This is a genomic window from Mucilaginibacter sp. UR6-11, assembly GCF_020880695.1.
Taxonomy (GTDB): Bacteria; Bacteroidota; Bacteroidia; order Sphingobacteriales; family Sphingobacteriaceae; genus Mucilaginibacter.
On record NZ_JAJIWO010000002.1, the window covers coordinates 607445 to 665115 of the forward strand.

A 57671-nucleotide genomic window follows, 5' to 3' on the forward strand; every position below is an offset into this window, starting at 1 on the left:
TCATTTATTAAGCTTCGTACAGTTTCATTAGGTTATGATCTGACAGAGAAAATGAAAAAGAAATTTTCTACTATTCACAAATTCTATATTTATGGAAGTGTAAATAATGTTTTCACGTTGACTAAATATACAGGACAAGACCCGGAACTGGCTGATTACACTGGTTACGATACCGGGTACGGAATGCAAATTCCACGTACTTATATATTAGGAGTTAAGCTTGATTTTTAAAGTCGTAGACAAAATATTTAATACCGTTTAAAATAGAGATGAAATGAAAAAAATAATTTTGCTGAGTCTTATCTTTTTTACCCTTATTGCTGATAGTTGTAAGAAGACACTTGATGTAACATCAACACGTGTTGTAAATGAGACGAACTATTGGAATACATTAGAAGATGCCCGGGCTGCCATCATGGGTGTGTATGGGTTAACAAGAGCAGCACTCGCCGATAATAATGGGCATTGGATTTATGGTGATGTCCGTATGGGTAATTTTGCCAGCCCAATCCGCCAGGATTTGAAAGCTGTAATAGCTAATAATCTTAACGCATCATACCCGGTAATTAATCAGTTGTCTAACTGGAGAAGGTTTTACGCGATTGTTAACGCGGCTAATATCTTTTTAGAGCGTATTGGTGAGATAAAGGCAAAAGATGCCAGGTATACTGCCAACAACATGACTGTTGATAAAGCACAAGTTAAATTTTTACGTGCTTTTGCATACTTTTATATGGTCAGGATATGGGGTGATGTTCCTTTGATTCTATCTTCACGTGATGGAACTTTTGAAAACCAACCAAGGACAAATCAAAACGCTGTTTTAGGGTTTGTTCAATCTGAAATGGAAGCCGCTGCAAATGATCTGCCTTACTCTTATAGTAATAATGATTTGCAACAGCCTGGTTTGTATTATAACCAACCTCGTTCAAGATGGAGTGGCGCTTTAGCTACTAAACTCAGTGCCTATGCATTATTAGCTCACGTTGCTGCCTGGCAAGGCAAATATGTTGATGTAATAAGATATACAAATTTTGTATTGACAAATTACAGTACTAAAGGTTTCCTTAGTTATACAAGTACAGCTAATTTAACCTCCCGGACTGGTTTATTCTATACCAATATTAACGGTAATAATGATAACCAACTCTTGGCCTTTGGGTTTATTTGGGATAATCAGGACGCTTCATTTACAGGTAACATTGAGTCATTAGCGTTAGCTGCACCGGTTGTCAACAAAAATACGCCTGATATCTATGTCCCTAAGGATTCTATTTTATCAATATTTTCGGATCCAAATGATGCCAGGTTTAATATTGATACCACGGGTACTACCCACTCAGATGCACAAACCGGCAACGGCTACTTTACCAACTACCTTGGTAAATTCCCAATCTTTGCTAAAATCAAATGTATTATGGGCGGTGACAACGATAAGACGTTCAGGTTATTCTCCAGCGCAATCCTGTTAACACGCCTTGAGGATGTTACGTTATTGCGTGCAGAAGCTTACGCTGTTTTAGGTGAGAGTACACTTGCTATTAATGATTTAAATACCATCAGACAATTAAGATATAATGTGGATCAGGTGGGATTAATAAACAACAGCGCTACAGATTATCTTGCATACAGCCCTGCCAGAAACGGAAGCCCTATAGAAGCAATATTTAAAGAGCGCCAGAAAGAATTTATGGGTGAAGGACAGCACTGGTATGACAGAGTGAGATATGAGAAAATTAAACAAAGCAATCCCCAGTTTTTGCAACTAATTAATAGCGGAGGTATATACTGGCCTATATCGCGCGACTTATTGGCGCAGAATCCTTTGTTAACACAGAATGCATATTGGAAGTAATAAAGAAAGAGAATAGAGACATGAAAAGATCAATTTTATTCGGAAAATATTTAGTAGCAATGGTTATTGCTACCTTAATATTGCAAACGGGATGTAAGAGGGAGTTGGGCGATCATAACGCCACCCCGACTCCTAATACTACTAACCTAACTACTTATGATTACCTGAAAAGTAAACCCGGGGTTTATGATTCATTGCTATTGCTTGTTGACAAGATGGGCATAAAGCAGACGTTGACAGACAGTACCGTAACGTTATTTGCACCATCAAATTCAAGTTTTCAAATAGCTATTAAAAACTTGAATGATATACGCAAATCTATTGGTCAGGGACCGATTTATCTGAGCCAGCTTGCGGCAGGTGGTGTCGGCCTTCCTACAGGTAAAATTAGATCTAAGGCTAAACGCGACAGTGCCCAGTTGGATACTATGGTATCCCGTTATATCATCAGAAAAAAATTCGTAGCTAATGATTTTGCTATTGGTGATGGACAGGTTATTTATAGTGTTCGGGGTGGATATCCAATGCATGGTCAGCGCATCTTTGCTGATGCAGAGGGCTACCAGGGTGGAGGATCAGAGGTTATTGAATTTGCCAATACCAAAAGAAGTCTTTTTGTTGCTAAATGGTCAACAACTACAACGTCATCTGTAGATATTCAAACCAAAAACGGCATTGTACATTTATTAAAACCGGATCATGTGTTTGGATTTGATGAGTTTGTATCCAGAATTAATTTGGTGCCACCTCCGCCGGTTGTTTTTGATTTAAAAAATGATAAGTTATATCCATCATGGCCGCCCGCTTCAGGTTATACTGACGGACAGGTATCCGCAGGTGAGATATTTATCAGATGCCTGGATGGTAGTGTGCTTACCAAATTTATCACCTACTGGGCTACACAATATCCTACAACTATGTATTGGTTGCCAAAAGTGCCGAAAGTGTCTAACTGCTATACCATGACTTCAGCTAATGACTCTAAAAGCTACAGAGAGCGTGACCCCCGGGCATTTAGATTAGAGGCTACTCTGGATCCAAATCCGGCCAGTTCAACAGCCGTATGGACCTTGTTAGATGTTCGCCAGGATCAGGATTGGACTACAAATTATCAGCAAAAGATATTTGATTTCAAAAATACCGTGGCATACACAGGTTACAGGTTGACTATAGTTCAGATAGGTACCGGTAGTACAAATGGAAACTTATTTCAGATTTCTGAATGGACTATGAACTATAGAGACCCAAATAACTAAGAAGTAATGTTTAATAAAGTAAACAAAGTTATGCAAAACACCATAAAATATAGAACTTTTGTATTGTTAACAGCGGTAGTTGCTTTTTCGGGATGCAGGAAAATATTTAACCTGCCCGATGAAAAAAGTTATCTAAGTACACAGGCCGATTATACTACAAAATCCTTTTCGCCCATAATGGGCAGAACTACGCTTTATAACAACATATTTAGCTCTGTTGGATCTACCTTCCCGATGACCTTTGAAATTAAAAACCCAAGGTTTGGTGATGGAAGAGATGCAAGTGATATGTTAGCTGTAAAACCAACTTTAGTTTGGACACAAGAGTATACAGGTAAAGAAACCAGTTTAGCTCAAATTGAGGCCAAAAGACATCTGGAAAATCACCCAATACTGGAGGTAAGAGGTTCGGGCGATCTTATTTGGTGGTATACAGGAACAAAAGATATTATCAGACCTGCCGACTCGGTAATATACCCTCAAAATACAAGGTATATTGATATTAAAATTACCAATAGCGGCGGTACCAGGACAATAAAGAACTTAACACTTACTCCTACTATTGACCGACCTTATTATCCTACTGATGATTATAATATAATAACCGGTCAGCCAAATACAACTACGCCAGGCGGAAAAGTATTGGTTCATATTTACCCTACCTCATTAAATGGTATTGTTGGTGCTACAACTAACCAGCCGATGAATGATCCGCAAAACGCCAATACGGGGCTGGTATATGTTTATATCAGAAAATTCAGTAATGACCCTAACGGACACAGGCTTAGGATTAAAGTATTGGGTAAAGATTCCTTAGCTATAGATCCTGCAAAATTTAATGCTACAAAATGGTTAGATCAAATTCACGGATTTAAAGCAGATGGTACGCCTGGTCCCGATTTAACACATGAGTATGCTGAATATAATGTTGCTTACCCTATTCCTCTTGCCAAAATACCAACAAAATACACAGTTAATGGTGTCGGTAACACAACCGGTGGTGACATAGCTCAAATTAACCTGCTGTATACACGGGTAAGTTTTGGTAACGTGATAACGACAGCAAGGATTACACAGAATTTCGCAATTTATGAAAAGGGTGATTGGGAAATCGTGATCCACTTTAAAACTGTCAACCCTAAGTTTGATAACGATTAGAAACCCTAATGACTAAAAACTAATATACAATGAGAAAACAAATTATTTGGCCGTCAATTTTTTTCTGTTGCTTCTTTCTTTGCCAGAATTTGATAGCACAAGTTAAAAAGGTAACCGTAAAAGGTATCATTTTAGATGGAGTAACAAAAGAGCCATTGACGGGAACCACAATTGGTACACCGGGTAAGGGTTTAACACAAGCGGATGCGAATGGTAACTACAGCGTAGTTGTTGATGATGGGTCAACACTGGTATTTACTATAGTGGGTTATGCAACGCAATCCATAAAGTTAAGACCTGGTCAGGTTACATTAAATGTAAATATGGCATCAGATACAAAGCTGATCAACGAAACAGTAATTCGGGGTTACGTTAAACGTAGCCGTGAGCAAACTACTGGTGCTTCGTATATCATTACTGGTAAAGAAGTTCAAGATAACCCGGTGGGTAACGTTGAACAATTATTACAGGGTAAAGTTGCAGGTTTGAACATCCAGAATAATACTGGTGCGCCGGGTATGCGCGGATCAGTTAACATTCGTGGTTTATCAACTATAGCCGTGACCGGTAGTGGCGACAACGCATTTTTACAACCAACTTCACCGTTGTATATTATTGACGGTATCCCGTTGACTGCAGATCAAGCTTCACAATATGGCTTTGATCAACAAGGGTCGGGTGTGAGTCCGTTGTCTTTGATCCCTCAGGAAGATATCGCAAGCATGGAGATCCTGAAAGATGCAACTGCAACTGCGTTGTATGGTTCAAGGGGTGCTTATGGTGTGATTTTGATAACAACAGTAAGAGGTAAATCAAAAATACCACGCGTTGTTTACACCTCGAATTATTTTGTGTCTAAGGTTCCAAAGTTACGTTCAACTTTAGGGGGTAATGCAGAACGGGCTTTCAAAATAGCTCAGATCAATAGTTACGCTCAAAATAATGATAAATATTTACTTACCTATACACCGTTTCTTTCAGATAGTTTGAATGCTTATTATAACAATTCAACAAACTGGCAGGGTATATATTACTCAGACAAATTCAATACTACACAGAACGTAGAATTAGATGGTGGTGATGACAAGTTTAACTACAAAACAAACTTAAAATACTTTTCCCAAAGTGGTTTGGTGGCGAATACAGGTTTCCAGAGCTATAGCGTGGATATGAACATGCAGTTCAGGCCATCTAAGAAATTAAGTTTCTTTGGCGCTGTAAGGTCTTCGTTAGGTAAGGTTCAATCTGGTAGCGGTACCGGCGTGTTACAGACTATTGTAAATAATAGCGGTAACAGATCTACTTTATTGCCGGGTCCGTCATTCCTTTTGGCTACAAGTGATGTATTACAAACACTTGATATTAGAAAAAGTGCAGGCCCTAAAGAAGTTAGCGTAAATATGAGTGCTAACTACGAATTATTACCAGGCTTAAACTTAGCAACATCCGGAAACTACGATTACACTATTGACAACACAGATTCATTTTTACCAGCTGCGGCCAACGGCCAGTATGCACAAATAGATAACAACTATCAATATACTTCTACTTTATATAACAGGAATAATATTTCCTACACAAAGTCTCTTGGACAACATAACTTATTCTTGAACTTATTCAATGAGATTTACGTTACCAATTTTCAGGCAAACTATACCAGAATTTTCGGTAGCCCTAATGATCAATACGAAGGGCCGACCGGTTATGACGGAAGATTAACTACAGGCGGTGGTGTATTAAACACTTTCACTAATCTAAGAACCGCTGCGTTTGCCGCCGCGTTTACTTATGATTATAAAAAGAAATACATCGTCGACTTAACTTATCGTATAGATGGTTCATCAGCCAACGGTCAGAAAGATCCATATACTAAAAACCCTTCTATTGGTTTTAAATGGAATCTTACCAAAGAAGACTGGATAGCTAATTCTACTTCTAAATGGCTGGATTTTGCAGATATCCGGTTAACCGCTGGTCAAAACATATACCCGGTAGGAACTTTGCAGGATATTTACGGTAAATATAATCCTAATGGTTTTTATAACAACCAGCCACGTGTAGGTATCGATTTGGATGAAATACCAAATCCATATTTGAAATCAAAAAATGTAATTCAATATAACGTTGGTTTTGATGCAGCATTCTTTAATGGTAAATTGGATGTAACCTTTGATACTTACTATAAAGGCGTAACTAATGAGTTATTTAAAAACCAATTAGATAATACGCTTGCTTTCTCAAATTATCAAAGTAATGACGCTGCGCTTTCTGATTATGGTTATGAGTTGTCATTAACTATCCGTCCATTACGTAAAACAAGTAAATTTATCTGGACAGTTAACGTTAACGGTGCTTTGAACTATGACGTATTGACCAAATTACCTGCTCAGTACAATGGACAGTATATTAAGATCAACGATCCGACTGCGCTTGATATAACAGGTCAGTATATAGCTAACAGAGTGGGAAGAAACTCTTTATCTAACTACCTGTTTATTAACAATGGTGTTTACGCTACAACTGCTGATGTGCCGGTTGACCCCGTTACAGGCTTGAGACTTAGAAACTTGTTTACTAACCAGGGCCCTCTATACTCTTACCAGGGTGGTGATGCCAAATTGCAGGATTTTAATGGCGATTATGTGATTGATGCAAGAGACAGACAGGTAAGTGGTAATAGCCAGCCTCTAATCACTGGTGGTTTAAGCAATACATTAACCTACGGTAATGTTTCTTTGAACGTTTACGCTTCTTACACCGCGATACGTTCAATCATTAATGCTTCACTGGCTCAAAGGTTGTTACAACTTAGTGATCCGTTTGGTAATAATACTACAGATGGTCCCAGGTCAGTGCCTACATCAAGTGATCTTAATATCTGGCGTGGTACAGGAGATGCAAGTGCGACATACGCAAACGTATACAACTATGCTCATGAGAGATATGTGAGCAATTTCAGAGCTGAGCAAACATTATTTCAGGAAAATGGTAGTTACTTTAAGATCAACCAAATCACTTTGTCTTACGTATTACCTAAGACGTTCGTTAAACGTATAGGTCTTAATTCAATAAGACCGTATTTTTCAGCGAGTAACGTGGCAATATTTACACCTTACTCAGGTCCGAATGTTGAAAACGTAAATGCTTTAGGTAAGGATGTTAACGGAGCTTATCCAAATCCACGTACTTATACTTTAGGACTTACTGTTCAATTTTAATCAATATAAAATAAGACATGAAAAAGATTATTATTTGCTTATTATTAGTGGCGATTGCGTCACAATATAGCTGTAAGAAATTCCTCGACATCACTCCTATTGATAAGCTTACGGGTAACAATTATTATCAATCGGCGTCGGATGTTGAAACTAACATTACAGACATGTACGGTCAATTGTTTGATAAGTATGTGCAAACCAACACCGCCGGAGCTACCGGAGAGTTTCGTTCTGGTGAGGTTGTCCCAACAAGTAACCAAAGTGGTGACAGAAAACTGAGATACGATGTGGCGCTACTTGGCGGTCATACCAGGCACGTTGATTTTTCCGGTACAACAACTGGTTTTCAAACCATAGCAACTACGGCTGTTAATGACCGTTTGTTGCTTAATGCGCTGTTACCTAACTATAACGGCATTCCAAATACGTATAACTTTGTAAACCTAACACGTTGGAATGAGTATTACCGTGTGATTCAGTCTGCAAATATCCTGGTTAGTAAGCTTACTGACGGAATTCCGTCATTATCTGCGGATCAGACTAAGAGATATTTGGAAGAAGCTAAGTTTATACGTTGCTTTTGCTATTTCTTTATGGTTAGACTATATGGAGACGTTGTTTATTACACTACAGCCTATCAAAAAGATCCACTACCAAGAACAAACATGGTTTCGGTAGTTAACCAATGTATTGCTGATCTTTTACCAGGTAAAGAAGATCTTCCACCTTCAATAACCGATCCTTCTTTAAGGGGTGTCAGAGCTTCAAAAGGCGCTGTAATTGGGTTGTTGATGAACATGAACATGTGGAATGCAGGCTTTGATCCGGCTAAGAAAGCTAGCTATTACCAGTCAACAATAGATCTTGGCGAGGAGCTCAAGGCGAGCAATGCTTTCCGTTTGCTTCCATTAAGTGAATGGAATACAGTAACTAAAGGTCGTTCAGAAGAAAGCTTATTTGAGTTATTTACAACAGTAAACTACGGTAGCCAAATATTTAGTCTGGCACAGTTTGGTGAATCATTTATTCACTTCCCTTACAGGCTTCCTGAATATAACAATCGTACCAGTCCGTGTGTATTCACAGCAGATTACATGAAGAAACTCTTTCCTGATCCACAAGACGGCAGGCTAAGTACCTGGTTTGATGATGCATTTAATCAAAATGCTGAAACTTTTCAATGTAAAAAATTTGCCGGCAATACGTATATTGATGCAAGTCAACCGCTTAATAATGCTATTCCGGATGCAACCTTCCTGATCATGCGATATGCTGATGCTATTTTATTACGTGCTGAAGCTTATGCTCAATTAGGTAAGGATACCGAAGCAGCAGCAGCTTTGAATGAGGTACGAAACTTTCGTGGTGCCTCGCCTTATCCCAGCTCATTTGATACCAATAGCTTAAAGGATGTTATTTTTTATGAGCGTGCAAAAGAACTGATAGGTGAAGGAAGCCATTATTTTGATTTGGTACGTACAAAAAGGATCCTGAGTAAACAGTATACAGATAACCCTCTAACATCAGATAAATTCGGAAGAGGTGGCTGGACATGGCCAATTGATCAATCTGCTTTAACTAATAATCCGTATATGACATTAAATGCATATTGGAGAGGAACTGGCATTGAATAATATAATTAAGCACATGAAAAATACTATCAAAAAATACATTGCACCTGTAATTTGCTCAGTTATACTAGCTATAACGGTGTCATCTTGTTCAAAGGATAATTATTATAAGGACGGAGGGGTTGTTGATCCGAAGTTCAACGGCACTATTCTTCAGTATCTTCAGTCCCATTCCAAATTTGATACTATCGCGCGGATAGTCAAAATAGCAGGCATGGAGGATATTTTTTCTAAAGAAAATATCACCTTTTTTGCACCGACAGATGAGGTGGTGAGAAGAACTATTGGTATCGTTAACGGCAATATCCCATTGTTACAGGGCGGATTAAATCAGACATTGTTTGACTTAAAGAAAGATACAATAAAAAAACTAGAAGATATTTCGCCAGCAATCTGGAGGAAATACCTGATGAGATATGTGTTTAAAGGCAAGTTCTTGTTAAAAGATTATCCTCAACTTGATTTTAGTTTGAGGCCTTTATATCCCGGTGGTTATTATTATGGGTATAATGGTGATTTAGCTAACATAGGCGTTGTATTTAACACGGTAAATACGGTTAAATATGCGGGTTACCGCCAGTTGACCATCCAGATTGTGGTTGACCCGTCTAACCCGAGCAACTATTATTTTGGCGCTGCGCCAGTTGCATCGTCTGATATCCAGCCGACAAATGGGGTAATTCATGTACTGGCAGAATGGGTTCCGGGAACCACTGATTTGGGGGATATTCGGTTAAACCCCACCACTATGAATGTTTTCGGTATGTACTATGATTTTGGTACGGATGTTATTTTAAGTAAATAAATTCTACCTAAAAAGAGATTTAGATATTTAGATAATGAATAAGAATTTTGAAATTTAAATAAACGTTATGAAACTTAAATATACTGGTTTATTAATTGTATTGGCGGGATTGCTGGTAGGTGGTTGTAAGAAGAACAAGCAAGTCTTCCCTGATCCATACTCAGGCGCGAGGTCGCCGTTGGGTATCGTTACCAATCCCCAACAAATTCCCGTGCCAGCATCGGGTACCGCGGGTACTATCGTAAGTATTTCTGCGACAGGCTTATTGCCCTACAAAGATCAATTGACGTTTTTATTCAACGGCCAGCCGGCAAAGATCACTGAGATTACCGCAACAGGCATAAAAGTTGAAGTGCCTTCAAAGGCCAGTTCGGGTGTTACAGCGTTTGTAGTAAACGGGCAATTGGTATTTGGGCCATTATTTACCGTTGTTGGTAAAGTAAATTTGGATCCGACCTATGTGAACGTTGCGGGTACAGACGGACCTGTTTTAAAGGCTTTCCCGATACCTTTAACCACACAACTGATGATAATGGGTAATTTTACCAATTATAACAACCAGGGTCGTGTTGTACATATCAATAGGCTTACAAGGGCATTTGCTGACGGATCATGGGACCGTTCTTTCACTCCGGGCGCCGGTGCAAACGCAACTGTTTATGATATGGCGCAGGTAGGGCCTTATTACTATATCGTTGGCGATTTTTCTGCATATGCTCAGCAAAGTGGCAATGTAAGCCGGATCGCGAAAATTAATACGAATGGCTTAATTGATACGGTAGCGGTAACTACATATCTTAAAAAAATTAAATTTGTTCCGACCTTTAACGGGGGCTTAACAGGTACTGTGCGCAGTATTTATCCGGTGGGTACCTCAAAAATGATTGTTACGGGTGATTTTAATTTTTACACATCACGTCGTTATGATCAAAACACTTACGATGCAAAAGACAGTACCATTATAGATAGTGTTGACGTTCGTCAGTTAGTGAAATTAAATGACGATGGCAGCATTGACCCGAGCTGGAGATTTGATCCAAACGCTCCGGGTTACAGAGGTCGCCCTGGTAAGAGTTTACCTGGTGCCAATGGTCCTATCCGTACGTTAATGCAATCTGATGGGAAGATATTGGTTTATGGCCAGTTTACTACATTTGATAATGCTCCGGCAAACAACATCCTTAGATTAAATGCGGATGGCTCGATCGATCCGACATTTAACGTTGGCTCCGGGGTCGACTTTGGTATCAACTTCGCATGTTATAACGCCGCTCTTAATAAATACATTCTTGTAGGTCCGTTTAGTAAATATAACGGAAAGGCCAGTCAATATATGGTTCAAATAAACGCGGCGGATGGTTCAATAGATCCAACCTTTACAGCTAAAGTATTTGATGGTGGCATACCAACTTTTGCTAAGTTATTAAATGACGGCATTGCAGTAATTAACGGCGGATTTAAATCTTATGATGGTGTTATCAGAAATGGATTTGCGGTTCTGGATGCAACCGGCGCGTTAAAAGACGGCTATAACACGATAGGTAATGTGAGTGGAAATATTTACGATATTTATGAGACAACCTCGGCGGATAACAAACGTGCGTTGTTGATTATGGGGTCGTTTTATTCTTTTGATAACCAGGTTAAAAATAATATTGTTAGGGTAACATTTGAATAATATAGTTTATTAACAATAATAATAATTATACATTTGCGTTAACAAAAAACCATTATAACTTGTTGTGCACTAGTGCATAAGCTAAATAAACCGAACGAACTTAAATTAAACATATAATATGAAAAATTTTAAAGCCAAATTATTTGGTGTATCGCTTTTTGTATTGACTTTGGCTGCATCCTGCAACCACGATTTCAATAAAGTTGTACCGACTTCCCCTCCTAATACAGGAGCTGTGTATAAGACACCAAAAGTACTTTATATCATTGCAGATGGCGCAAGGGGAGTTTCAGTAAGAGATGCGGATATTCCTACTCTTAAATCACTTATACCAAATGCTATCTATACCTGGAATTCATTATCAGATGCAACTGTTAATACGGATGCAACTAACTGGGCTGATATGATTACTGGAGTTAAGAAGGAAAAGCATAACGTTTTAACTGAGGATTTTGCCGGTAATAGCCTGGCTACTTACCCTGCGATATTTCAAAGGATTAAATCTATCAGGCCGACCATGCGTATCGCTTCTTTTTCTGCTTCAAGTGCATTCAAAGCTAATTTAACAGGTGGTACTGATGTTTCAGAAACTTTTACAAGTGATGATGCAGTTAAAACCAGAATGGTTGATTTCTTAAAAGCTGACACTGCTTCTTTAGTAGTTGGTGAATTTGCCGGCATTGAAGCCGCTGGAAAAGCTTCAGGATTTGACAATTCATTTCCTGCTTATAAAGCTGCAATTAATACCTTTGACACGCAGTTAGGCGCTATACTTGCATCGATAAAATCAAGGGCCAATTATGCCAATGAAAACTGGATGATTATAGTAAGTTCTAACAAAGGCGGTCCTGCCACATTGCTTCCTAGTCAGGATGACAAGACAGTATTCAGCAATACAAGCGCTAACACGTTTACTATTATTTATAACTCCGGTTTTAATCCGACTTTTATCGGCAAGCCGTTTGTAGGTAATTCCTATACAGGAAATTCAGTGAGATTCCTGGGATATCCTGAACGTGGTGTCGGGCAAGTTAGTAAACAGTTGTCTCCTGCTTTTAATTTTGGAGATACTTCTGGTTTCACGATTTCTGTTAAAGTTAAGAAGCATAAAAACCCTGTTACTACTTCAAGAGGTGATTATTATTACAATTGGCCCGGGTTTATGGGTAAGCGTGGTGCTGATGCTCAAAATACACCAACCACAGGTTGGGGTAATGATGGGGCGTCTGGTCCTGGATGGGATTTCTGTTTAATCCAAAATACTTGGAGGTTCTTCCTTGCCGGTAAAAATGGTTATAAAGGTGGTTCAGAAATTCTTGGTCTTAATTTTAGCGGGGATACATGGCATGATTTAACAGCAGTTATCGAGAGAAAACCTGACGGACATAAATATGTAAGAGTATATACAGACGGCGTAATGGGTATTACCAGCAGAGGCGGCGGCTCATTAGCAAACCCTTTGACAACGGCTTATGATTTAGCGGGGGATGGTGCCGCTAATGGAACCGATGTTAATCTTGATAATAATTCTGTATTACGTGTGGGATATACCCCAGGCGAAATGGATGGCGGTACCGGCGGAGCCACGTTTGGTAAAATAGACGTTGAACTTAAAGAATTAAAAATCTTTAAAATAGCTATCCCTGATGCTGCTGTTAAGCAATATGCTTGCGATCAAACCATAGACAGAAGCCATCCATATTATCCTTATTTGATTGGCTATTGGCCGATGGACGAGGGTACTGGTACTGTATTAAATGATAAAGGCCCTGTTGCAGCTAACATGACGCTTAGCCAAAGTTCTGCAAATGGTTACTCATGGCAGTCATTTCAGGATTTAATTTGTTCGCCGGCAGCTACTAATCTGGCTTTATTGGTGCCTAAAAATGCTGACATACCTACGCAGATATTGAGCTGGTTTAACATTGCACGCCAGGCTGCCTGGAACTTAGACGGCAAAGTTTGGGTTGCAAACTAACAAAATGATTTTACAGGTCAGAGGCTGTTTACAGCTTCTGACTTATTAACATAATATTAAATTTCAAAAGAAATGAAAAAAATATTTACCCATTTGCAATTAGGCCTTATAGGGTTAGTTGCGATTTTAGCCTCATCATGCCAGCATGAGAAGCTTAGCGAAGTGATTGTTCCACAATCGTTTACACCAGTTAGTGCTTCGCTGGTTACAAAAACCGAAGTTGGCGCGGGAAGCAACTTTACGCTTACCGGGGCTGATTTAACTGTGCCTGCTACTATCAATTTTTCAGGACCGACAAGCAGCGCATTTACAATCAACTTATCTACTAATATAGATACAGTTGCCAGTTTGATAACAGCTGGTACATTACCTGCCGGAACAGTAGCATTTTCATCTGGTTCTGCAGCTGTACTTCCACAGATAAATGTACCTGCAGGTGTTACATCTGTTAGCTTTAACATTGTCGTTAGCCGCTCAAGCATGGAACTTGCTTATGGTAAAAATTTGGCCGCTGCAATTAAAATTTCTGCCCCTACAAAAGGCAATACAATTGCATCCGGAAAATCAGCTATGATTTTTGTTGTTAAAACTACTGACGTATTAACTGCAGCTTCTATCCATGAAATTTCATTTGGTTCGGCAACTAAGGTTTATGATGTTTCTGCAAACCCTTCAAGCTATGTTACAGGCTCACTAAGTCTTACCGTTAGTATCCCTGTTGTTTTGCAAGGCGATCCGGGAGCAGAATTTACTGTGGATGTGGTTTCATCACCAGACAGTGTTACTAAATACATTAACGCAGGAACGTTACCTAATGCGGCACTTTATCCGGATGCTAATTTTTCTATAGGCACCCCTACGGTTAAAATATTGGCAGGTACCAATAGCGCGTTAGTAACATTTACAACAAAAATTGCTACATTATTAGCATTACAGCCTTCACCGGGGGCGCCAACTGTAAATTTACCAACGATTGCGCTTACGCTTAAAAATCCTAGCAAATATCAAATTTCCAAGACTAAAGTTACTACCCTGTTCGTGACTTTGAATCCTAACACATTTAGACCTTATTACGGTACGCCATTTTTAGTTAAAGGAGATATAGGTGCTGTTTCTGATCCAATTTACGGCGCTTATTATGATTTTGGTGGCGAAGGTATTGCTTATCATGACGACAATAACAAAGATGGTGACGGAAGCTGGAGAGCTCCTGATTATGTTGACACAAATCCGGATTATACACCGAGATCTGTTATAGGCTGGACCTCAAATAACGAATGGTTAACTTATAGCATATTCGTTCAACAAGCAGGCACCTACCAAATGAATACAATGTTAGGTTCGCCTGGAGATGGCAATACATATTCTGTTTATATTGATAACGTTCTTATTAATTCTAAACTACCTGTAAAAAATACAACTGATTACAGAAATCAGCAACCAAATTATTCAACTATAAACTTGCCAGCCGGATACCATATTCTGAAATTGTTTTGGAATCAGGCTCAATATGACTTTAGAAGCGTGACTTTTACCAGAACAAACTAAAAATACCTAGTGCCCTAATACCCAATACCCTAATTACCCTAATTAAAGATTTAAACTAAGTAGTGTTATGAAAAGATTAGTAAAACCACTCGGGTTATTACTTTGCCTTGCGGCTGTAATGTCCTGTTCAAAAAAGGTTGACTCGGTAGTAAGCGACCCGAAAATAATAAACCCGATATCAGATTTTACAATTACCCCCGATCCTACCGACGGATTTACATTTAAGTATAATAACTTATCAAAGAATTATACAAAATTGGAGTGGAGGTTTGGAGACGATACATTGAATACTGACGCGAATCCTACCCATACGTTTTTGGCTACAGGAAAATACACAACAGATTTAAAAACATTCTCTTCAACAGGGAATGTTTCACATAAATATGTTGACCTTTTTCTTGCACCGGATAGTATAATGACGGTAAATGCTGCTAAAACAGGCAATCCTTATGAGATTAAATTTGGTGTATCCATTAAAGCCAAAATTAAATCTATATTATGGACTATTAACGATGTTGACGCAGCAACTTCAGTAGTAACAACTACTAAAGATACATCAAGGACGCCGATTCATAAATTTGGGATAGGCAGCTTTAATAATTTTACGGTAACGGTTACTACCGATAAAGGTTCAGTTGTATCTATTAGTAGATCTGTTACTACAGAGGGTATTGCTACAGACATCACTCAGTCGCGTATAGCTTATAAGACAAATTTGGATAATAATACAAATAATGTTAATGAGAATTATACCAAATTGGTTGACGGTAATCCAAAAACTAAATTTGGTTATTATGCTGCTTTTCCTTTTCCACTTATCTATACACTTCAGTTTCCGGCTCCTGTAACCGTGAAATTATATGCAATAGAGAATGGTAATGACTCAGAAAGCACACGTGATCCAAAAGAATGGTATATCGAAGGATCTAACGATGGCAATAACTGGACGCAGTTAGACTACAGATTTCAATCCGTAGGTTTTGCTGACCAATTGAGGGCCCTGGGGCAGACTTCTACAAGATACTATCGGTTCTTTTATTACACCATAGCTACGCCTGGTGCATATAGTTATTACAGATGGAGAGTTACGCAAACATTTGGTGCATTCCAGATAGAAGAGTTCCAGTTGTTTAAGTAATTGACATTTATTTCGTTAAACATAGAAACCCGACTGCTTTGGCAGTCGGGTTTCTATGTTTAATAAGGTTTCATTATTCCTAAATCGTTATAATATTATTTTATTACCTGCCTTGCGAATGTTTAATTCGACTTAATTCTAAAGAATTAGCGGGAGATCATAAGTTTTAATGCCCGGGATTTAGACAAATTTGTTACAGTAATTTTATTGTGAAAAGATACTCCAATGTAGTTGGTCTAGTTAGCCGTGGGATTTAATAGATAATTATATTAACGGTTTATAAGATGTTAACCTTTACAGCGGAAAACATTGTTAATTTTACAGCGCTAATTTCCCTTGATAATAATCTAATATTTTAGTTCGTACCAGATAATCATAGCGGGCGTTGATAAGATTTGTTTTGGCTTTATCTAAATTGCCTTTAACGATGATAAAATCAACAGAAGTTAATGCCCCGGCGTTAAAGCGTATTTCTGCAATTCTAAAAGATTCTGTATAAGCCTCCACTTGATTATTCAATAATTGGTAACGTTCATACGCCGAGGTCATGTTAACATAAGCCTGATCTACATTTACTTTTAACTGTACCTGGTTGGCCTGTTCATTATATCTTTGTGTTTGCAGATTTAGTTTGGCAAGGGTTATTTTATTTCTGTTTTGAAAGTAGTTAAGGATAGGGATATTTAATCCCAAACTAACCGTAGTGCCATAGTTGTTCCGAAACTGGTCGCCATAACTGATGTTCTGGCTGGCGTAATTTTGCTGCATAGTATAAACAGTTTGTCTGCCTGATGAAGTCTGAATAAACTGGCTGGTAGGCACTACCGTTGAGTCCACAAAAATAGACCGTTGTGCAGCGCTGGAGTAATTGGTACTTAGCCCGCCTGATAGCGACAATGTCGGTAATAAATAGCCTTTGGCTACCTGCAGATTTTTTTCGGCACTTTGGCGGCGTAACGTCCCGGCCTTTATTAAAGCAAAGTTTGCCAGTGAACTCTCGTACACCTGATCGGCGGTTTGATTATAAGTCGCAGTTCTGCTATCAATTGCCTGGCGTTGAAATTTGATATTTTTGCGGTAGTTAACGTTCATCAACTGCAGCAAATTAAGCTTCGCAATCTCTAGTGAATTTTGTGCGTTAATCGCACCTATTTGATCAGTAGCTAATTGCCCTTTCAGATCATATAGTTGCGATGGCGGTACTGCGCCGTCTTTATTCAGCACTTCTGTCCGTTCCTCCTGCTTTTGCGATACCAGCGCCTGGGTGGCAGCCTGCGTAAGCTGATCTTCACTGCTCAAAACCTGCAAATAAGCTATAATTAAATTAAGCGTAAGGTCATTTTTAGCTTGTTCAAAATCCATCTGTCCGGCCTGGTAAGCCAGGGCTGTTTGCCGTATGCTGTTATGAAGCGTTAAGCCGCTCGATAAAATTATACTTCCGGCTAAATTGTAATTAGCTGATGTTATAGGCTGGTTTAGATAACCGTTAGTAAATGGGTTAAGGCTTCGGCCCTCACTTATACTATGGTTAATGGTGCCATTTATAGAAGGTAATAGGTTTTCGCGCGCCTGTTGCCAGTAAACGCGGCTGGCCTCCATTTGGGCTTCGGTTTGTTTAACCAGTAGGTTGTTTTTTACGCCGATATCAAGGCATTGCTGCAAAGTCAGTACGCTATCGGTTACCAGTTGTTGCGCGTACAAAGCAGTATTGCCCAGCAATATTACAACGACTATTAAAAACCGTTTTAACATTTTATACATCTTAGATATTTTTTGATGATTCTATGGTTCCGTCAAGCAAATTAATAATGCGCGAACCGTAAGCTGCATTTTTTTCGGAGTGAGTTACCTGTATAATAGTCATGCCTTCCTTATTCAGCTTGCTAAACAGCTCCATTATCTCGTCGCCCTGTTTAGAGTTTAGGTTACCTGTAGGCTCGTCGGCCAATAATAATTTGGGTGTAACAATAAGCGCACGTGCAATACCAACCAATTGTTGTTGGCCGCCCGAAAGCTGAGATGGGAAAAGATCTTTTTTGCCGACAATCTGGAAACGGTCAAGCATGTCGGCTACCAATGCTTTACGCTCGGCAGCTTTAACGTCCTGGTAAAGCAATGGCGTTTCAATGTTTTCATAAACATTAAGCTCATCTATTAAATGATAAGCCTGAAACACAAAACCAATATTTTTTTTATAAAGTGCCGAGCGCTGTTTTTCTTTCAGCTGATGCACCGGCTCATTCAAAAAATATTGATAGCCTTCGGATGGTTCGTCAAGCATACCTATTATATTCAACAACGATGATTTGCCCGAACCCGATGGTCCCATGATCGATACAAACTCGCCGGCATCAACGTCCAGGTTGATATTGTTTAAGATGGTAGTTTTTAAACTCCCTGCTTTATGGTATTTAGAGATGTTTTTTAGTGATAACATGTTATAGCTATATTAATTAATGTACCAAACGGTTAACTATTTGATTGTTAGATAAATGTATTGTAAATTTTGTAGGTGGCTTGTTCGCTATTGCACGGCAGGTGTACGGTTTTGATACACATCTATTCACTCCGCAAACTTTTAACAGGGTTAGCCAGCGCGGCTTTGACCGATTGAAAGCTAACGGTGAATAAAGTGATTAAAATAGCGGCTGCGCCTGATAGAATGAATACGAACGGAGTGATGGTTACACGGTACTCGTACTTTAACAACCAATTGTATATAAAATAATAAGCTATTGGTGATGCTATCAGGCAGCTGATAAATACCAACACAATAAAATCCGTAGACAGTAATAGCCATACCTGCCCTATTGAGGCACCAAGAACCTTACGTATGCCGATCTCTTTGGTCCGTTGTTCTGCAACATAGGCCACCAAACCAAACAAACCCAGGCATGATATCAATATAGCTAAGGCAGCAAATACACCTGCTAATTTGCCTACCAATACCTCAAGGTTAAATTTTTGATTGTAAGCGTCGTCCGCGAAGTGATAAGTGAAAGGGTAAGCAGGATTATATTTATCAAATATCTTTTCAATTTTTTCTATTGCTGTATGGGTATCAGCATTTGCTGTAAGGCGGTAAAGGGTTTGATTGCCGCGCCTGCCATGACTGAAAATTGCGGGTTCAACCGGTGTAAACGGGGAGACCATTAAAGCGTTTTGTACAACTCCAATTATCTTAACCTTATCTGCCCCACCATTCCAGCCTATTTCCTGGTTAATCGGATTTTTTAAACCCATCCTGGCAACGGCGGCTTCGTTTACTAAAACACTGCCGGTATCCCGCTGCCACGATGTCGAAAAATCATGACCCTGTAAGATCTTCATGCCTACAGTTTTAAAATAGTTATCAGACACCCGGACCGTTCCGATATTGATAGTTTCGTCTGTCGCGCTTTTTTGCGGCCAGTTTAAAACGGTAGTGTGGCTATAAATATCAGTAACGGGGCTGGATGCCCTGGCTACATCTTCTATTAATCCGGTTTGCATTAATTCGTTTTTCAACGCATCATAGTTACCGTTAAGATCATCGCTCATATCGCTCATCACCAATCGGTTTGTATCATAACCAGACGGACGATCCTTAGCATGTTGTATCTGTTGATAGATAATTACGGTACTAATTATTAAAGTTACTGAGCAGCTAAACTGTACCACAACCAGTATTTTGCGCGGAAGTGTAGCTGCTTTGCCGGCTTGTATTGCACCCTTTAAAACCTTTATAGTATTAAATGACGACAAATAGAAGGCGGGCCTGCTGCCTGCTAATAAGCCGGTTAATATTATGTAGCCGAACATAGCCAGCCAAAATGCAGGAATATTATAAGGAACAGTAATGCTTTCGCCGGTGAGCTCATTAAATGCAGGTAAAGCCAATTGTATTAAAACTATGGCCAGCACAAAAGATATGAAGGTTATTAAAACAGATTCGGTTAGGAACTGAAGGATCAGATCACTTCTTTTGGAGCCCATGGCTTTACGTACCCCAACTTCGCGCGCGCGTTTCTCTGATCGAGCGGTTGATAGATTCATAAAGTTAATACAGGCTATTAATAGCACTAAAACACCTATAATGCTAAACAGGCGCACATAATCAATAAAACCACCTACGGGTACGCCATTTTTATAATCAGAATATAAATGCCAGTCTTTTATCGGTTGCATGATTACCTCGGGCTTAAGAGGGCTCATCATAGGCGCCTTATCCCGTATAATCCATTTTATTTTAGGTGCAATTTTTTCATAACGGACACCGGGCTGTAACATTGCATATAGTTGGAATGAATTTTTACCCCAGTCGGTGCTGGTATTACCCCAGCCCTCCTGTGTTTCTGTAAAACTAAACGGAAAAAGATAGCTGAACCTGAAAGAGGAGTGGGCGGGGAGATCTTTGATAACACCGGTGACTTTCATGTTGGTTTGGTTATCTATCTTTACCAATTGCCCAATAGGCTCCTTATTCCCAAATAATGCTTTGGCTGTTGATTGTGTTAAAACAATGGAGTAAGTATCTTTTAAAACCGTATTTGCGTTACCTTTAATCAGCGGGAATTGAAACATCTTTAAAAAGTCTGACCCAACAGCCGAACCATCTAAGTAAAGTTTTTTAGTACCTACCATTAGTCCATGCGTTCCGTTCCAATCAGATTGAGCAACATATTTAATTTCAGGATATTCTTTTTTTAATACTTCTGCTAACGGTAGGGCCAGAGCGTTTTGGGTGTGCTTGCCATCATGCTGGCTGGTAAAGTTTACTTTTACCTGGTATAGTTGGTCGGCATCAGGTAAAAACCTATCATATGAGTATTCATTAAATACCCATAAGCCTATTAGCAATGCCACAGCCATCCCTACCGATAAGCCAACGATATTAAGTGCGCTGTAAGCCCTGTTTTTTAACAGATTGCGCCATGCTATTTTAAAGTAATTCCTTATCATAATGTTATCAGTTAAATATTTCCTAAACTGTTTACTATTTCTATTCGCTGCGTAAGCTTTTGACCGGGTTAGCGATTGCTGCTTTAACCGACTGAAAACTAATAGTAAGAAGAGCGATGAATAACGACAGCACGGCTGTAAAAACAAATACGCTTAACTTAATATCTATACGATAAGCGAAGCTTTGCAACCATTTGTGCATTGCGTACCACGCTAAAGGCCATGCGAGGAGGTTAGCCATCAAAACCAGTTTTACAAATTGACCCGATAGCAGCAATACAATACTTTGTACCGATGCGCCAAGTACTTTACGCACGCCAATTTCTTTTACTCTTTTTTCGGCGGCGTACGATGCCAGGCCAAACAAGCCAAGGCATGAAATAATGATAGCTAAGCCGGCCAGTATGCTCACAATTTTACTTATCTGGGCATCAGCTTTATAAACATCATTAAAGTGATCATCTAAAAATTGATATTCAAACGGCCGGTCCGGGAAGTTTTTTGTCCAGACTGATTTGATAAAAGCTAACGCCTCATTGGTCTTTCCGCCATTTATTTTTACCGATAACTGACTATAACCCCAGTTTCTCTGATTGAACATAAACATAGTTTCAACTTTATAATGCAACGAGTTAAAATTGAAATTTTTAGAGATGCCCGTAATGACACCCAACGAATCATTCCCGAATGATTGCCCTATAAGTGACGCTATCGGCGTGTTTTTAGGCTGATCTTTTAATAATTCATGGGCTAATTCTTCATTGATAATATATTCGCGACCACTGGCAGATTTTGCCGGCGAAAAATTTTTGCCGGCTATTAATTTTATGCCAAACAAGTTGAGGTAATTATTATCAACCACTAACTGTGTTAGTGCCAGTTGTTTTGCCGGGCCGTTTTTAGGTTTAAAAGTCACGCCGGTTTGATCTAAATGGCTTCCCAGCACATCCTGTGCTGCAGTTACTCCGGTAATTAATGAACTGCTTAAAAGTTGCTGTTTTAAAACGTCGTATTTTTGGTCGGTGTTACCGTCCAGCGGCACGGTTACTACTTGGTCCCGGGTAAAGCCGGGATCCTGTTGTTGCATATAGCGCAGTTGCTTAACTACAAAAAAGGTAGCAATCATCAGGAATACTGCACTGGTAAATTGCCCCACCACCAAAACATTTCTAAAAGTTCCTTTATTACCGCCGCTTTCGGTTGATCCTTTAAGAACTTGTACCGGCTTAAAGGATGACAGATAAACAGCCGGATAAATGCCTGAAACGATCCCTACAACTATTGTAAAGCCAATAATAATAGCTGCTGTACCCGGACTGGCCCATAAGTTAATACTAATATCTCTGCCACTTAAATTGTTAATATAGGGTAGGGATATCCACACTAAGATCATACCTGCGACCAAAGCAAATAACGACAGCATTATAGTTTCGCTTAAAAATTGCACCGCCAATTCAAGGCGACGTGCACCTATTGATTTACGCACACCTACTTCCCTGGCCCGTTCGGCCGAGCGCGCGGTAGACAGGTTCATGAAATTAATACAAGCGATCAGTAATACAATTAGCGCTATTATCGCGAAAAGATTAGTGGCCTTTTTATCAAACTTTTGATAGTTTATGTAATCTAGCCCTATATCAGCTGCGTTTGCATGTACATCTTTAAGTGGTAAAAAAAAGAGCTTATAAAACTTGGTAATGTCTGGCCGCCCTGAATATTTGAGCATATACGCGGGTAATTTGCTTTCTAAAATTGTAGCGTCAGTTCCCGGTGCCAGCTCAACATAAGTATCCAGCCAGTTGCCTCCCCAGCGGTTCATCCATTTGTGGTAAACGCTGCTGAACGAAAAAAGGCAATCAAACTGCATTTGTGAGTTTTTAGGTATATCCTGTAAAATGCCGGTTACCGCAAATATCACAGTGTCATTGCCGTAATGGGTAATGGTTTTGCCAAGCGGATTGACATCACCAAAAATCTTTTTAGCTGTTGCCTGGGTAAGAACTATACTGTTGGGTTTTTCAAGCGCTGTTTTACGGTCGCCGGCTATCAGTTTGAAATCAAACATTTGCAAAAACGTTGAGTCAACAGAAAAAGCTTGTGGCAAAAACATACGTTTATCCTGATAAGTAACCTGGTATTTATCGTTCCACTTAACCCGGGTAAAATTCTTTACTTGTGGAAACTCGTTTTTTAAAGTTGGCCCCATCGGGTACATAGACAAGCCCACCTTTTGTGACGATACCATGCCGGGGAAACTTTGCACCTCATTTAACCGGTAAATATTTTTAGTGTGAAAATTATCAAAGCTCTTTTCGTAAAAAACAAAGGACATAATAACAATGCACGCTGCCATACCCACTGCTAAGCCGGCAATATTAAGCGCAGAAAAGATTTTATTTTTCCAGAGGTTTCTCCAGGCTGTTTTAATGTAGTTTTTTATCATGACAAGTTTTTTTGGGTACTTAATTATTTATGGAATACCAACACTAATTTTTTTAACGCCTATGCAGCAAATAGCCAATCTTAATGGCCGAATATGTTTTATGCCGCATTAAATTTCGCTGCGCGATTTTAAAATAGCTTTACCATAAAAGATAAATTTATTCACTTCTTAAACTTTTAACCGGGTTAGCTAACGCGGCCTTAATTGATTGAAAACTTATGGTAAGGAACGCTATTAAAATAGCTGCAAAACCAGCGACACCAATTATCCACCAGTGTAATTGCGCACGATAAGCGTAACCCATTAACCACTTACTCATCATATACCAAGCTATAGGCGATGCTATTGCAAAGGCAATGATCACCAGTACTAAAAAATCTTTTGACAACATTGCGGTTATATTGGCAACACTTGCTCCCAGCACTTTACGTATACCTATTTCTTTTACTTTAACCTGTGCAGTATAGGTAGCCAGTCCAAATAAGCCAAGGCATGAAATAAATATGGCTATGCCGGCAAAAATATCAAACAGGATGCCTGTTTGTTGGTCGGTTTTGTACATTGCGTTATAGGTATCATCCAGAAAAGTGTATTCGTAGGGAAAGTTGGAATTGTATTGCTTCCAGAAGTTGTCGGCCAGTTTTATAGCTGCTGTAGCATTTTTACCACTGGTTTTTATAAACATTTGGTCGCCGGTAGGCCGGTAGGAAAAAATCAGGGGCTTAATAGTTTCTTTTAACGAGGCAAAATGAAAATCTTTTACCACACCTATAATAGTCCCGTCCAAAGAATGAAGTTTAAATCTTTTACCTAATGGATTTTTAATTCCGGTGATTTTAACCGCGGTTTCATTCAAAATAAAATTGGCTGTATCAGATTTGGATGCGGTAAAATTTCTTCCAGCTATAAATTGCACCTTGAACATCGGTAAAAAATCTTTATCTATTTCAAACGGGCTTATCAGTAAAGTCGTGTTTGGGTCTTTTCCATCCCAATCGGTATCGCCGGTATTGCTGCTGCTGTTAATAATGCTGTTGTCGCTGGCGGTGACGCTTAGCACTTCTGGATGAGTTAACAATTGGGCTTTAATAGCCGTATAGTGGTCGCGCATGTTGTGCATACTCAATGCAAAAACATGCTCTTTATCATATCCTAATTGTTTGGTATGGATATAATTTAATTGCTTGTTGATAATAATGGTACCAATGATGAGCCCTATTGAAAAAGCAAACTGACAAACCACTAAAGCTTTACGGAAAGATGCATTGCCTGCGCCCGAAATTTTACCTTTAAGTGCGCTAATAGGCTTAAAAGATGATAAAAGCAGTGCCGGATAAATGCTTGACGCAACCAATGTAGCAATTACAGTTAGTGCCACCACCTGCCAAACATTAGCGCTAAACAGGTCAAAATGCATTTGTTTGCCTGCTATTTTGTTGTAAAGCGGCATAGATATATAAATCAGTATAAAGGCCAGCAATAGCGCAATGGTAAAACACAAAGCCGTCTCTATAATAAACTGTATAAAAAGTTGTTTTCTGTCGGCGCCGATAATTTTGCGGATGCTAACTTCTTTTGAGCGTAACATTGCACGCGCTGTTGAAAGATTAACATAGTTAATACACGCGATAATCAGAATGAGGATGGCCACAATAGAGAATACTTTTACAGTTTGTATACCTGCTGCTGATCCATCGGGATTGTACAGATGAATATCGGCCATTGGCTGGAGCTGAAAAACGCCATCTGAGGATTTGCTTTTTTGATATTTAAAATGGATCCGGGTAAGTTTCTCGCCAATAGCTTTGGTAGATTCATTGGCTTTTATTTGTAAAAAGGTTTGTGCAAAATAGTTGCCCCAATCCTCATCCATTGCTTTCCAGTAGTCTTTGCCATCATATTCTTTACGCTTACGATCGATAGAAAATAACATATTGCCGGTAATGCTTGAGTTGCCGGGAAAATCAGCTATGACGCCTGATACCGTGTAAGGATCTTTACTATCAGCCATCAATGTTTTGCCGACAGGATCAACACTGCCGAAGTAACGTTTTGCGGTGCGTTCTGTAATAATGACAGACTGGTCATTGATGAACGGCTTATTGATATTGCCTTTCAACAACTTAAAATCAAACATTTTAAAAAAACTATCATCTACAAAGGCCAAATTATTGCCATTTTCTCTTAATATTTTATCCTTGTATCTGAAAGTGCTGTAGTTATAATTTTGGATTATCCGCACGGCATTAATTACGCCCGGTACGTCTTTAAGTGCATGAAAGGCTACCGGAGCAGACACGTTCCCCCAAACCTGCCTGCTTGCGCCCGTACCAATGGATGCGTTTACTTTATAGATCTGATCAATTTTAGTGTTGAAACGGTCATAGCTCAATTCATCCTTTACCCATATTAAAATCAGCAGGCCAACAGCCAAACCAATTGTAAGGCCAATAATGTTTATAGCACTATAAAATTTTTTGCTGATTAAGTTTCGCCAGGCGGTTTTCAGATAATTTTTAATCATGGTCGAGGTTGTTAGTTATTTATTCGCTTCTTAAACTTTTAACGGGGTTGGCCAAAGCGGCTTTTATAGATTGAAAACTAATAGTAGCAAGGGCTATTAATATGCCTGCTATACCCGCTATTATAAAAACCTCCCATTGTATTTTGATATGATATTGATAGCCTTTAAGCCAGCTAAACATCGTCCAATAAGCAATCGGGAATGCAACAAGGCATGACAACACTACTAACTGTAAAAAATCCTTTGAAAGTAAAGCGGTAACACTACTAACACTTGCGCCTAATACTTTGCGTATGCCGATCTCTTTGTTTCTGCGTTCGGCTGTGTAGGCAGCTAAGCCAAACAGGCCCAGGCAAGAAATGAGAATGGCCAGCGCAGCAAAAACGCGCGATAATTTACTCACAAGCATCTCGCTTAAAAACATTTGATTAAACTGTTCATCTACAAAGCGATAATCAAACGGGTAGGCGGGGTTATCCTTTTTCATTACAGCTTGTATTGCAGTTAAAGTTTTTTCTATATCCTTTTGCTCCTTTGTGCGCACATACATCACAGCAGCATTTTTAGGCGGAGTAATAAAAAACATTACCGGATCTGGTTTATTGTACATATTGCCATACACGTAATCGTTCACTACACCAACTATGGTAGCCTTTGTTGTATCGCCTTCATAATGCATGGTTTTACCAACTGCACTGCCTTTCCCCATTAGTTTTTCTATTGATTTGGTTACCAGCATACGTATTGGCCGGCCGGTATCTGTTACAGCAAGGTTCCTTCCCTCCAGAACCCTTAATCCTGATGTTTCAAAAAACTCAGGTGTTACGTATCGTTGTGATATTAAAACCGTTGATCCCGGGGGTTTGCCGTCCCAGGCCATTCCGTTGGTGTTATTGCCGCCATATATTATTGCATGATCAGATAGTGCTACATTTTCAACATAGCCGGTATTGATCAGGTCCTGTTTAATCGCATTAAAATTTGCGGACATCTGGCCTTGCAGGTTCATCTCTATCAGGTTGTTTTTATTAAAACCCAGTTCTCTGCTTTTAACATGCTGTATTTGCTGATAAACAATGACGGTACAGATAATTAAAATTATAGACACGCTAAATTGAACAACAACTAATCCTTTGCGGACGAAGGACGCACCGCTGCTTTTTAATTTTAGGCCTTTTAATACGGCTATTGGATTAAAGGAAGATAAATATAACGAAGGATAACTACCTGCAATCAGCCCACAAGTCACAGTAATTACCAGCAGGCCAAGAATATGATAAGGATTGTTTAACCCAATGGTTAATTGTTTGCGCACCAATGTATTAAATGCCGGCAAAGCCAATAAAACAATTATCACCGCTGCAACAGCTGCCATAAAAGCCATGAACATCGACTCGGCTATAAACTGCAGGATCAACGATTTTTTTTCTGCTCCCAATACTTTACGTACCCCAACTTCACGCGCACGCTTCTCGCTACGTGCTGTGGCCAGATTCATAAAATTGATACAAGCAATAAAAAGAATAATCCAGGCGATAATTGTAAATAGACGAATATATTCTATCTGGCCACCACCGGTCATTTTGCCATCTTTAAATGAATCGCGTAAGTGCCAATCATTCATAGAAAATAAAAAAGTATGCCCTATTGCCGTGGGCTCACGTCGTTGTATATAGTTATAAAGCTGTTTATTAATTGTTTCGGGATTTACGCCAGGCTTTAGTTCGACATAAGTGCTTAATGAATAGTTGCTCCATTTCCATAGCCAAGGGCTGTTGTCATAAAATAATTTAAAAGGCATAAGCCATTCAAACTGCAACGTAGAATTTGATGGCAGGTCCTTTATGACGCCGGAAATAATATAGTCTGTTTTATTGCCAACCCTGATAGATTTACCCACCACGTTTTTATAGTCACTAAAAAACTTTTTGGCAGTTTTTTCTGTAATTACCAATGACCGTAGTTGTGCAAATGCCGATGTGGCATTACCCTGTACAAATGGTAAAGTAAACATGCTAAAAATAGAGGCTTCAGCATATTTGCCAGAAACAAAGACAGATTTATTGCCAACGCTAAATAATAAAGAGGCTGGATCTTCAGATGTACGGCATACATTAGCCACGCCGGGCAGCTCGGCTTTTATAGCGGGACCCATTACGCCTGGCGTGGATGAATGGGTTAATACATAACTATCATATTTTTCATTTTCCCGGCAAATGTACAGCCTGTCTTTTTTTGCATTTACGCTATCAAAATTGACTTCGCCTTCAACCCATAAAAAAATAAGCGTTGCACAAGCAATACCGATAGCCAAACCAAAGATGTTAAGAAAACTATACGCCTTATTATTTGTGAAGGCGCGGAATGCGGTTTTAATGTAATTCCTTATCATAATGATATTTTTAAATGCTCTATTCGCTTCTTAAACTTTTAACCGGGTTAGCCAAAGCGGCTTTTACCGCCTGGTGGGCGGTGGTAAGCGCCGCAATAACTAATGATGATGCTATGGCTATAAAAAATATAGCCGGGCCGATGGTGATGTGATAAGCAAAATTTTGAAGCCATTTGTGCATCATATAATAACCCAGCGGCGCGGCTATTAGAAAAGCAACTGCTATTAAAAGCACAAATTCGCGGGTAAACAGGCCAATAATACTTTGAACAGAGGCGCCTAAAATTTTACGTATACCAACCTCTTTGGTGCGCTGCGATGCCGCGAAAGATATCAGTCCGTACAAACCCAGACAGCCAATTAGTATAGCTATGTATGAGAAGAGTTGAAATGCAGTAAAAACTTTTTGTTCCTGTTTATACATAGCGGCAATGTGCTCGTCAATAAACTCATATTTAAATACATCGTCCGGGAAAAGCTGGCTCCATTGCTTGCCAATAGCGGCAATAGTTGCCGGCATATTTTCGGGCTGTAACTGAATAGATGCCGAGCGAAACCTGTCGACATTATATTGAAGTACACAGGCTCTGATTTTTTTATGTTTTGATTCGCTCTGAAAATCTTTGACTACACCGATAACCGTAGCTTGTTGCCCGCTAACATTAATGAGCTGGCCAATGAATTTCTGCGGATCTTGTACGCCAAGGTCATGCATCAGCGTTTCATTAACTACTACCTTATTTGTGCTGTCGGTTGGGGCCTTGCGGGTTATTTTTTGGCCGGCCAGCATAGTCATGCCGAACATATCGGTATACTTTTCGTCAATGAATTTTAGTTCGGTAACATTATCTTTTGGAAAGCCAAGTGCCGGCGCAGAAAACGGCGCCCATGAATTGTTATAAGATGGTGACCCGGAAGAAACACAATAACTTTTTACGCCGGGCATTGTTGCCAAATGCTGCTCAAAAACCTCGCGTTTCTCTTTTACCGGCATTCTTACTGATATTACAGCATCTTTATTAAAACCAAGATCCTGATTCTCGAAAAAATCCATTTGATGAGCTACGATCAGCGTGCCCACGATCATTATTTGCGATATAGAGAATTGTGCAACTACCAAAGCTTTACGTAAGCTTAAACCGCCTTTAGAAGCTGAAACTTTATTCTTAAACGAATCAGCCGGTTGAAAGCCCGATTGAACAAATGCCGGATAAAGACCGGCAAATAAAATTACCGAAACGGTAATAGCAGCTATCCAACCCAAAACTTCAGGCTGCAAAAGCTGGCCCGCGCTTATCGTAATATTCATCCAGGTACCGGCCTTAGCTAAAAATAATGCACAGACAGCAACGCCAAGTATAACTGACGTTAATACTAAAATAGTAATCTCGCCCATAAACTGGCCAATGAGTTGCCCACGGTTAGCACCTAAAACTTTACGTACGCCAACCTCTTTAGCACGTTTTATAGCACGGGCAGTTGCCAGATTTATAAAGTTGATGCAGGCCGTGATAATGATCAATAAGGCTACGCCAATTAAGGCATAATAAGTATCTTTTGAAGTTGGTGTTACAATGTTGTTGATATAGCGCTGGTCAAAGTGGACGTCTCTTAAAGGCTGCATAAGTAACCTGGCATCTTTAGCTATATCTGCTCCCCAATTTTTTTTTATAAAAGCGGGCATCCTGCTTTGTAACTGTTTAATAGAATAATGTTCAGGAATAACAACGTAAGCATAACTGCCGCCCGATATATTCCAAAATTCAGTTGATGGTTGCTTAAAAAATGTATTCATTGAAATGATCAGGTTAAGCGGCAGACTGGTATTGGTTGGCGGATCCTGAATTACACCGGTTACTTTAGTTGCCTGATCACCAAATTTTATTACCTGGCCCATCGGATCAGTGTTGCCAAAATACTTTTTGGCTATGGTCGATGTTAACACTACGCTGTTGGGTTGACTTAGCGCAGTTTTTTCATCACCTGCCAGCCATTTATATTCAAAAACTTGTGTTAGCTGGTTATCGCCAAGTACCAGGTTGATTTCGCGGAAGCGATTTTGACCAACCTGCATCGTAGCGTCGGGCTGGTAAAAAACCTGGGTTGAATGTTCTAACTCCGGGAAATCATTACGTAAAGCAGGCAGAACAGCTAAAGAGATGTTAGAATTAAAATCCAAAGCGTTTAAGGTTACCCTGTAAGTGCGGTTGGCTTTACTGCTGCTGTTATCGTAATTAAGCTCGTTACGTACAATCAGGAAGATGGTAAGGCATGATGCCACGCCCAATGTCAAGCCAAAAATGTTTAAAAAGGTATAGCTTAAGTTACGGCTAATGTTTCTGAGGGCTATTTTAAAATAATTTTTGATCATGGCTGGCTGGTTTAATCTTCCGATGGCCCTTCCTAAGCAGGAAGGGCCGGAAGCACTTAACTAACTAATTGTAATTGTTTAGGAGGCATATTTTTTATTTTATATCATGATATTTTCCATAACGGTCTGTCCATCCAGCAAACGGATGATCCGATGACTATAACGGGCATCATGCTCTGAGTGGGTAACCATTATAATAGTTGTTCCCTGCTCGTTAAGGTCAGTCAGCAATTCCATCACTTCGTTGCCGTTGCTTGAGTCAAGGTTACCGGTAGGCTCATCTGCAAGGATTAACTTTGGATTGTTAACCACGGCGCGGGCAACCGCCACACGCTGCTGCTGGCCGCCTGACAACTGCTGCGGATAATGGTTACGGCGGTGCATGATCTGCATTTTATCTAACACTTTTTCAACGCGTGCAACGCGCTCAGAAGCGGGTACGCCTGTATAGATCAGAGGCAACTCAACGTTTTCAAATACAGTTAGCTCGTCAATCAAATTAAAGCTTTGAAAAACAAATCCAATATTATGTTTGCGCAAATCGGCACGTTTGCGTTCGTTAAAATCAGCAACCTCAATGCCGTTAAAAAGATAACTGCCACCATCCGGGTCATCAAGTAGCCCCAGTATGTTAAGCAGGGTCGATTTGCCACATCCCGAAGGACCCATTATGGCAACAAATTCACCCTCTTTAACATCAATTGATAGTTTATTTAAGGCGATGGTTTCCACCTCCTCGGTGCGGTAATACTTTTGTAATTCAGTAATTTTTATCATGTGAGCCTCCTGCCCAAAAGGGCACGTTAATTTAATGTCTTATTTATTTAATATCAGTTCCTGTATATCGCCATAGGTTTCATAGCTTGATGTTATGACTTTATCGCCCGGTTTAAGGCCTTGTAATATTTCATAATAATCAGTGTTTTGCCGTCCTAATTGTATATCAACTTTATAGGCAGATTTGCCATCTTCGCTCATTTTAAAGATCCAGTTGCCACCTGTTTGCTGGTAAAAGCCGCCCTTTGGTAATAGTACCTGTCGTGTTTCGTCGCTAAGTGCCAGTAATATCTGCAGTGTCTGGCCCCTGCGGATGCCTGTTGGCGCCGTTCCGACAAACTGCATATCTACCTGGAACTTTCCGTTGGCTACCTGAGGAAATACTTTGGTGATCTTTAATGTATAATTTTTATCTGCGAAGGTAAATGTGCCAGTCAATCCTATGTATATCTGCGATATGTAATGGTCGTCCACGTCAACACGTACTTTATATCCTGATAACACGTCGATTTGTCCCAAACGTTCTCCCTTATTTTTGTTTTGTCCCACTTCCGAGTCCATAGAGGTAAGTTGGCCATCAATAGGTGCTCTGACAATAAGATCAGATACCTTCTTTCGCATCAGGTTCAAGGTATTGCGCATTTGTGCATATTGCTCTTTAGTTTGGATGTCTTGCTGTTTGGTGAGCAAAGTATCCTGCTTCAAGATCTGGCTGGTTAGTTTTTTGCGGTTTAACTGGTACTGGTAAGTATTAAGCGCAATCTGATATTCCTGCTGGCCAATGGCTTTTTGTTCATATAAATGTTTGTTCAGCTTATATAAACGCTCAGCTTCTTTGTAGGCATTATCTACATCGGCCATTTGATTTAGCTTGCTGATGGTGTTTTGCTGTGCATTGTTATGCGATATCTGCATTTGTGTCTGGGCCGCATAAACGTTGGTTTCCTGGTTGGCAAGGCTCAGTTCCAGATCGGTATTTGAAAGTTTTAATATCGGATCGCCTTTTTTAAGGTTGGCACCATCTTCTACATATTTAGCTTCTACCAGGCCACCTTCAACGGCGTCCAGGTAAATAGTGGTAATAGGCATTACTATACCGTTAACAGGTATAGTAACCTGGAAAGGCCCCTTTGTAACCTGGCTGATAGTTAGCCGCTCGGTATCAACCGTAAGTTTGCTTTTACCCGAAGTAAAATAGATGCTGCCGCCGATCAATAAAACTAAGACGGTTATGCCGCATATGGTTAATATGCGCTTGGTGTTCCACTTTTTCTTTTCAATTATTCTATCCACGATATTAAAATCAGATTCATTTGTATGTACTAGGTTATACAACAACGTGCCATAATATAAGCAACTGTAAATCAAATAAATACTTTGTTTTTTTAAAAATATTCGTTCGTTTATGAAACAACAGGTGTACGGTTTTGATACAGTTGTTTTTACATTCCCCGATACAAAAAATTGTTTTACAGTTATTTACGCTTATGGAAGTATTATTGACTAAACCTTATTAAGATAGCTATTATATTTAATTGTATTTTCACGTATTGTATGTTATTAAAAAAAGCCACCGTTTTAATTGTTGATGATGATCCGGACGTACTTACTGCCGTAAAGCTTTTGCTTAAAACGGAAGTACAAGAGGTTATAACCGAAAAGAACCCTGAAAACCTGAACAGCTTGCTACAGCGTAACGCTATAGATATTATTTTGCTGGACATGAATTTTAACAGCGCAATTAATACCGGTAACGAAGGTTTATACTGGCTGCGCAAAGTGCGCGAATGGAAACCCGGGGCCATTGTTATTATGATAACAGCATATGGCGATATCGACCTGGCAGTACGTTCATTAAAAGAAGGCGCCGCCGATTTCATGGTAAAGCCCTGGCATAATGACAAACTAATAGAAGTTATAAAAGATCTGTTAGATAAAAAGGATAATGACAAGTCTGTTAAAGCAACGTCGGCGAAAAACGCAGGTGCATTAACACTGTTGCATGGCGAGTCGCAATTAATGCAGGATATCTTTTTGAAGGTTAATAAAATTGCACCTACCGATGCCAATATACTGATACTGGGTGAAAACGGCACGGGCAAGGACCTGATAGCAAAGGCGATACATGAACGCTCTTTACGCGCAAACAAACCTTTTATCAAAGTAGATGTGGGGTCGCTTACCGAAACTTTGTTTGAAAGCGAACTGTTTGGCCATAAAAAAGGCGCATTTACAGATGCCCGCGAGGATCGTTCAGGGCGATTTGAAGATGCCAACGGCGGCACTTTGTTTTTGGATGAGATTGGCAATATATCGTTAAGACAGCAAGCCAAACTGCTTACCGTTTTACAAAACCGGCAGGTAACAAGGCTTGGAAGTAATAAAGCCACGGATATTGATATCAGACTGATTTGTGCCACAAATCTGCCGTTATACGAGCTGGCAAATGATGAAAAATTTAGAAAAGATTTGGTTTACCGAATAAATACGGTTGAAGTTACCATGCCCCCGTTGCGTAAGCGCGACGGCGACGTAATACTGCTGGCCAGGCATTTTGCCGGCATCTACGCGGCAAAGTACTTAAAGCCGGCTATAACTTTTGATGACAGTGCTTTGCAAAAATTAGACAACTATCATTTCCCCGGCAATGTCAGGGAGTTACAATATACCATGGAACGGGCTATTATTATGGCCGACAGCAACGTGCTACGGGCAGGCGACTTAATTTTTTCATCAATAGAAACCAGCCAGGTTGAGCCACAGCCTGTTGACGACATGCCATTAAGTATGCTGGAAAAAACAACCATTTTGCGGGTAATAGAAAAGCATAACGGCAATATCACCCGTGCGGCTAAAGAACTTGGTTTAACCCGCACTGCACTCTACAGGAGGCTAAGTAAATATGATATTTAAGCGGTACGAATTACGCATATTACTACGTGTTGCCCTCTTGTTTTTAACGCTTCTGGGCCTGAGTTTAATTATAGTTAGCCATTGGTACATGTACCTGCTGATAGCCGTTCCGTTGGTTATTTTAGTATTGGCTGATTTGTTAAGCTTCCAAAAAAAGGCACAGCATGAAGTTGAGCAATTTGCTGAATCTGTACACTACCGCGACTTTTCGCGCCATTTTGATGTTGGGCGGGCACCTACCGAACTTAAGCCCTTACGTAAAGGTTTTAATGAGATCAATACTACGTTTAAAGCAATAAGCCGCGAACGCGAAACACAGTACCATTATCTGCAAAAGATACTGGAACTGGTAGATACCGGCATTATATCATACGAGCAGGAAACCGGCGAAATTGGTTGGCTTAATGAATCATTTAAGAAAATATTTGGCATACCTTATTTAAAAACTATTTACTCGTTGCAAAAACGCGACGAGGCTTTGTATATCGAAGCAATGAAATTAAAACCTGGCGATAGCAAGGTGATTTCTATATTGCGTAACAAGCAAATGATAAAAATTTTGCTTACCGTAAGCGTCATGCGTAGTGATGATAAAATTTATCGGTTGCTGGCGTTTCAAAACATAAGCGAAGCTTTAGACGAAACCGAGTCTAAGGCCTGGCAAAAACTGCTGAATGTAATGACTCATGAGATTATGAACTCTGTGGCGCCCATTTCGTCCCTGGCAGATACCTTGAAAAACCGCCTGCAACATTACAGCATAGGAACCAGTACCAATGCAGATCTTGATGATCTGGAATTAGGCATCGATACCATTAAACGTCGTAGCGAAGGATTGCTAAAGTTTACAGAAAGCTATCGTAACCTTAATAAAATCACTAAGCTTGACCTTAAAAGGGTATTGGTACGCGACTTGTTTGAGAACCTTAATAGCTTAATGCAGCCTACCCTGGCGCAAAAAAACATTGAGCTTAATATTGTGCTGCGCGATACGCAAATGGCTATTGAAATTGACTTGAATTTAGTTGAGCAGGTTCTGATTAATTTATTGGTTAATGCCATAGAAGCGGTGAAAGACCGGTCTGAGCCGTCTATAACCTTAAGTGCCGAACCGGGTAATAATAACAAGCCGTGTTTAAAAATTGCCGATAATGGCAGTGGTATGCCCCCTGAGTTAATTGATAAAATTTTCATTCCTTTTTTTAGTACCCGAAAGTCGGGTAGCGGGATAGGACTTAGCCTCTGCAAGCAAATAATGATGTTGCATAAAGGTAATATCCAGGTGCAATCTGTTGAGGGCGAGGGATCTGCATTTATATTGCTGTTTTAATTGACCTTTCGCTTTTTGAAAAATTCGGATAATTAAGTTATAGCTCGCGTACGGCATGTGCAGGTAAATATTAAATTTGCCTAACCAATTATATTTTATCCAAAATCAGCATGAAAAAGATCTTTCTTTTAATATTCATACTTACCAGCATGAATATTTATGCCCAAAATCCGCAGATTAAAACCGCCAATGGCACACTGCAGGGTGTTACTGAAGTTAGCGGCATTATATCCTATAAAGGTATTCCGTTTGCGCAGCCACCCGTTGGCGAACTGCGATGGAAAGAACCGCAGCCCCCCTTAAACTGGACAGGCATTCGCAAGGCAGATCATTTTGGCCCGCAAGCCATGCAACGTGCAATTTACGGGGATATGAGGTTTAGAAGCGATGGTAAAAGCGAAGATTGTTTGTATCTTAACATATGGACTCCAGCTAAAACCGCCAGCCAGAAATTGGCGGTGTTGGTTTATTTTTATGGCGGAGGATTTAACGCCGGCGATGGCTCTGAATATCGTTATGATGGCGAGGCACTGGCAAAAAAAGGGATCATTACGGTTACTGTTAATTACCGTTTAGGAATATTCGGTTTCCTGGCTCATCCTGAACTTACTGCCGAGTCGGCACACCATTCTTCAGGAAATTATGGCCTGCTTGATCAGCATGCAGCTTTAGTTTGGGTCAAAAAAAATATAGCTGCTTTCGGCGGCGATCCGGATAAGATAACAATCGGCGGCGAATCGGCAGGATCAATGTCGGTATGTGGGCAGGTAGCTTCACCGTTATCAAAAGGACTTTTCAGAGCAGCAATAGGTGAGAGCGGTTCGCTTTTAGGTAATTTGTCGCCAACATCTTTGGCTGATGCGGAAGAAATCGGGGTAAAGTTTGCGGCGTCTATCGGTGCCGGATCTTTAGCTGATCTTCGTAAGATCTCTGCCGATTCGTTACTTAAGATTTCCGCCCGCGGGCGTTTCCCGATTGCCGTTGACGGGTATTTCCTGACCCTGTCGCCGCAGGCAATTTTTAATGCCGGTAAACAAATGGATATCCCGCTTTTAGCGGGCTGGAATTCGGCCGAATCAGGCCCGGGCGGTGTGCTTGGCTCGTTAAACCCAACATTGGATAATTATAAATTAAGCGTACAAAAATTATATAATGACCGCGCACAGGATATCTTAAATGTTTACGCCCCGGCCACAGACGCCGACGTGGCACAAGCAGCCACCGATCTGGCTTCAGACCGCTTCATTGCCTACGCTACCTGGAAATTTATCGATATGCAAACTAAAACGGGCAATAAACCGGTATATCGCTATTTTTTTACCCGTAAGCGCCCCGTTATGGTTGGTGCGCCAGCCGGTACTGCAGATCACTCGATGGGCGCCGCGCACGCTTCAGAAATTGAATTTGCTTTGGGGAACTTACCAACCAATAAAGTATACGCCTGGACACCTGATGACTATAAGACTTCAGAGACTATGCAAAACTACTTTGTAAACTTTGTTAAAACAACCAACCCTAACGGTACCGGCTTACCGGTTTGGGAACGCCTTAAAAGTGGCAACCCACGTATAATGATAATTAATGAAGACAGTCAATCACGCCCCGAAACCAATGCCAAAAGATATGCGGTGATGGATAGCTTTTTTAATAAATAGGAACACCAATTATTAAAAAAAGAAAGCCTGTATTGATGTACAAGCCCATATGCAGAACTTGTTTTTAATTGTTGATGGTGCTGGTTTTACCCTGCCGCCCGGTACTGTCAAATATGGCTAACTTTATTATTCCTTTATTCTTTATTGGGCCGGTGTATACCTGGCTGTTTGCCGAAGGTTCTGTGCCATCCGTTGTATAATGGATTTTTAAGCCAGGTAACTGGGTATTTACTACCACCTGCCCATTCTCAACTATTGCGCCTGGTGAAGGTATCCGATAATTAAATCCCCCTGCATAATAATTTAGGCGCGGCAGTTCATGCTTACCTAATACATTAACAAAGTTCGACCAGGCCTGTTGGTATAGCGCTTTGCTCTTTAAAGTATCTGTTTCTACGGCCCAGTGCGGGTTTTTTGCCCAGGCGCGCTCGGCCAGGCCCAGTAATTTTGGTAATAGCATATATTCCATCCGTTGCGGACTTTTTAATGTTTCGGCCCATAAAGCACCCTGCAAACCAATTATATTGGCAATGCCGGTGGCTGTCAACCTTTCTTTAGCTGCAAAAGCAACAGGATTCAGTGTTTCACCCATTCGGCCTTTTGTTGTGTTTTTAAAATAGTCGTAGGGTATAAAACTAAACGGACGGTCAACGTCGGCGTAACCGCCCCAATAATATCCCGGCTCGTCAAAAGCTTTATTGTAAGCCATATCAAAATACAGGTTGGTTACCGGCGATAAAATGACTTTATAGCCATTGTTGGCCAGTTTATAAGCCAAATCTTCTGACCCCCAACCTAAAACATTGTTCCAAACTTCAAGGTGGATATTTTGATTGGCGGGTGCGGGGGTAATAACAGATATTTTCTTACCGTTTTGCATTACCTTTTTGGTGCCAACTTCTTCCCAGGCGGTAAGATATAGATGGTGGTCCTGCAAAATTTTATTAACTTTTCCGTAGTAATAGACCCAAAGGTCATCGGTGCTTTTAATAGTTGTATCAGCCCTCATTAAGCTGAAAAATGCCGGGGATTTTTCCCAAACACCCGCCGGCACTTCATCGCCGCCATAATGGATGGTTTTAAGCGGGGCACCGGCTTCCGAATACATCTGTTGTAGCTGAGTAGTAACAGTTTCAATAAACAGGTAAGTTGATGGCAGCGACACATCTATTACATTATCAGTATAATACTGGACGGAGCTATATTTTGAGCTGTCTTTCAGGTCGCGTAACAGGTATTGTGTTGCCAGTTGGGGTTTATTTTGACTGACGTAGAAATTATAACGTGCATCCATAGCTTTAATGGCCGCGCGCGCATGACCGGGCCCTTCAATTTCAGGGATTACGGTGATATGTCTTTGGGTGGCATATTTTAGTATAGCTATAAAATCAGCTTTACTGTAAAAACCAGTGCCCGAAGTATTGCGTACAGACGGACCTGAACCCAACGATGGCTGTAAATTCTGATGTTCATTTATAGAGTGGCCTCTTTTACCGCCGACAGCCGTTAGTTGCGGGAGGGCTGGAATTTCTAACCGCCAGCCTTCATCATCTGTAAGATGAAAATGCAATACGTTTAGTTTATAAAGCGCCATTACATCCAACAGTTTTAAAATCTCCTTTTTCGGCTGAAAGTTTCGGGCTACATCCAGCATAACCGCACGGTAACTAAATCTTGGTTTATCTGCAACGTTGAGGCCAGGAAGCAAAATAATTTTCTGCGGACGACGCCATGCGGCGGCGGGTAGTAAAGTTTTAAAAGATTGTATCCCATAAAAGATACCAGCGCCTGATGACGCCGAAATAGTTACCGCGTTATTGTCTACGCTTAACTCATAAGCTTCGGCGGGCATAACTTTGTAAATAAGTTTGATCTTCCTGTTTGGATCTTTAACCGCGGTGGTAGTAATTAAAAGTTTTGCAAGCCCGGTACGTAATAACGCGGCTTCGTTTTTAAATAAGCTATTGGCTATAATATTTGCACCGCCATCCAGCTTAAAAGTTGAGTTAATTGGCTCATAGCTATCAGGAGTAGGGAATATTTTGACCAGACTGTCTGCAGAGATATTGCGGATGGTTTTATTTTGCTCAAATAATAATGCGGGATTGCTTGCCGCTACCAGATCGGTTGGTGTACGATTAAGTTGTTTTGACTGGGTCGAAGGTATCAAAAATGGCGTTTTTAAGGCGTATGCTTTGCCTGGGGCTTTATCCCAAACCAGGTAGAAGCCTTGTGGAGTGTCGGACACATTAGTTAACCAATTTAAAGCCACCATCTCAATCCGTAATGAGTCGCTGGCCTTTATGCCGGTAAAATTTGAATTTGGCGAAAAGTAATAAAGATCACCGTTTACATGCGTCACTTCTATATTGCCGGTAATTGATTCGGGTACTAAAGGCTCATCGAAATTGAAATATATTTTCCAACCTTTTGCAGGTAACCAGGTGCCTTTTTGCATACTAAATGTTAGTGCTGCATGTGCCTGGGGCTTGTTATTATAGTTGTTTTCAATCGTTTCCCATTTTAAGTTTATACCATTAGCAGTAGCATCAATAGTTTTTTTTTGTGCCGATACTGTGGTAGCTATAGTGATATAAAACAATAAGGCCGGTAATAAATATTTCATTGACTTTGTATTACTAAACGGTAAATATAACAGATTGGCATAATTAAATTAATATGCCTCCAAGGCGGTTTAGATATTTATACAGCGGTCGTTTGTCGAGATTGAATAAATAGATAAAAAAATCCCCGCTTTTTATAGCGGGGATCCAACAATCAAATATTAATTACTATCCCACCAAACACGTGATGTAAGTACATCACCGCCTACCACAGCATTATGTGCCGCATTGTAGTTTGCAGTATTTGTTCCGGCCTCGGTAATAGGATAGGGGAAACGACGCGGGATAGTGCCACCGGTATTATTACCTGGATAATTTACAGGTACCAATAATGGGTAACCCGATCTTCTCCAGTTTGACCATGACTCATAAAAATCAAGCATGGTGTTAGTTAGCGCCCAATATTGGGTGTTTATCATTTGTAAACCATTTGCTGACACATACGGGTGCGCCAACATATATAACTCGGCATCAGTTATTGTAACTGCAGCGGCCGGGTCATATTCGCCAAGATAAGTCATTGATGCAACCACCCCATCATGGTAATGTTGTGCTGCACTGCCGCCCAGGCCAAAACGTTCAGCGGCATCGGCCCACAATAATTCAGACTCAGCATAGGTTAACACAAAAGTTGGGCCGCCTCTTTTTATCAGATTAGGACTTGGCGATGAATAATCAGGAAAGGCTGTAAAACTTGGATCCTGGCGTATATCCTGTGCAGCAATGCCACTAAGGTCTTTACCGTTAGGCATACCCTTTTGCACGGCAGCTGTTGAATTAGCAGCCGGATTTTGAGTTTTAGTGTTTTCATCAATATACAAGTTAGTCACCGCCACTTTTGACAGACGCGGATCGTTATTGGTTTTTAAGAAATCAATAAATGTTTTTGACCAGCGGGTGTAGTAATTTTCCTGGCCGCCATCACCCAAAAGTATCTGGCTGTTACGGTTAATAGTGTTACGCCCGCCCGAGGCATCGCCCATAAAAAAAGCATCATCAGCATTGCTGGCCATGGTGTTGCCAATTGCTTTTTGAACATACGTTTTAGCTGTTACTGGATCAACCTTGCTTAAACGCATGGCTACACGCAATAAAAGGGTATTGCCAAATTTTTTCCATTTAGCAATATCGCCATTGTAGTATTTGTCTCCGGTTGGTTTATCAGCGGCAGGGTCAAGTTGTGTAGTCGCATCTGATATCTCCTTTAACAAATCAGTATAAATAGCTTGTTGCTTGTCATAAACCGGGAAATAGTTTTTTTCATAGTACCCAATACCGGCTTGTGAATAAGGCACATCGCCATATAGATCAGTTATACGTTCAAAAATCAGCGCCTTCATGATACGGGCAATTTGGTGCAGGTTTTTGTATCCGGCTTTGCCGGTGGTTGATTGTACCACATCAACAATGGGCCTTACCTGCTCCGGGTATGCACCGTCACCCGCCGTTGGTGTGTTGCCAGAAAAGCCCCAGTAAGCAGCGGTATATCCTGAGTTTAAAATGTATTTATCGCCCGCCCAGTAGCTGATAACAGTTGAAAGGCCCTGTATCATGGTTGAACAGTAAATCAAATTACCCCGCCAGGTGTCATAGCTAAAATCTGAACTGCCAGAATAACCCAGTTGTGCACTGGTCAATAAATAATTGGGGTCAAAGTTGCTTTGATTATAGGTGGCCGGGTTGGTATTTATCTTTTCGAAATCCTTTCTGCAACCCGTTGAAAGAACTACACCCGCAAAAATAAGTGCAGTATATATAAATATCTTTTTCATCTTCAATAAGATTAATAGTAGTTAATAATTAGAATTTAACATTCAGATTCAAACCATAAGTTCTGGTTGCAGGTACGCCACCTAACTCCAGGCCTTCAGCATTATAACTGTAATCAGATTCCGGATCTATATTGTCGGTTCTTTTTAACAGGTAAAACAGGTTACGCGCGACTAAACTGATAGAAGCCGTTTTTATAGCGCCATGCAATAAATTTACCGGGAAGTTATAGCCCAGAGTAGCCTGTCGTAATTTGATGAATGTCGCATCCTGAACAAATAAGCTTGAAACGTTAGTTGCCAAAGTGGTGTAATAGGTTGATGCGGCTGTGCCCAGCGTTTCGCGATTAACTAATGTAGCCTGGTGCAAGCCGAATACATAACCGTAGTAATTTGTAGCTGAGAATATTTTCCCTCCAAATTTACCGTCTATTAGGAATGACAGGGTAAACCTTTTGTAGCTAAATTCGTTATTCCAACCCGCTATCCATTTAGCATAAGCCGAGCCATATGGCTTCAGGTCACCTTGTACCGGTATGCCTGCAGCATCTTTTACAATTGCTCCTGTACCATCGCGTTTGTAATCAAAAGCCATGATCTGGTTAACAGGTAAGCCAACAATGTCTTGTGTAAAGCCATTACCTGTGCGTGACGTTGCACCAGGTAATGATGTTTGCCCGGCCGCTAAAGAAATAACCTTATTGTTATTTATTGATCCGTTGAAAGATGTTGTCCACTTAAAAGAGCTGGTTTTGAAAGGTATGCCTGATATTAACGCTTCAACACCTCTGTTTTGCAATTTGCCGATGTTAAGGATGGCACCGCCATAACCGGATGTGATTGATGCCGGAGCGGCCACTATTTCGTCTTTTGAGTTTTTGTTATACCAGGTAAGATCCAGGTTTAAACGATCATTAAGAAAACGCATTTCTGTACCAATTTCTAACTCAGTTGCTAATGAAGCGACAAGGCTGCTATTGGGTACGTTTGCATTAGCGATTACACCCAAAGGGCCGCCGTTTACAGACCCGTTGAAATTATAAGCCAACTGTGTTTGATAAGGAGAGGTTGCTTGTCCAACCTGGGCAAAACCTGCGCGCAATTTACCAAAGCTTAACCAATCGTTTTGGACGAAATTAGAGAAAACGAAAGATCCGTTTACAGACGGATAGACTTTATTTAGTGGATTATTAATACCCGGGGTAGCTAAAGTAGAGTACCAGTCGTTACGGATTGACCCGGTTAAGTACAGATAATCTTTGTAATCTAACTCTAACGTGCCGTAAAGCGACTCAACCTCCTGATCAGACGGCGTGTAAACCAGTGGGTTTGCTTGTGCGATATTTGTGATCACATATACATTTGGAACAATAAAGTTGTTACCACTCATGGTAAATAACTCTGATTTTGTACGACGATAGCTACCGCCAATATTGGGGATCAAGGTGAAATCGTTTAGCTTATAGGTTTTTCCTAATAAGATATCGGTATTTATATCAGAGAAATTAGTGGTGCTTTCTGATAGCGTTCCAAGCGGGCGGTAGGCTGTACCAGTTGGCACAACCGCCGTGAAACGGTCATTATAAGCGTCTCTGCCGGCCCGGCCCTGTATAAAGTAACCATCATCAAAGTTATATCGTAAAGTTGCTGATGATATTAACCTTTCGCGGTTGGTGTTATTAATAAATTTCTCGGCGGCAAACCACGGGTTGGTGGCATAAACGTTGCCAGAATAACCATATTCGCTACCATTAGGATTGACTGTTTTCTTTAAAACGTTAACGTCAACACTTGTAGGTAACAGGGTTACGTTATAATTTGAGTTGCCCGGACCATCACTTAAAAACGGCCTGTTATGGGCCTGTTCTAATATGTAGTTGTTTCTAACGTCAACCGTAAATCGTTTAGTAATGTTATAGTTGGCTGTTAAGTTAAAGGTTTGCCTGTTTAAACCAGAGTTGGGTGTAATAGCGTTGTTGGTTAAGTCGCTGGCTGAAAACCGTACAGAACCGCCTTCAAAACTTCTGTTTAAAGCTATCGTATTGGTAGCTGTTTGTCCGATACGATAAAAGTTTTGGATATTGTTTTTTTGCGCGGTATAAGGACGTGCAACCCCATCAAACTGCACAACGTTTGAGCCATCCAACCTGGCGCCCCAGCTTGACTGGCCGGATTGATAGGCGGTGGTAGCGTCGGCTGGTTTAATGCCGTTTGCGCCCTGACCGTAAGTATATTGCCAGTTGGTTGAGTTAATTGCTTTTTCGGCAACATAATTTGAGTTAAACTCGATACTGTTGCCCTTACCGCTTTTAGTAGTAATTAAAATTACGCCGGCTTTACCGCGGTAGCCATATAAGGCTGACGCAGCGGCGCCTTTCAGGACAGAGATAGTTTCAATGTCATCCGGATTTAGGTTGCCTATGGCATCACCCATGTCAGACTGGTTGTCATATTGCTGTCCGGGTGCGCTATTTGGCGTATTATCCATAGGGACACCATTAACAACATATAATGGTTGAGTGGTTTGGGTTAAACTGGATACGCCGCGGATTATTACGTTTGAGGATGAGCCCGGGCCACCGGCAGTAGGGCTAACATTGAGGCCGGCAACTTTGCCTTCTAATGAATTCATTACGTTTGGCTCACGGGCCTGGGTAAGCTCATCGCCTTTTACTTCCGTGATAGAGTAGCCAAGGGCTTTCCTTTCCTTTTTTATACCCAGGGCAGTCACAACCACTTCGCTTAATTGCTTTGAGTCTTCATCCAGTAAAACACTTAATGAAGCCGGCGAAGTAATGGTTATTTCTTTCGATAAATAGCCGATATAACTAAATGTTAAAACATCGCCTACATTGGCATCGATAGCAAACTGGCCATTTACGTTGGTTTGCGTGCCTGCCTGTGTCCCTTTTAAAGTGACGGTCACACCAATTAATGGCTGGCCGCTCGCATCTCTTACTACGCCGGTAATTTTTATGGTTGATTTGGTGTTGTCGGTATTTGCAAGCGAAAGTGCCGGCATGCTATTTACGTTTTGTGCTACACCGATAAAATTGCCAACCAGTTTAAATTGCAATTGGGTGAGTTGATGGAGCTGCGTTAAAACCTGGGCGAGTGGCTGTTTATTAATATGCAGGGTTAATGCAGGTAAACTGTTAATTACCTGTGCGTCATATACAAATGTCACACTTGCCTGTTGTTCAATGCGTTTAAATACCTGTTTTACACTGGCTTTGTCCACATTTAGATTCATCTCCTGGGCGCGGGTTCCCTTTGCCGCCAGTAATGCGGTGCAACAAACCTGGATCCCAATTATAATTGTAGCAATGCGCATGCATTTTCGAAGTATGGGCAGTAATTTGCCGTAAAAATTCTTCATATTTGTAATGGTTTAAATACTATTATTAAACTGAGCCGATGCTGTTTATGGGTCTCAAGCATGTATCCAGCCGGCTAACTTATTCCGGGGGCATTTTATGTTCCCGGTTTTTTCTTTTCGTAGCTTCTACGATTAAGAACAGGTTATTTCACTACTACTGTACTGTCATTGGCCATTTTATAGTTAAAGTGTTTAGTAAAGCTTAATATTTCCATTATGGTATCAAGACGTTGATTGCCTAACGTAATGGATATACGTTCATTTAAAAGATTTTTATCTTCAACAGTTATTTTGGTATTGTATTTCTTCTCAATTGCCCTAAATACATTGTTTAGATTTTCCTGGTCAAAAACAAGTACGTTTTTACACCATAAGTTCACTACATTTTCACGTACCGGTTCTTTAACAACATATTTGGTTGCCGGGTTTATAATAACCTCCTCGTGTGCTACCAGCATTATGGCTGGCTTGGTTGGCTGGCATGGTATGGTAATACCTACCTTACCGGTAACTACACTAACCTTAGTGGTGCCCTCGCGTTTGTAAGAACGCACATCAAACGAAGTACCCAGTACGGTAACATTTAGATTTTTAGTTTTTACTATAAAGGGAAGATGATCCATGTGCCTGACATCAAAGAATGCCCTGCCCTCTACCAATTCAACTTCGCGCACTTTGCCAGTAAAATGTTTAGGATATTTAAATATCGACCCGGAATTTAACCAGACTTTTGAGCCATCGGGCAGGATCACGCTAATTACTTTATTAAGCGGTGCGTTAACTACATAATGTTTTTCGGCAATTAATGGTTTATCAGCAGGGCGCAATGCAAAAAAGCCGGCTATAAAAATAGCGGCTATTGAAGCTGTCTGCCACGCCAGGCGTTTAAAGTTAAATTTGCGGCGTATTATTGGGGGTTCGATTTCTTTCTCAAGTGCTATCCGTTTTTGCAAATCGCTGAAAATGCGTTGTTTAACCTGCTCTTCGGTTTCTGGCGAATTATTGTTTACCGCTTCAACCCAACCATAATTGGTTTCGTCGTACCATTGATGAAGCATTTGCTTTTCTTCGGCCGAGGCTGTTCCGGCAAAATACTTTTGTGCCAGGCGTTTTAGTTCGTTTGTACTCATTATGGATTTTATTACCCTATTTAATACTATAGAGTATAATTAATTCCAAATACCCTCGGTCATAAATTGTATTTTTTGAAATTAAATGAAGATGCTTTTTGTTTAAGCCAAATTAAGAGGAGGTAACGTTGGGTGGTACTATAAGAACAAGCTTACAGCATTGCCCAAATTGGTCCTTATTATACGCAATGCCTTGGTGAGGTGCCCTTCTGCTGTCTTTTGGGAAATATTTAGCTGTTCAGCTACAACTGCAAGTGATTGGTCCTGTAATTTATTATATTGAAATACCAGGCGGCATTTCTCCGGGAGTTTATTTGATAGCTCGGTAATAATCTCTAATAATAATTTGTCGTCTATATTGGTTTCTGAAGTAGCTTCAGCGGTTATTAAGCCAATAACGTTTTCCTGCTGTTTTGTTCTTTTATCTTTCGATAGGTAGCGATAAACAGCATAACGTGTCATAGCTGCCATATAACCTTTCAACGACTGGATATTTAAATCCATCCTCTTTTTCCATAACATCAAAAAAACATCCTGAACAATCTCTTCAGCAGCTTCTGTGTCTTTTAATAACCGATGCGCCTGCCAATATAACTTGTTCCAATATCTATTATAAATCTCTGTAAATGCCAATTCATTCCCGGCCCGCAACAGCAGTGTAAGTTCGTCGTCCTCAAGTAAATGAATGGCACCCACAACTTTTTTTTAAAACGAATATAACATAAAATTAACGAACCCAAATATCAGCCCAATTAAATTATTCCGGTTAATATCTAATCAGAAACAAGTTCCCGGAGGCAGGCCAATATCGGTTATATAAAATAAATGATCTGACGGTAGACACAATATTTATAGGAAAAAATGACGATCGTCACTTTTCAATGTAAAGAATATTATATTTTGTATGCTATACATTGCCCATATTTGTGATAACAATCATTATTAAGAGATATCCGATATGGAAAATGCCGCCCTGTTACAAGCAATTATTCAAAATGCAATTGACGGTATCATTACTATTGATGACAGAGGAAAAATTGAATCGATAAATCCTGCTGCCTGTAAATTGTTTTTATACACTCCGGAAGAAGTGATAGGTAATAATGTTTCTATGTTGATGCCGCCACCGGACAGGGATCAGCATGATGAATATATAGGCAGATATCAGCGTACTGGCGAGCCCCATATTATAGGTATAGGGCGTGAAGTTACCGGCTTGCGAAAAGATGGCACGCGCTTTCCGTTTAGATTAGCAGTAAGCGAAGTGCAATTCTCAGGGCGTAAAATTTATACCGGTTTTATCCATGACCTAAGTTTACAAAAGGAAGCCGAGGAGCAATTAAAAGAATATGCAATCCATTTAGAAGAACTGGTTGAGGAACGTACCTTATCCTTGCGCTATTCGCTCGAAGAGTTGCAACAGGCGAAAGAAGAGGTTAGTTTATCGCTTGAAAAAGAAAAAGAACTGGGCCAGCTAAAAAGCCGGTTTGTTTCTATGGCATCGCATGAATTTCGCACCCCGCTCAGTGCCGTGCAATTATCCGCATCTTTAATAGATAAATATGCTGCGCCGTTTGATAATCCTAATATCATCAAGCATGTAGCCCGGATAAAAAATGCGGTAGGAAATCTTACGGCTATTTTAAATGATTTTCTGTCACTCGAGAAATTAGAGGCGGGTAAGGTGGAGCCATCTTTTAATAGTTTTGACCTGGTTAAGTTATCCGAAGAAATAACGGAAGAGATGCAAATGATAGCTAAACAGAATCAAAATATTATATATCAGCATACGGGTATAAATAGCACAGTTATGCTCGATCAAAATTTATTAAAAAACTGTGTGATAAACCTGGTAGCTAATGCTATTAAATATTCGGGAGAAAATACTTTCATAGAATTTAATACCGAGATAAATGAACAAAATTGTATTATTACTATAAAAGACAACGGTATAGGTATCCCGGAGAGTGACCAAAAACATTTATTTGAAGCCTTTTTCCGGGCTCATAATACCGGCAATATCCCGGGTACGGGCCTGGGCCTAAATATAGTTGCACGTTATGCTAAACTTATGAAAGGCACAGTTGATTTTAAAAGCGATGTTAATCAGGGAACTTTATTCACTATATCATTTCCAATATCATGAGCAAAAAAGTATTAATTATTGAGGACAACAACGAAATTCGTGAAAATGTAGTAGAGATTTTAGAATTAGCCGATTACGAGGTTTTTGCGGCAAAAAACGGAAAAACCGGCGTTGATATGGCTGTTAAAAATTTACCGGATATTATATTATGCGATATTATGATGCCCGAGCTGGATGGCTATGGCGTTTTATATATGTTAAACAAATATCCTGAGACCGCTGCAATTCCGTTTATATTTCTGACCGCAAAGGCAGAGCGCGTAGACTTGCGTAAAGGAATGGAGATGGGTGCGGATGATTATCTAACAAAGCCCTTTGACGATATGGACCTTTTAAATGCCATTGAAAGCCGTATTAAAAAAAAGGAAGCGCAGCAAGCCTTTTACAGTAAATCATTAGATAATTTAAATGCTATAATTTCAAAAAACGACGGGCTTGCCGAATTAAAGAAAATAGTACAAGAACGAAAAGTCAGGCAGTTTAAAAAAAATCAGGTTGTTTATTATGAAGGCGACAAGGGTAATGGGTTGTATTTATTAATTAGCGGAAGTGTTAAGACCATTAAACTGGCCGAAGACGGCCGTGAGTTGATGACAGGTATTTATGGCCCTGATACATATCTGGGTGTACATGCCATGCTGGCAAATGAAGATTATACCGATACCGCTACAGCATTAGAAGATAGTGCGTTATGCCTTATCCCTAAAGATCAGCTGGAGCAGCTTTTGAATATGTACCCAATTGTTGCAAGGGAATTTATCAAGTTGCTATCAAATGATATCCGCGAGAAAGAAGATAAATTGTTGCAACTGGCATACCATTCTGTCAGGAAAAGAATGGCAGAGGCCATGGTGCGGCTATCACGTCAGAGTGGTGATGAGCGTGAGACTTTTAAAATATCAAGGGAAGATCTGGCAGCAATGGCTGGCATGGCCACTGAAACCGTTAGTCGTACATTGTCAGATTTTAAAGATGAGGGACTGATTGATAAAAAGGGCAGTTCAATTACGATATTGGATATTAACCGCCTGGCTAAAATGAAAAACTGATAAAAGTCATTTTTCTATTTGACCGTACTCACACCTTACACCGGGCTTTAGCGGTAGTTTTGCAAGACAAAATATAGCTAATGAAAGCGGTTGCATATAATATAAAGCCTTTCGAGAAGGAATTCCTGGCAAAGGCAAATCAAAAAAAACACGACATCACGCTTATAGCTAATCCTTTAAGCCTTGACACGATAATTTATGCGGAAGGAAAAGACGCGGTTATCGTTTTTGCCAATGACGATGTTTCGGCATTAGTTATTAAAAAGCTGGCAGATCTGGGCATAAAATATATAGTTACGCGGTCGGCAGAAACTGATCATATAGATCAGGGAGCCGCCGCTGCTTACCAGATCAAAATAGCAAATATTCCATCTTATCCGCTCCCGGCTGAGATAACTACGTTGGCCTTACAGGAAGCGGCTGATCAAACCATAAAAAACCTTGATTTATGGCAAGCCAACAAATGTGTAGGTGATGCGTGCGTTTGTGCTAAAAATTGCCGGGCGTTATCTGCTAATAAAAACTAACCTGAGAGCCTTAATAATGTCTGATCAACTTACCGAAAAATACAATGTGCCCGCACCACGGTATACCAGCTATCCTACAATGCCTTATTGGGATACCGATAAGTTTGCCATGCCTGCCTGGATAAATAGTGTTAAATGGGCCTTTGCGGAATGTAACGACGCCGATGGAATAAGTCTTTACATACATTTGCCATTTTGTGAGGACCTGTGTACTTATTGCGGATGCAATACCCGGATTACAAAAAACCACGGGGTTGAAGTGCCATATATCAACGCATTGCTAAAAGAATGGAAGATGTATTGCAAAATAATGGAAGGTATACCGGTTATAAGAGAAATTCATTTAGGTGGCGGTACGCCTACATTTTTTAGTGCTAAAAACCTTGAATTGCTGATTTCCGGATTGCTTGAAAATTCAAAGATTCATGCAAAGGCAGAGTTTAGTTTTGAAGGGCATCCTGCAAATACAACAGCCGAACATTTAGAAGCTTTATATAGGCTTGGTTTTAGACGGCTAAGCCTGGGAATACAGGATTTTGATCCTAAAGTGCAATTGATAATCAACAGGAAACAAACTTTTGAGCAGGTACAAGCGGTGACATACGAAGCGCGCCGGATAGGATATACCTCTATTAACTATGACTTGATTTACGGCCTGCCTTTACAAACGCTGGAGGGCCTGATAAAAACAATGAATTTAGTTGCCGGCCTTAAGCCTGACCGGATAGCATTTTACAGCTATGCGCATGTGCCGTGGTTAAAGCCAGGACAGCGAAAGTTTACCCAGCTTGACCTGCCAGAGCCGCATGTTAAAAATAAACTACATGAACATGGGCGAAGCCTGTTAAAGGGTTACGGGTATCTGGAAATTGGAATGGATAATTTTGCGTTACCTGGCGACAAACTCTTAATAGCCCAGGCGCAGGGAAAACTGCATCGCAATTTTATGGGTTATACTAATCAAAACACACAACTATTAATAGGATTGGGAGTGTCTTCAATTAGTGATGCCTGCTATGCCTATGCCCAAAATCTTAAAACGGTCGAGGACTACTTAAAAGTGGTAAACGAAGGGGAACTCCCTGTTTTTAAAGGACATGTATTAACAGGCGAAGATTTGATAATCCGAAAACATATATTAAATATCATGTGCAGGGAAGCCACTGCATGGAATCATCATACAGAGCCGTGCCCGGCTATATTTGAGGCTATTGACAGGCTGCAGCCACTGGCTGACGATGGGTTAATTGAACTTAACTCATGGGGGCTAAAAGTTACGGAAAAGGGCAAACCGTTTTTACGTAACATTTGCATGGCGCTTGATCAACGTTTATGGGCTGATAAACCAAATACCCAGCTTTTTAGCATGGCGGTGTGACATCCGTTTTAAACCGGATTTAATTTGCCTGTAATAGCGCTTCATGTTTATTCTGAAAATGTCATAAACCAAGGTGTAAAAAAGAATCAGCAGCGGTAAAAAGAAAGAATAAAAGTTGTAATATTTAAATAGATAGGCCCCGGCTAATGCGCCGCTCATAAAGAAAAATATAATAGCTACCCTGAGTTTGATTTTTGATTTTAATGCAGTTCTTTCTTCATTTTTACGTTGAAATAGTTGAGCCAATTCAATACCCAGATCGGTAAATGTTCCGGTAAGGTGCGTTGTTCTTACTACAGAACCGGATACCAGGGAAACCAATGAGTTTTGCAGGCCCATTGCAAACAGCAAACTACCTGCAAAAAACTCTTTAGCAATCAGGCTATGGTCATATTTAAATCCGCTTAAAGCAACGGTAAGTAAAATAGCCATTTCCATCAAGATTGGAATCACGTAAGAGAACCGCTGATTACGCCCAATCTTTGATACTATTAATCCGGAGATAAATGCGCCTGCCAAAAACAGGAACATCCAGAGTGCAACAACCCGCGCTGTTTTCCAATCTTGCATGGCAACACGTTCTGCAAACAGCGCTGCATGCCCGGTAACATTGGTTGTTAAAACAGAGAACCCCAAAAAACCGGCTGCATTAACAAATCCGGCAGTTATCCCAAGCAAGGATGCTAATTTAACATTATGCCGGTATGTCCTTTTAGTGCCTACGTGTCTCAGCATAGCATTATTTTTACAAATGTACCGCCATGATAAAAAATGTTGCGGAGCGTAATATATAATAAGCCGTTAAACACTTTGTTTAACGGCTTCTTTAATTAATAGGGGCAAGGATTTGCTATAACATAAATACAATCAGCATACTGAGCTGAACAATTATGCTTATTAAAAACAAGCTAAGCGTGGTACGTATTCCTGAACCGCTCATGCCGGTAATTATATTGGCAAAAAACAAACTAAGTGTAACAACCAATATAAGTGTGGGGGCATTGTAGTAATAGATTAACACCGCCGGTAATGGCAAAAACAATACGCCCTGCACTATCATGGAGATCATAAACCATAAGGTGTTTCTTTCAGCCTGGCTATCGGTTATTGCCAGCCATTTATGCCATAAATCAGCTTTTTGAGGGGCCAGATCATTTGCCCAGTTTGCTTGAGATTGTATTTTTATTGTGGTCATGATTGATATTATTTTATATCAAAGGTCAGCTAATTGACCTTTTTTAAGCGTGATCCCGGGCAATAAAAAATGTGATTTCAATCAATTTTCAGGCTAATTTTCAGCTTTAATCTTTAAGTGAAAACTTACGTTAAGCTTGTCATTTGTTTTTATCATTCCTCCTAATTTTCTGGGTGGGATGAGGTTGAAATCAGAAAAATTCACGTCGCGGGTACCCACCAGGTGTATGCCTTTTTGAGCGTCTGTTGAAATTTGATAACTGACGTCAAAGCGTTTACGCACCCCGGCTATCTCAATATCAACCAGGCCGGTTATAAGCTCGGGTTGCATTGTCAGGTTTGGAAGCTTACTGAGCGATAAAAAATTAATTTTAAGCACAGGGAAGGTGCTTGCCTTTAGCGTTTTCCGTAAATCATGGGTCATCATGGAGTTGTGGCAATCAAAGCTTTGGATCTTTAGTTCCACGCTTCCTGATAAGACGAGGTCTTTATCATTTTTACCTTTAATTAAAGTTAAGGTATCCGTTTTGCCGTAGTTTGGGATATCGCAGGTAAACTTATTTATGTTGGTGGTCCCGTTAACAGAGAGATTGCTGGTTTCGCTGATGACCCATTTTTTTGTTTCTGCGGCCGGTATCAGTCTGCTCACCCTAACAAAGCCGGTTAGCAAAACAAATAGAATTAGGGCCGATAAAATATTTTTGTAGAACATGCCAGGTAGGTTTTGATCAGGGATTTATTTTGGCAAATACCATCCCGGCTATTATGGCCTGTGCTAATCCATATGCAAACCAGCTTGCTACCATTGCTACGGTGATATCTAAGGCGCTAAATGATATCCACATAACCGGCAATAAAGCAATGAACGAGTATACAAGCCCAAACTCTATTCCACGAAGGATAAATACGCCTTTAAATAAACTTTTAAACCTGTCCCAAAACCAGGATAACGCAAAGCTGAAGATGAAGGCATGCATGTAAAAGAGCACATCCCGGCTTCCGTCCGAATTAAAGAGCGGATTAAAATATTCTGTAAAAAGCGATGGAAAGAATTTTACTGCCAGGAAAAGGCTTCCATAACTAAGTACAAATAATATACATCCGGCAATTAACCCGGAGACAAATATTTTTTTCATGTTGGATATGTTTTGGGAATGATTTCAAAACAAATGGCCGCTTAATGTTAGTTAAGGGCCATTTGTTTATCAACTCACTATAAAATTTAGAATGAAATAGCTGCCTGTAACACCAGGCCGCTAAACTTGCCACCATTAAAGAGGTTTGTGGCGTCGAAATTTTTATATTTCTGGGTTACATACTCGCCTTTCATCATAATGTTTTTGGTAAGGAACCAGCCAACTGATCCGGCTGAGCGGTTAACAGTAACATCGGTACTGTTGCCAACTATCGTTGCGCTTACAGTATTGTAACGGTAGCCGATCCAAAAATTTTCTGTTTCTTCGGGAAACCTGTATATAATATCACCGGCGTATTGTTTAGCTCCGCGGTTTGATGTTTCAGTAATGGCCCTGCCTTTTGCACTTTCTATAGTTCCAAAAATTTCAAGTCCCCTGTATTTTAAAAATAGGTTACCCATGAAGCTGTGATTTTCTTCGCTGAAGCCGGGATTAAATCTGCCTGAAAAAGCATTGTAGTCAACTGCCTGTGTAAGGGTTGTACCCGCTGCTGTTGTAGGGTTAGACATCACATTAAAATAGTTTGATCCTGTGCGGTCGCCACCAAACAATGTGCTGCTGTTGGCGCTGTTTACGGTATATACTGATCCTGTTATTCTTAGCCTGAAGTCAGAGCTAAGTTGTTTGTCATAACCTAACTTGCCAATAAATGCAGGGGGAAATTTATTTACTTCGCCGGTTTTAGCATCAATTTTAGTTGGTGCAATAGTAACGGCATTTAATTCACCATCGGTGATGGCTCCCATTGCAAACAGGCCGGTTTTTTGACATTTGTAATAAACGTGCATGCCTATTTCTGTAGCAAACTCATCCATAATATAATTTTCAACAAAAGGATTATAAATGGTATTGCCACCGTCAGATCTTCTATAGTGCTGATCACCATAGTCGACATCTGATTGGCCGATTACCAATGTTACACTCTTCATGATGTCGTCAATAAACGGACTGTGGAAGAACGGCATTTTATCAACCTGTAAGTAGCCGCCTTTTACCCAGGTATCTTCATGGTGTCTTGAAGATAGATAGGAAGTTAAATTTAAACGAACACCATCAGCTAACTGAATATCGAAAAGTAAATTGGCCATAGGCAGGTTAAAGCCATTATAAATAGGAGTTATTGCATTTACGTTGCCTGTAGATGAGCCTACTGTTTTTATTACCGGAGTTGCAGTGTTTGATGCTTTTAAAGTTTGATAAGCCAAAGTAAAACCACCGCCGATTTTTACTTTAAGACCGGTAAAATTTACGGTGTCTTTTTTGCTGGTTTCAAATACATTTATGCCTTGTTTGTTATTTGGGCGATAGTATTGGATTTGACCTTCTTGTGCATTTGCAGTTAACGGAACAAGGCCTAGCCCTGTGATAGTTAACAAGCCGATTATAGTAAATAATTTTGTTTTCATGATGTTATTAATTAGTGGGTTTTGGTTAAAGTTGATTGTAAGTAAGATTAATTGTTTTTATAAGTAAGGTTAAATTGTATAGTAAGATCATTTTTTACCTTCATGGCCCCCAGCATAAAGCTTGGCGGATCAATTTTGTAGTCGGTTAGTTTTATGTTTTCAGATCCTGAACAACTAATGGTATTATCGGCATTAACAACGGCCGACACGTTCATTACGATGGTTTGGGTAACGCCGGCAATAGTAAGATCACCGGTTGCTTTAATGGTATATTTGTTTTTTTGCACCGGCGTTACCACGGCTGAAATTAATTTGTAAGTAACCTTTGGATATTGATCTGCCTTCATTGTTTTGTAGGTCCGGTTATCCATAGACTCATGTTCGCTTTTCAGGCTTTTAGCATTTAATGAAAAGCTGAAAGCGCGAAGCTGTTTATCATCTAACTTAAATTCTCCCTGGCTTTCCATTGACGTAGAGGTTAATGCCCAGTCGTGAACGTTAGATGTGCCAAGTACTTTGATGCTCGCATCTTTACCCGGTGTTAATTTATAAACCGATTGGGCGTTTGAGTTTTGAAAACTCATACCAATAATAATCGCTGTGATTATAAAGGCAGTTGCTAGTATTCTTCTGTTTAAATGTTTCATTTTTTTATTGTTTGCTTGTGGTCAAAAGTAGATCGTATTACCAGGGTGGCGAATGACCTGAAGGGTTTATTAAAGTGATGCATATCACTTAATAAATGATAAAAACACTTGTTTTTATTGACTGGCTGATTTAAATAAAAAGTGCCCGTAACCACTGGCTACAGGCACTTATCAACACAACACAACTATTATTATATATTATATCGGCACGCTGCCGCGTTCATAGGAGCTTGGAAATACCAGCATCGGTTTGGCAAAATGGTCGGCGAGTTTTTTAGTTACGCTTGGCTCAAATATTTTTTGAAAAAAGTTTCGCTTGTGATGAACCAAAACTAAAAGATCGATGTCAGAATGTTCTGCCAGCCACTGCAGCCCGGCGGTAATACTTTTGTTCTGCACAGATTGGTATTGAATTTTTGGATAATGCGTGGCAGCTATCTCCTGGCGTAAAAAGCGCCTGGTTATATAATCTTCAGTTACTTTGGCCAGCTTGGCTACGCCTACGTGGGTAATTAACACTTCCGAATCAAAATATTTGGTAATATGATACAAGCTATGCAAAATGTCAGTGCCGTTGTGAGCCAGATCTGTTGCAAACGCAATTTTATTGAACCCGTTAAATGGCGATTGATACGGCAAAACCAATACCGGGCAGTTGGCATTCTCAATAATTTCATTAGCGTGGTTGCCGTTTAAAAAAGCTAAAATATCATCACCATTATGTGTCGCTATAACCGCGAATAATATTTCCCTGCTGGCTACCAGATAATTGATAGCGTTAGTTAATGGCCCGGCTTTACTGCAAAACTCAATGCGTGGTTTAAATTCGTCATCGTTGTATTTAGCCAGTTGTTTGTTTAAACGCGCGGCCAGGTCGGCAAGATCATTTATACTGTCCTGCTCAAAATTGCTGGTGTCATTGCTGGTCCAGAATGTATGGGTAGACGCGGGAGCCATTATTACTTCTGGATATACATTGCACAACAATAAATTGGCTTTTATTTTTTGCGCCAATTTTAGCGCATAATGTGCTGCATGGTCTGCCTTAATAGTAAAATCTGTTAATACCAGTATAGTTTTCATGGCGTTATAATTAAGCTCTTACTTTTTCAAATCTTTTATAATAAGCATGCTCCAGCGTTTCACGGTGATCGGGGTGGGCAATTTCAATTAAAGCCTTTGCACGTTGTTTAAGGCTTTTGCCAAACAGGTTTACGATACCATATTCTGTAACTACCCAGTGCACATGGCCGCGGGTTGTTACCACGCCGGCGCCTTCTTTTAAAAATGGCACAATCCGGCTGATGCCTTTATTGGTTTGTGATGGTAAGGCGATAATTGGTTTACCACCTTCAGATAATGATGCCCCGTGTATAAAATCCATTTGCCCGCCAATGCCCGAATATTGATAGGTGCCTATAGAGTCTGAACAGATTTGCCCGGTAAGGTCAATTTCAATAGCGCTGTTAATGGCCGTGGCTTTTGGGTTTTGCCTGATGGTGCCGGTATCGTTCACATAACTGATATCCATTACCCGTATGCCCGGATTATCATTTACATAATCATATAATTTACGTGTACCGGTTATAAATGAAGTAACCGAGCGGCCTGTATT

40 protein-coding genes (2 of these 40 running past the window's edge) are annotated in these 57671 nt (G+C 40.1%); 18 read left to right on the plus strand and 22 right to left on the minus strand.

Annotated features, from left to right (window positions below; genetic code table 11):
* From LJ658_RS07975 to LJ658_RS08025, 11 genes are all read left to right on the plus strand, one after another.
* Nucleotides 1-231, plus strand: the final stretch of a protein-coding gene (locus LJ658_RS07975; RefSeq protein WP_230545956.1) for a SusC/RagA family TonB-linked outer membrane protein. Its footprint begins 2802 nt before the window's first position; 231 of the gene's 3033 nt are visible here — the last part of the coding sequence; its start codon lies off the left edge, out of view; it ends in the stop codon at nucleotides 229-231.
* A gap of 43 nt (nucleotides 232-274) precedes the next feature.
* Nucleotides 275-1855, plus strand: a complete 1581-nt coding sequence (locus tag LJ658_RS07980; RefSeq protein ID WP_230545957.1) for a RagB/SusD family nutrient uptake outer membrane protein — start codon at nucleotides 275-277, stop codon at nucleotides 1853-1855.
* A 20-nt stretch (nucleotides 1856-1875) separates the two neighbouring features.
* Complete coding sequence (locus tag LJ658_RS07985) at nucleotides 1876-3111, plus strand: fasciclin domain-containing protein (protein WP_230545958.1); 1236 nt, start codon at nucleotides 1876-1878, stop codon at nucleotides 3109-3111.
* Nucleotides 3112-3117: 6 nt separating this feature from the next.
* Entirely contained in the window at nucleotides 3118-4269 is a 1152-nt protein-coding gene (locus tag LJ658_RS07990) for a DUF5007 domain-containing protein (RefSeq protein WP_230545959.1), read from the plus strand.
* 29 nt (nucleotides 4270-4298) lie between these two features.
* Nucleotides 4299-7487, plus strand: a complete 3189-nt coding sequence (locus LJ658_RS07995; protein WP_230545960.1) for a SusC/RagA family TonB-linked outer membrane protein — start codon at nucleotides 4299-4301, stop codon at nucleotides 7485-7487.
* Nucleotides 7488-7504: 17 nt separating this feature from the next.
* A complete protein-coding gene (locus LJ658_RS08000; protein ID WP_230545961.1) occupies nucleotides 7505-9121 on the plus strand; it encodes a RagB/SusD family nutrient uptake outer membrane protein in 1617 nt (538 codons plus the stop codon).
* Between the two features lie 13 nt (nucleotides 9122-9134).
* Nucleotides 9135-9923 (plus strand): fasciclin domain-containing protein, encoded by a 789-nt coding sequence (locus tag LJ658_RS08005; protein WP_230545962.1) that lies wholly within the window; start codon nucleotides 9135-9137, stop codon nucleotides 9921-9923.
* A gap of 67 nt (nucleotides 9924-9990) precedes the next feature.
* The gene (locus tag LJ658_RS08010; RefSeq protein WP_230545963.1) at nucleotides 9991-11601 is read left to right on the plus strand and encodes a DUF5008 domain-containing protein; all 1611 of its coding nucleotides are present in this window, start codon (nucleotides 9991-9993) and stop codon (nucleotides 11599-11601) included.
* Between the two features lie 118 nt (nucleotides 11602-11719).
* Nucleotides 11720-13579: a DUF4983 domain-containing protein gene (locus tag LJ658_RS08015; RefSeq protein WP_230545964.1), complete on the plus strand. Its 1860-nt coding sequence runs from the start codon at nucleotides 11720-11722 to the stop codon at nucleotides 13577-13579.
* 72 nt (nucleotides 13580-13651) lie between these two features.
* Nucleotides 13652-15127: a carbohydrate-binding protein gene (locus tag LJ658_RS08020; RefSeq protein WP_230545965.1), complete on the plus strand. Its 1476-nt coding sequence runs from the start codon at nucleotides 13652-13654 to the stop codon at nucleotides 15125-15127.
* Nucleotides 15128-15194: 67 nt separating this feature from the next.
* Entirely contained in the window at nucleotides 15195-16265 is a 1071-nt protein-coding gene (locus LJ658_RS08025) for a PKD domain-containing protein (protein ID WP_230545966.1), read from the plus strand.
* Between the two features lie 318 nt (nucleotides 16266-16583).
* On the opposite strand, the gene LJ658_RS08030 is transcribed toward LJ658_RS08025, so the two are convergent.
* The 9 genes from LJ658_RS08030 to LJ658_RS20530 all read right to left on the minus strand — a co-directional run bounded on the left by LJ658_RS08030 (nucleotide 16584) and on the right by LJ658_RS20530 (nucleotide 33006).
* Nucleotides 16584-18026, minus strand: a complete 1443-nt coding sequence (locus LJ658_RS08030) for a TolC family protein (protein WP_230545967.1) — start codon at nucleotides 18024-18026, stop codon at nucleotides 16584-16586.
* Nucleotide 18027: 1 nt separating this feature from the next.
* Nucleotides 18028-18702, minus strand: coding sequence for an ABC transporter ATP-binding protein (locus tag LJ658_RS08035; protein ID WP_230545968.1), 675 nt, complete (start codon nucleotides 18700-18702; stop codon nucleotides 18028-18030).
* Nucleotides 18703-18824: 122 nt separating this feature from the next.
* Nucleotides 18825-21206, minus strand: coding sequence for an ABC transporter permease (locus LJ658_RS08040; protein WP_230545969.1), 2382 nt, complete (start codon nucleotides 21204-21206; stop codon nucleotides 18825-18827).
* 40 nt (nucleotides 21207-21246) lie between these two features.
* On the minus strand, nucleotides 21247-23649 hold the full coding sequence (locus LJ658_RS08045; RefSeq protein ID WP_230545970.1) for an ABC transporter permease: 2403 nt from the start codon (nucleotides 23647-23649) through the stop codon (nucleotides 21247-21249).
* A gap of 157 nt (nucleotides 23650-23806) precedes the next feature.
* Nucleotides 23807-26173, minus strand: coding sequence for an ABC transporter permease (locus tag LJ658_RS08050; protein ID WP_230545971.1), 2367 nt, complete (start codon nucleotides 26171-26173; stop codon nucleotides 23807-23809).
* A gap of 19 nt (nucleotides 26174-26192) precedes the next feature.
* Nucleotides 26193-28565 carry an ABC transporter permease gene (locus tag LJ658_RS08055; RefSeq protein WP_230545972.1) on the minus strand — a complete coding sequence of 791 codons (2373 nt, stop codon included), beginning with the start codon at nucleotides 28563-28565 and terminating at the stop codon, nucleotides 26193-26195.
* A 19-nt stretch (nucleotides 28566-28584) separates the two neighbouring features.
* Complete coding sequence (locus LJ658_RS08060; RefSeq protein ID WP_230545973.1) at nucleotides 28585-30936, minus strand: ABC transporter permease; 2352 nt, start codon at nucleotides 30934-30936, stop codon at nucleotides 28585-28587.
* A 99-nt stretch (nucleotides 30937-31035) separates the two neighbouring features.
* On the minus strand, nucleotides 31036-31713 hold the full coding sequence (locus tag LJ658_RS08065; RefSeq protein WP_230545974.1) for an ABC transporter ATP-binding protein: 678 nt from the start codon (nucleotides 31711-31713) through the stop codon (nucleotides 31036-31038).
* Between the two features lie 39 nt (nucleotides 31714-31752).
* Nucleotides 31753-33006, minus strand: a complete 1254-nt coding sequence (locus LJ658_RS20530) for an HlyD family efflux transporter periplasmic adaptor subunit (protein WP_230545975.1) — start codon at nucleotides 33004-33006, stop codon at nucleotides 31753-31755.
* A gap of 261 nt (nucleotides 33007-33267) precedes the next feature.
* On the opposite strand from LJ658_RS20530, the gene LJ658_RS08075 reads away from it, so the two are divergent.
* The 3 genes from LJ658_RS08075 to LJ658_RS08085 all read left to right on the plus strand — a co-directional run bounded on the left by LJ658_RS08075 (nucleotide 33268) and on the right by LJ658_RS08085 (nucleotide 37611).
* The gene (locus LJ658_RS08075; RefSeq protein ID WP_230545976.1) at nucleotides 33268-34626 is read left to right on the plus strand and encodes a sigma-54 dependent transcriptional regulator; all 1359 of its coding nucleotides are present in this window, start codon (nucleotides 33268-33270) and stop codon (nucleotides 34624-34626) included.
* A complete protein-coding gene (locus tag LJ658_RS08080; RefSeq protein WP_230545977.1) occupies nucleotides 34616-35956 on the plus strand; it encodes a PAS domain-containing sensor histidine kinase in 1341 nt (446 codons plus the stop codon). Before LJ658_RS08075 ends, LJ658_RS08080 begins: the two co-directional genes overlap by 11 nt.
* A gap of 110 nt (nucleotides 35957-36066) precedes the next feature.
* Nucleotides 36067-37611 (plus strand): carboxylesterase/lipase family protein, encoded by a 1545-nt coding sequence (locus tag LJ658_RS08085; RefSeq protein WP_230545978.1) that lies wholly within the window; start codon nucleotides 36067-36069, stop codon nucleotides 37609-37611.
* Between the two features lie 64 nt (nucleotides 37612-37675).
* Here LJ658_RS08085 and LJ658_RS08090 read toward each other — a convergent pair whose 3' ends face one another.
* The 5 genes from LJ658_RS08090 to LJ658_RS08110 all read right to left on the minus strand — a co-directional run bounded on the left by LJ658_RS08090 (nucleotide 37676) and on the right by LJ658_RS08110 (nucleotide 47209).
* Nucleotides 37676-40237 carry a family 20 glycosylhydrolase gene (locus tag LJ658_RS08090; RefSeq protein ID WP_230545979.1) on the minus strand — a complete coding sequence of 854 codons (2562 nt, stop codon included), beginning with the start codon at nucleotides 40235-40237 and terminating at the stop codon, nucleotides 37676-37678.
* A gap of 159 nt (nucleotides 40238-40396) precedes the next feature.
* Nucleotides 40397-42007, minus strand: a complete 1611-nt coding sequence (locus LJ658_RS08095; protein WP_230545980.1) for a SusD/RagB family nutrient-binding outer membrane lipoprotein — start codon at nucleotides 42005-42007, stop codon at nucleotides 40397-40399.
* 28 nt (nucleotides 42008-42035) lie between these two features.
* Nucleotides 42036-45383: a SusC/RagA family TonB-linked outer membrane protein gene (locus LJ658_RS08100; protein WP_230545981.1), complete on the minus strand. Its 3348-nt coding sequence runs from the start codon at nucleotides 45381-45383 to the stop codon at nucleotides 42036-42038.
* A 143-nt stretch (nucleotides 45384-45526) separates the two neighbouring features.
* Nucleotides 45527-46513, minus strand: coding sequence for a FecR family protein (locus LJ658_RS08105; RefSeq protein ID WP_230545982.1), 987 nt, complete (start codon nucleotides 46511-46513; stop codon nucleotides 45527-45529).
* A 138-nt stretch (nucleotides 46514-46651) separates the two neighbouring features.
* Complete coding sequence (locus LJ658_RS08110; RefSeq protein ID WP_230545983.1) at nucleotides 46652-47209, minus strand: sigma-70 family RNA polymerase sigma factor; 558 nt, start codon at nucleotides 47207-47209, stop codon at nucleotides 46652-46654.
* Nucleotides 47210-47471: 262 nt separating this feature from the next.
* On the opposite strand from LJ658_RS08110, the gene LJ658_RS08115 reads away from it, so the two are divergent.
* From LJ658_RS08115 to hemN, 4 genes are all read left to right on the plus strand, one after another.
* A complete protein-coding gene (locus tag LJ658_RS08115) occupies nucleotides 47472-48659 on the plus strand; it encodes a PAS domain-containing sensor histidine kinase (protein ID WP_230545984.1) in 1188 nt (395 codons plus the stop codon).
* The gene (locus LJ658_RS08120) at nucleotides 48656-49708 is read left to right on the plus strand and encodes a response regulator (RefSeq protein WP_230545985.1); all 1053 of its coding nucleotides are present in this window, start codon (nucleotides 48656-48658) and stop codon (nucleotides 49706-49708) included. The genes LJ658_RS08115 and LJ658_RS08120 overlap by 4 nt, the downstream gene beginning before the upstream one ends.
* Before the next feature lie 80 nt (nucleotides 49709-49788).
* The gene (locus LJ658_RS08125) at nucleotides 49789-50235 is read left to right on the plus strand and encodes a lactate dehydrogenase (RefSeq protein WP_230545986.1); all 447 of its coding nucleotides are present in this window, start codon (nucleotides 49789-49791) and stop codon (nucleotides 50233-50235) included.
* Nucleotides 50236-50251: 16 nt separating this feature from the next.
* Nucleotides 50252-51613, plus strand: coding sequence for an oxygen-independent coproporphyrinogen III oxidase (hemN, locus tag LJ658_RS08130; protein WP_230545987.1), 1362 nt, complete (start codon nucleotides 50252-50254; stop codon nucleotides 51611-51613).
* Here the strand turns inward: hemN and LJ658_RS08135 are convergent.
* The 8 genes from LJ658_RS08135 to LJ658_RS08170 all read right to left on the minus strand — a co-directional run.
* Nucleotides 51566-52348, minus strand: a complete 783-nt coding sequence (locus LJ658_RS08135; protein ID WP_230545988.1) for a YoaK family protein — start codon at nucleotides 52346-52348, stop codon at nucleotides 51566-51568. The genes hemN and LJ658_RS08135 overlap by 48 nt on opposite strands.
* A 115-nt stretch (nucleotides 52349-52463) precedes the next feature.
* Complete coding sequence (locus tag LJ658_RS08140) at nucleotides 52464-52808, minus strand: hypothetical protein (protein WP_230545989.1); 345 nt, start codon at nucleotides 52806-52808, stop codon at nucleotides 52464-52466.
* 93 nt (nucleotides 52809-52901) lie between these two features.
* Complete coding sequence (locus tag LJ658_RS08145) at nucleotides 52902-53456, minus strand: YceI family protein (protein ID WP_230545990.1); 555 nt, start codon at nucleotides 53454-53456, stop codon at nucleotides 52902-52904.
* Between the two features lie 79 nt (nucleotides 53457-53535).
* On the minus strand, nucleotides 53536-53943 hold the full coding sequence (locus tag LJ658_RS08150; protein ID WP_230545991.1) for a hypothetical protein: 408 nt from the start codon (nucleotides 53941-53943) through the stop codon (nucleotides 53536-53538).
* A gap of 86 nt (nucleotides 53944-54029) precedes the next feature.
* Nucleotides 54030-55409: a hypothetical protein gene (locus LJ658_RS08155; protein ID WP_230545992.1), complete on the minus strand. Its 1380-nt coding sequence runs from the start codon at nucleotides 55407-55409 to the stop codon at nucleotides 54030-54032.
* A 47-nt stretch (nucleotides 55410-55456) separates the two neighbouring features.
* A complete protein-coding gene (locus LJ658_RS08160; protein ID WP_230545993.1) occupies nucleotides 55457-56056 on the minus strand; it encodes a YceI family protein in 600 nt (199 codons plus the stop codon).
* A gap of 198 nt (nucleotides 56057-56254) precedes the next feature.
* A complete protein-coding gene (locus tag LJ658_RS08165) occupies nucleotides 56255-57139 on the minus strand; it encodes a universal stress protein (protein WP_230545994.1) in 885 nt (294 codons plus the stop codon).
* Between the two features lie 10 nt (nucleotides 57140-57149).
* Nucleotides 57150-57671: the end of an acetyl-CoA hydrolase/transferase family protein gene (locus LJ658_RS08170; RefSeq protein ID WP_230545995.1), read on the minus strand. The gene runs 768 nt beyond the window's last position; only the last 522 of its 1290 coding nucleotides appear in the window; its start codon lies off the right edge, out of view — the gene reads right to left on this strand; it ends in the stop codon at nucleotides 57150-57152.

Coding starts and splice junctions, on each gene's coding strand:
- LJ658_RS08010 (WP_230545963.1), top strand. CDS start 9,991: ATGAAACTTAAATATACTGGTTTATTAATTGTATTGGCGGGATTGCTG.
- LJ658_RS08155 (WP_230545992.1), bottom strand. CDS start 55,409: ATGAAAACAAAATTATTTACTATAATCGGCTTGTTAACTATCACAGGG.
- LJ658_RS08065 (WP_230545974.1), bottom strand. CDS start 31,713: ATGATAAAAATTACTGAATTACAAAAGTATTACCGCACCGAGGAGGTG.
- LJ658_RS08030 (WP_230545967.1), bottom strand. CDS start 18,026: ATGTATAAAATGTTAAAACGGTTTTTAATAGTCGTTGTAATATTGCTG.
- LJ658_RS08025 (WP_230545966.1), top strand. CDS start 15,195: ATGAAAAGATTAGTAAAACCACTCGGGTTATTACTTTGCCTTGCGGCT.
- LJ658_RS08000 (WP_230545961.1), top strand. CDS start 7,505: ATGAAAAAGATTATTATTTGCTTATTATTAGTGGCGATTGCGTCACAA.
- LJ658_RS08165 (WP_230545994.1), bottom strand. CDS start 57,139: ATGAAAACTATACTGGTATTAACAGATTTTACTATTAAGGCAGACCAT.
- LJ658_RS08150 (WP_230545991.1), bottom strand. CDS start 53,943: ATGAAAAAAATATTTGTCTCCGGGTTAATTGCCGGATGTATATTATTT.
- LJ658_RS08005 (WP_230545962.1), top strand. CDS start 9,135: ATGAAAAATACTATCAAAAAATACATTGCACCTGTAATTTGCTCAGTT.
- hemN (WP_230545987.1), top strand. CDS start 50,252: ATGTCTGATCAACTTACCGAAAAATACAATGTGCCCGCACCACGGTAT.
- LJ658_RS08035 (WP_230545968.1), bottom strand. CDS start 18,702: ATGTTATCACTAAAAAACATCTCTAAATACCATAAAGCAGGGAGTTTA.
- LJ658_RS08045 (WP_230545970.1), bottom strand. CDS start 23,649: ATGATAAAAAACTACATTAAAACAGCCTGGAGAAACCTCTGGAAAAAT.
- LJ658_RS08040 (WP_230545969.1), bottom strand. CDS start 21,206: ATGATAAGGAATTACTTTAAAATAGCATGGCGCAATCTGTTAAAAAAC.
- LJ658_RS08055 (WP_230545972.1), bottom strand. CDS start 28,565: ATGATAAGGAATTACATTAAAACCGCATTCCGCGCCTTCACAAATAAT.
- LJ658_RS08135 (WP_230545988.1), bottom strand. CDS start 52,348: ATGCTGAGACACGTAGGCACTAAAAGGACATACCGGCATAATGTTAAA.
- LJ658_RS08115 (WP_230545984.1), top strand. CDS start 47,472: ATGGAAAATGCCGCCCTGTTACAAGCAATTATTCAAAATGCAATTGAC.
- LJ658_RS08050 (WP_230545971.1), bottom strand. CDS start 26,173: ATGATTAAAAATTATCTGAAAACCGCCTGGCGAAACTTAATCAGCAAA.
- LJ658_RS08060 (WP_230545973.1), bottom strand. CDS start 30,936: ATGATCAAAAATTATTTTAAAATAGCCCTCAGAAACATTAGCCGTAAC.
- LJ658_RS08090 (WP_230545979.1), bottom strand. CDS start 40,237: ATGAAATATTTATTACCGGCCTTATTGTTTTATATCACTATAGCTACC.
- LJ658_RS08020 (WP_230545965.1), top strand. CDS start 13,652: ATGAAAAAAATATTTACCCATTTGCAATTAGGCCTTATAGGGTTAGTT.
- LJ658_RS07985 (WP_230545958.1), top strand. CDS start 1,876: ATGAAAAGATCAATTTTATTCGGAAAATATTTAGTAGCAATGGTTATT.
- LJ658_RS08105 (WP_230545982.1), bottom strand. CDS start 46,513: ATGAGTACAAACGAACTAAAACGCCTGGCACAAAAGTATTTTGCCGGA.
- LJ658_RS07995 (WP_230545960.1), top strand. CDS start 4,299: ATGAGAAAACAAATTATTTGGCCGTCAATTTTTTTCTGTTGCTTCTTT.
- LJ658_RS08125 (WP_230545986.1), top strand. CDS start 49,789: ATGAAAGCGGTTGCATATAATATAAAGCCTTTCGAGAAGGAATTCCTG.
- LJ658_RS08080 (WP_230545977.1), top strand. CDS start 34,616: ATGATATTTAAGCGGTACGAATTACGCATATTACTACGTGTTGCCCTC.
- LJ658_RS08120 (WP_230545985.1), top strand. CDS start 48,656: ATGAGCAAAAAAGTATTAATTATTGAGGACAACAACGAAATTCGTGAA.
- LJ658_RS08015 (WP_230545964.1), top strand. CDS start 11,720: ATGAAAAATTTTAAAGCCAAATTATTTGGTGTATCGCTTTTTGTATTG.
- LJ658_RS08160 (WP_230545993.1), bottom strand. CDS start 56,056: ATGAAACATTTAAACAGAAGAATACTAGCAACTGCCTTTATAATCACA.
- LJ658_RS07990 (WP_230545959.1), top strand. CDS start 3,118: ATGTTTAATAAAGTAAACAAAGTTATGCAAAACACCATAAAATATAGA.
- LJ658_RS08075 (WP_230545976.1), top strand. CDS start 33,268: ATGTTATTAAAAAAAGCCACCGTTTTAATTGTTGATGATGATCCGGAC.
- LJ658_RS08095 (WP_230545980.1), bottom strand. CDS start 42,007: ATGAAAAAGATATTTATATATACTGCACTTATTTTTGCGGGTGTAGTT.
- LJ658_RS08100 (WP_230545981.1), bottom strand. CDS start 45,383: ATGAAGAATTTTTACGGCAAATTACTGCCCATACTTCGAAAATGCATG.
- LJ658_RS08085 (WP_230545978.1), top strand. CDS start 36,067: ATGAAAAAGATCTTTCTTTTAATATTCATACTTACCAGCATGAATATT.
- LJ658_RS08140 (WP_230545989.1), bottom strand. CDS start 52,808: ATGACCACAATAAAAATACAATCTCAAGCAAACTGGGCAAATGATCTG.
- LJ658_RS07980 (WP_230545957.1), top strand. CDS start 275: ATGAAAAAAATAATTTTGCTGAGTCTTATCTTTTTTACCCTTATTGCT.